Origin of the sequence: Pedobacter sp. MC2016-24 (assembly GCF_015223055.1) — a bacterium.
Lineage (GTDB): Bacteria > Bacteroidota > Bacteroidia > Sphingobacteriales > Sphingobacteriaceae > Pedobacter.
The window spans coordinates 518521-576191 of the sequence record NZ_JADFBX010000001.1 but is presented as its reverse complement, the minus strand read 5'-3'; the positions used below and the strand labels follow the sequence as shown (position 1 = coordinate 576191).

The 57671-nt window shown below is 40.3% G+C and carries 48 protein-coding genes (2 of these 48 only partly in view); 31 read left to right on the top strand and 17 right to left on the bottom strand.

Annotated elements, in window-relative coordinates; all coding sequences use genetic code 11:
- A protein-coding gene (locus IM797_RS02650; RefSeq protein ID WP_194125535.1) for an aldose 1-epimerase family protein crosses the window boundary here: on the bottom strand, positions 1-123 show its 5' end (the start). Its footprint begins 744 nt before the window's first position; the window shows 123 of its 867 coding nt (coding positions 1-123); it begins with the start codon at positions 121-123; its stop codon lies off the left edge, out of view.
- Positions 124-288: 165 nt separating this feature from the next.
- Between IM797_RS02650 and IM797_RS02645 the strand changes: the two genes are divergently transcribed.
- From IM797_RS02645 to IM797_RS02615, 7 genes are all read left to right on the top strand, one after another.
- Positions 289-888: an RNA polymerase sigma factor gene (locus tag IM797_RS02645; protein WP_228098685.1), complete on the top strand. Its 600-nt coding sequence runs from the start codon at positions 289-291 to the stop codon at positions 886-888.
- A gap of 74 nt (positions 889-962) precedes the next feature.
- Entirely contained in the window at positions 963-1952 is a 990-nt protein-coding gene (locus tag IM797_RS02640; protein WP_194125534.1) for a FecR family protein, read from the top strand.
- Between the two features lie 249 nt (positions 1953-2201).
- Positions 2202-5609 carry a SusC/RagA family TonB-linked outer membrane protein gene (locus tag IM797_RS02635; protein WP_194125533.1) on the top strand — a complete coding sequence of 1136 codons (3408 nt, stop codon included), beginning with the start codon at positions 2202-2204 and terminating at the stop codon, positions 5607-5609.
- A gap of 11 nt (positions 5610-5620) precedes the next feature.
- The gene (locus IM797_RS02630) at positions 5621-7117 is read left to right on the top strand and encodes a RagB/SusD family nutrient uptake outer membrane protein (RefSeq protein WP_194125532.1); all 1497 of its coding nucleotides are present in this window, start codon (positions 5621-5623) and stop codon (positions 7115-7117) included.
- Between the two features lie 15 nt (positions 7118-7132).
- Complete coding sequence (locus IM797_RS02625) at positions 7133-7819, top strand: DUF4843 domain-containing protein (protein ID WP_194125531.1); 687 nt, start codon at positions 7133-7135, stop codon at positions 7817-7819.
- A 31-nt stretch (positions 7820-7850) separates the two neighbouring features.
- Positions 7851-9398, top strand: a complete 1548-nt coding sequence (locus tag IM797_RS02620) for a PKD-like family lipoprotein (RefSeq protein ID WP_194125530.1) — start codon at positions 7851-7853, stop codon at positions 9396-9398.
- A 34-nt stretch (positions 9399-9432) separates the two neighbouring features.
- Positions 9433-10560 carry a TlpA disulfide reductase family protein gene (locus IM797_RS02615; protein ID WP_194125529.1) on the top strand — a complete coding sequence of 376 codons (1128 nt, stop codon included), beginning with the start codon at positions 9433-9435 and terminating at the stop codon, positions 10558-10560.
- Between the two features lie 58 nt (positions 10561-10618).
- Here IM797_RS02615 and IM797_RS02610 read toward each other — a convergent pair whose 3' ends face one another.
- The 7 genes from IM797_RS02610 to IM797_RS02580 all read right to left on the bottom strand — a co-directional run bounded on the left by IM797_RS02610 (position 10619) and on the right by IM797_RS02580 (position 20467).
- Positions 10619-12787 carry a S9 family peptidase gene (locus IM797_RS02610; RefSeq protein ID WP_194125528.1) on the bottom strand — a complete coding sequence of 723 codons (2169 nt, stop codon included), beginning with the start codon at positions 12785-12787 and terminating at the stop codon, positions 10619-10621.
- A gap of 3 nt (positions 12788-12790) precedes the next feature.
- Entirely contained in the window at positions 12791-14656 is a 1866-nt protein-coding gene (locus IM797_RS02605) for an LTA synthase family protein (protein ID WP_194125527.1), read from the bottom strand.
- 8 nt (positions 14657-14664) lie between these two features.
- A complete protein-coding gene (locus IM797_RS02600) occupies positions 14665-15342 on the bottom strand; it encodes a DUF4412 domain-containing protein (protein ID WP_194125526.1) in 678 nt (225 codons plus the stop codon).
- Positions 15343-15358: 16 nt separating this feature from the next.
- Positions 15359-16138 (bottom strand): enoyl-CoA hydratase/isomerase family protein, encoded by a 780-nt coding sequence (locus tag IM797_RS02595; protein ID WP_194125525.1) that lies wholly within the window; start codon positions 16136-16138, stop codon positions 15359-15361.
- 9 nt (positions 16139-16147) lie between these two features.
- Positions 16148-17959 (bottom strand): ComEC/Rec2 family competence protein, encoded by a 1812-nt coding sequence (locus IM797_RS02590; RefSeq protein ID WP_194125524.1) that lies wholly within the window; start codon positions 17957-17959, stop codon positions 16148-16150.
- Complete coding sequence (locus tag IM797_RS02585; RefSeq protein ID WP_194125523.1) at positions 17959-19986, bottom strand: helix-hairpin-helix domain-containing protein; 2028 nt, start codon at positions 19984-19986, stop codon at positions 17959-17961. Before IM797_RS02585 ends, IM797_RS02590 begins: the two co-directional genes overlap by 1 nt.
- A gap of 145 nt (positions 19987-20131) precedes the next feature.
- Positions 20132-20467, bottom strand: a complete 336-nt coding sequence (locus tag IM797_RS02580) for a MerR family transcriptional regulator (protein ID WP_194125522.1) — start codon at positions 20465-20467, stop codon at positions 20132-20134.
- Between the two features lie 194 nt (positions 20468-20661).
- On the opposite strand from IM797_RS02580, the gene alaS reads away from it, so the two are divergent.
- A complete protein-coding gene (gene alaS, locus IM797_RS02575; protein WP_194125521.1) occupies positions 20662-23358 on the top strand; it encodes an alanine--tRNA ligase in 2697 nt (898 codons plus the stop codon).
- A gap of 226 nt (positions 23359-23584) precedes the next feature.
- Here the strand turns inward: alaS and IM797_RS02570 are convergent, their stop codons facing one another.
- Genes IM797_RS02570 through IM797_RS02560 form a run of 3 tightly spaced genes read right to left on the bottom strand, consistent with a single transcriptional unit; the run spans position 23585 to position 26287 of the window.
- Complete coding sequence (locus IM797_RS02570; RefSeq protein ID WP_194125520.1) at positions 23585-24409, bottom strand: heme ABC transporter ATP-binding protein; 825 nt, start codon at positions 24407-24409, stop codon at positions 23585-23587.
- 10 nt (positions 24410-24419) lie between these two features.
- On the bottom strand, positions 24420-25466 hold the full coding sequence (locus tag IM797_RS02565) for an iron ABC transporter permease (protein WP_194125519.1): 1047 nt from the start codon (positions 25464-25466) through the stop codon (positions 24420-24422).
- The gene (locus tag IM797_RS02560) at positions 25460-26287 is read right to left on the bottom strand and encodes a hemin ABC transporter substrate-binding protein (RefSeq protein WP_194125518.1); all 828 of its coding nucleotides are present in this window, start codon (positions 26285-26287) and stop codon (positions 25460-25462) included. Before IM797_RS02560 ends, IM797_RS02565 begins: the two co-directional genes overlap by 7 nt.
- A gap of 351 nt (positions 26288-26638) precedes the next feature.
- Between IM797_RS02560 and IM797_RS02555 the strand changes: the two genes are divergently transcribed.
- The 12 genes from IM797_RS02555 (at position 26639) to IM797_RS02500 (ending at position 38511) form a co-directional block, all read left to right on the top strand.
- Positions 26639-28999 (top strand): TonB-dependent receptor, encoded by a 2361-nt coding sequence (locus IM797_RS02555; protein WP_194125517.1) that lies wholly within the window; start codon positions 26639-26641, stop codon positions 28997-28999.
- Positions 29000-29023: 24 nt separating this feature from the next.
- Positions 29024-29686, top strand: a complete 663-nt coding sequence (locus IM797_RS02550; protein ID WP_194125516.1) for an HmuY family protein — start codon at positions 29024-29026, stop codon at positions 29684-29686.
- A 68-nt stretch (positions 29687-29754) separates the two neighbouring features.
- Positions 29755-30459 carry an HmuY family protein gene (locus IM797_RS02545; RefSeq protein WP_194125515.1) on the top strand — a complete coding sequence of 235 codons (705 nt, stop codon included), beginning with the start codon at positions 29755-29757 and terminating at the stop codon, positions 30457-30459.
- A gap of 29 nt (positions 30460-30488) precedes the next feature.
- Entirely contained in the window at positions 30489-31049 is a 561-nt protein-coding gene (locus IM797_RS02540; RefSeq protein WP_194125514.1) for a biliverdin-producing heme oxygenase, read from the top strand.
- Positions 31050-31141: 92 nt separating this feature from the next.
- Entirely contained in the window at positions 31142-32143 is a 1002-nt protein-coding gene (locus IM797_RS02535) for a helix-turn-helix transcriptional regulator (RefSeq protein ID WP_194125513.1), read from the top strand.
- A gap of 166 nt (positions 32144-32309) precedes the next feature.
- A complete protein-coding gene (locus IM797_RS02530) occupies positions 32310-33083 on the top strand; it encodes an HmuY family protein (RefSeq protein WP_194125512.1) in 774 nt (257 codons plus the stop codon).
- Positions 33084-33100: 17 nt separating this feature from the next.
- Positions 33101-34072 (top strand): hypothetical protein, encoded by a 972-nt coding sequence (locus tag IM797_RS02525; RefSeq protein WP_194125511.1) that lies wholly within the window; start codon positions 33101-33103, stop codon positions 34070-34072.
- A gap of 40 nt (positions 34073-34112) precedes the next feature.
- Positions 34113-34754 (top strand): hypothetical protein, encoded by a 642-nt coding sequence (locus IM797_RS02520; protein WP_194125510.1) that lies wholly within the window; start codon positions 34113-34115, stop codon positions 34752-34754.
- 139 nt (positions 34755-34893) lie between these two features.
- Entirely contained in the window at positions 34894-35811 is a 918-nt protein-coding gene (locus IM797_RS02515) for a hypothetical protein (protein WP_194125509.1), read from the top strand.
- A gap of 9 nt (positions 35812-35820) precedes the next feature.
- Positions 35821-37056 carry a S41 family peptidase gene (locus tag IM797_RS02510; protein ID WP_194125508.1) on the top strand — a complete coding sequence of 412 codons (1236 nt, stop codon included), beginning with the start codon at positions 35821-35823 and terminating at the stop codon, positions 37054-37056.
- 21 nt (positions 37057-37077) lie between these two features.
- Positions 37078-37398 carry a DUF6686 family protein gene (locus IM797_RS02505; protein ID WP_228098684.1) on the top strand — a complete coding sequence of 107 codons (321 nt, stop codon included), beginning with the start codon at positions 37078-37080 and terminating at the stop codon, positions 37396-37398.
- A gap of 105 nt (positions 37399-37503) precedes the next feature.
- The gene (locus IM797_RS02500; RefSeq protein WP_194125507.1) at positions 37504-38511 is read left to right on the top strand and encodes an LLM class flavin-dependent oxidoreductase; all 1008 of its coding nucleotides are present in this window, start codon (positions 37504-37506) and stop codon (positions 38509-38511) included.
- A 6-nt stretch (positions 38512-38517) separates the two neighbouring features.
- Here IM797_RS02500 and IM797_RS02495 read toward each other — a convergent pair whose 3' ends face one another.
- Complete coding sequence (locus IM797_RS02495) at positions 38518-39402, bottom strand: LysR family transcriptional regulator (protein WP_194125506.1); 885 nt, start codon at positions 39400-39402, stop codon at positions 38518-38520.
- A gap of 89 nt (positions 39403-39491) precedes the next feature.
- Between IM797_RS02495 and IM797_RS02490 the strand changes: the two genes are divergently transcribed.
- The 4 genes from IM797_RS02490 (at position 39492) to IM797_RS02475 (ending at position 42952) form a co-directional block, all read left to right on the top strand.
- The gene (locus IM797_RS02490; protein WP_194125505.1) at positions 39492-40217 is read left to right on the top strand and encodes a trans-aconitate 2-methyltransferase; all 726 of its coding nucleotides are present in this window, start codon (positions 39492-39494) and stop codon (positions 40215-40217) included.
- Positions 40218-40272: 55 nt separating this feature from the next.
- Positions 40273-41115 (top strand): protease complex subunit PrcB family protein, encoded by an 843-nt coding sequence (locus IM797_RS02485; RefSeq protein ID WP_194125504.1) that lies wholly within the window; start codon positions 40273-40275, stop codon positions 41113-41115.
- A gap of 188 nt (positions 41116-41303) precedes the next feature.
- Entirely contained in the window at positions 41304-42311 is a 1008-nt protein-coding gene (locus tag IM797_RS02480) for a hypothetical protein (protein WP_194125503.1), read from the top strand.
- 20 nt (positions 42312-42331) lie between these two features.
- Positions 42332-42952 (top strand): HAD family hydrolase, encoded by a 621-nt coding sequence (locus IM797_RS02475; RefSeq protein WP_228098683.1) that lies wholly within the window; start codon positions 42332-42334, stop codon positions 42950-42952.
- A 93-nt stretch (positions 42953-43045) separates the two neighbouring features.
- Here IM797_RS02475 and IM797_RS02470 read toward each other — a convergent pair whose 3' ends face one another.
- The 5 genes from IM797_RS02470 to IM797_RS02450 form a co-directional block, all read right to left on the bottom strand.
- Entirely contained in the window at positions 43046-44155 is a 1110-nt protein-coding gene (locus tag IM797_RS02470; RefSeq protein WP_228098682.1) for a C1 family peptidase, read from the bottom strand.
- Positions 44156-44202: 47 nt separating this feature from the next.
- Positions 44203-45021 carry a methionine ABC transporter substrate-binding lipoprotein MetQ gene (metQ, locus tag IM797_RS02465; RefSeq protein WP_194125502.1) on the bottom strand — a complete coding sequence of 273 codons (819 nt, stop codon included), beginning with the start codon at positions 45019-45021 and terminating at the stop codon, positions 44203-44205.
- A gap of 14 nt (positions 45022-45035) precedes the next feature.
- The gene (gene metI, locus IM797_RS02460; protein WP_194125501.1) at positions 45036-45692 is read right to left on the bottom strand and encodes a methionine ABC transporter permease MetI; all 657 of its coding nucleotides are present in this window, start codon (positions 45690-45692) and stop codon (positions 45036-45038) included.
- Positions 45685-46716: a methionine ABC transporter ATP-binding protein MetN gene (gene metN / locus IM797_RS02455; RefSeq protein WP_194125500.1), complete on the bottom strand. Its 1032-nt coding sequence runs from the start codon at positions 46714-46716 to the stop codon at positions 45685-45687. Before metN ends, metI begins: the two co-directional genes overlap by 8 nt.
- 101 nt (positions 46717-46817) lie before the next feature.
- Positions 46818-47960, bottom strand: a complete 1143-nt coding sequence (locus tag IM797_RS02450) for a histidine decarboxylase (protein ID WP_194125499.1) — start codon at positions 47958-47960, stop codon at positions 46818-46820.
- A 418-nt stretch (positions 47961-48378) separates the two neighbouring features.
- On the opposite strand from IM797_RS02450, the gene gatB reads away from it, so the two are divergent.
- The 7 genes from gatB to IM797_RS02415 all read left to right on the top strand — a co-directional run.
- Positions 48379-49842: an Asp-tRNA(Asn)/Glu-tRNA(Gln) amidotransferase subunit GatB gene (gene gatB / locus IM797_RS02445; protein ID WP_194125498.1), complete on the top strand. Its 1464-nt coding sequence runs from the start codon at positions 48379-48381 to the stop codon at positions 49840-49842.
- 5 nt (positions 49843-49847) lie between these two features.
- Positions 49848-50957, top strand: coding sequence for a TlpA disulfide reductase family protein (locus tag IM797_RS02440; RefSeq protein WP_194125497.1), 1110 nt, complete (start codon positions 49848-49850; stop codon positions 50955-50957).
- 105 nt (positions 50958-51062) lie between these two features.
- The gene (locus IM797_RS02435) at positions 51063-51752 is read left to right on the top strand and encodes a response regulator transcription factor (RefSeq protein WP_194125496.1); all 690 of its coding nucleotides are present in this window, start codon (positions 51063-51065) and stop codon (positions 51750-51752) included.
- Between the two features lie 30 nt (positions 51753-51782).
- Positions 51783-52505, top strand: coding sequence for an RluA family pseudouridine synthase (locus IM797_RS02430; protein WP_194125495.1), 723 nt, complete (start codon positions 51783-51785; stop codon positions 52503-52505).
- Positions 52506-52517: 12 nt separating this feature from the next.
- The gene (locus IM797_RS02425) at positions 52518-54302 is read left to right on the top strand and encodes a chloride channel protein (RefSeq protein ID WP_194125494.1); all 1785 of its coding nucleotides are present in this window, start codon (positions 52518-52520) and stop codon (positions 54300-54302) included.
- A 149-nt stretch (positions 54303-54451) separates the two neighbouring features.
- Entirely contained in the window at positions 54452-55534 is a 1083-nt protein-coding gene (locus tag IM797_RS02420) for an efflux RND transporter periplasmic adaptor subunit (RefSeq protein ID WP_194125493.1), read from the top strand.
- 21 nt (positions 55535-55555) lie between these two features.
- Positions 55556-57671: the 5' portion of an efflux RND transporter permease subunit gene (locus IM797_RS02415; RefSeq protein WP_194125492.1), read on the top strand. 1061 nt of this gene lie beyond the right edge of the window; the window shows 2116 of its 3177 coding nt (coding positions 1-2116); its start codon is at positions 55556-55558; the stop codon falls past the right edge of the window.

Genomic DNA, 57671 nt, shown 5'->3' with positions numbered 1-57671 from the left:
CCAGTAATCGGCATCGCCATTCCATAAATAAGAGAGTTGGGTAGTTTTACTTTTTACTTTTTGTATTTCTGCACCCTTTTCAGCGATAGAAACCTCTAAATGTTCGTTTTCAAGAAAAATCATATTGAAGTAAAAGTAGAAAATAAAAATCGATAAGTTTATTGGGTTTTAAAAGTTATCTCTCTTTCAGTTTTATATGTAGTTACTATTTGATATATTGTTCGTTTAACCGTAATTTAGTTTGGGATTACCAATCGATGCCATTTAGTTGCGGTGTTTGTTTTTAAATTGGTAAAGGAAGCTTCCTTTGAGGGTAAACGGATGATAAATGATCGTGATATCAATGACTATGAACTTCTGTCTTTATTTAAGACGGGGAATGACCGCGCTTTTAAACTTATTTACGAACGGTACTGGCAGCTGCTATATGTGGCTGCATGTAAAATTTTGAACGATGAGGAAGAAGCTAAGGATGTTGTTCAGGACGTTTTTATCTCATTCTTTAATAAAGGTCCAAGTTTGGAAATTAATGTCAGCATCTCTGTTTATTTGTATTCAGCAGTGCGGTATAAAGTATTCGATTACATTAGCCGTAAAAAAGTTAGGGATCATTATATGGATTCTGTTGAGCAATTTATATCTGCCGGCAACTACAGCTCTGATACTGCATTGATCGAAAAAGAAATTAATGCGGAAATTGAAAAAGAGATTCAAAATTTACCCCAAAAAATGAAGGAAATATTTGAATTAAGTAGAAGAGATCAACTTTCCCATAAGGAAATAGCAGATTTACTTAATATCTCCGATAAAACCGTTAAAAAGCAGATTAACAATGCTATAAAGCTGATAAAGCCTAAGGTTCTTAACCATCTCAGGCTTCTTTTGTAATTTTTTTTAAAATATCTTCATTTTGTCTACTACCAAAGTTCTTTTGAACCGACATGTATCAAAAGAACTAAATAATGAAGGAAAGTTTTTCTGAGGATTTTTTTGAACGGTATGCTAAAGGCAATTGTACAGAAGAAGAGAAAACAATGTTAGAGAGTTGGTATTTGAATGAATTAAAGATGACAAGTTTTAGACCCTCTGATGATGCTTTGTTCGTTGCAGAGCAAGATATTTGGGGCAAAATCCAAAAAGAAACGCAACGCGTTAAAAAGCGGACCAGAAAGTTATATTTATTGGGCTGGACATCTGCTGCGGCTATGGTCGCCATTTCAATTCTCCTTTTTTATAACATTCAGTTTGATGGAACTACCGCAGAAAAAGAAGACTTATTTCCTGTTGCCCATCATAGTTCGATCACAGTTGTAAAAAATGAAAACAGTTTCAGGAAGCTTGCAGATGGGACTGTAGTTATTCTTAGTCAAGGCAGTACACTAACCATTTCCGATACTTTCGAACATGGGAATTTGAGAGAAGTTAAACTAAGCGGTAAGGCTTTTTTTGATGTCAAACATGATGCTGACCGTCCCTTTATAATCCATTCAGGTGGCGTGACCACTACTGTACTCGGAACCTCCTTTGACGTACTTGCTAACGATAAATCTAATTCTGTGACCATTAATGTAATCAGAGGAAAAGTTCGTGTGGAAAGCAAGCATAGAGCTTTAGCAATACTTACGCCCAATATGCAAATGGTATACGATAAAACTTTGAAAACAGCTGAAGTAAAGTCGATAGATGCCAATAAGGAGTTGGCATGGAACAGACAGGAAGATATGAGTTTTGATGATGTATCCCTGAAAGAGGCTAAAAAACTGCTTGAAGAACGTTTTAAAGTTAAAATCGTGGTTACAGATCAAGAGTTGTTGCATACGAAGTTTAGCACTTCACTGGGAGCTACAGACCACCTTGATCCTTTTCTGAAAAGTTTGTGTCTCTTTATCAATGCTAAATACACTTTTAAAAATAATAAAGAAGTATCAATAGAACCTTTAAACCAAAACTAACATGAAGAAATTTTACCCAATTCAGAGAAATTCAACGTAAAAAGGTAAGGTAACCAGTTCATATTGCGAGTATTAGCTGAATTACCTTACCTACGAGGCCCTCATTAAGAATGACAGGCCTTCTAATGTAATCCCAAGACGAAGTTTAGTAATCACATTAAAGACTAAAGTATGAATTTTTCTGCACAAGCAGCAAGAAACGGGAATTCTATTTTCCGGAAATTACCCACACCCTTTTTAATTTACTGTATGCGAGTAACCTTATTAATCGGTTTAGTTGTCACGATTTCTCTGCAAGTCGTAACGGCTTCTGTAAAAGGACAGGCATTGAGAAATGTTAACATTAGCATTGATCTTGACAATGATGATTTTTTTGCAGCCATCAAAAAGATAGAGCGTAGTACGCAGTTTCGGTTTCTTTACCGGATATCGGATGTTAAAGAAATTAAGGGTTTAACCTTAACGTCACAGTCCATCAGTGTAGAGAATCTGATCGCACAGTTATTGCAACGTTCAAATTTGACATTTAAACAGGTAGATGATCGGATTCTGATCCTCAAAAATGCTGAACAGCAACATCGCGATTTGCCACCCAATTCAAGCCATGAAACCATTGTTGCAGATACTTTGATTAAGGGAACTGTATTTGACGCCAAAACCAAGGACAGGATTCCTGGCGCTACTGTGAGGTTGAAAAATGGTAAAGCCAAAGCACTGACTGATAATAATGGAAATTTCAGGATTAGCGCTGCCATTGGTCATGTGTTGCTAGTTAGTTATATTGGTTATGAGACACAGGAAATTACGATAACCAGGGCTGTGCTGGAAGTTCGGTTGGGAGAATCCCCACAGTCCTTAAAGGGCGTGGTGGTGACTGGTATATTCGCTCAGTCGAAATCAACTTTTACTGGTGCTGCAAAAACTTTTAATGCAGAGGAGCTTTCTAAAGTTTCCAATAACAACGTGTTGTCTGCTTTAAAATCGCTCGACCCTTCTTTTCAAATTCCTGAGAATCTCTCGGCAGGATCTAACCCAAACGTATTGCCGGATGTGGTATTACGCGGAGGTAATACCTTGGTAGATACCAGACAGGTAGGCGGGGCCGATCCTTTTAATTACCAGGCATCACCAAATGCACCGCTATTTATTTTAGACGGATTTGAAACCACTTTGCAGCGCATCAATGATCTGGATATGAACAGAATCGCTAGCGTAACCATTTTGAAAGACGCCGGAGCCACAGCCATTTATGGTTCTAGAGGGGCAAATGGCGTAATTGTCATTGAGCAAGTGAGGCCAGTAGAGGGGAAACTTCGGTTTTCCTATAATGCCAGTACAAGCGTTGAAGCGCCTGATCTGAAGGGGTATGATCTACTAAACTCTAAAGAGAAATTTGAATTGGAAGACAGGTCCGGTTTTTTCAAAAATACTTTTAACACCACTCAAAATAACCTTGATCTGATCCGGGAGAGCCGATTGGCAGCTGTGAGTGCGGGGGTAAATACCGACTGGATCTCAAAGCCATTAAGGACGGGTATAGGGCAAAAGCATAACTTATACATTGAAGGTGGCGCTGAAGCGGTAACTTATGGTTTGAGCCTTACTTATGATCAAAATACAGGTGTCATGAAAGGATCCGACCGAAAAACAACCACAGGTAATTCATTTTTATCCTACAGACTTAAAAATTTTCAATTCAGAAATGACCTGACTCTCACGTTTAACAATGCCAACAATTCTCCATATGGTTCATTTCAGCAATACACCCGTTTAAATCCGTATTGGTCACCATACGATGCTAATGGAGCACTTAAAGTATATCTGGAAGAAGTTATAGATCCGGTAACAGGGTTGAGGATCACGAATGCTGATTATTATGATAATTTAAATGGTTATACAGGCCGGCCGGTAAACCCACTTTACAATGCTTCTTTAAATGTGACCGATAAAACCAATTCCCGTGGACTTACCAATAATTTTGAAACCAGATGGCAAGCCAAAGAATGGCTTCGCGTAACTGGTCGTTTATCCTATACCAAACAGAATGACGAGTCTGACATATTTTTACCTGCTCAACACAGTTCATTTGCCAATGTAACAACCTTCGAAAAAGGATCTTATACTAAGGGTACAGGCGATTTGCAGACTATAGAAGGCTTTTTAACTGGGGAAGCCAATAAGAATTTCGACAAACATTTTGTTTCTGTATCTGCTACGCTCAATGCAAGGGAAGTCGCTTACAATACACAAGCTGTACGTGTAATTGGTTTTCCTAATCCCAATCTGGATCAGTTGATATTGGGTAATCAGTATCCTGCAAATGGAAAGCCCACTGGTAGTGAAAGTTTAAACCGCTCTTTCGGAACATTGGTCCGTGGCGCTTACGCTTACGATAACCGCTATCTGTTTGATGTCACTTACCGTTTGGATGGCTCTTCGCTATTTGGATCGGATAGGCGTTATGCTCCATTCTGGTCTGTTGGAACCGGTTGGAATATCACCAATGAGGAATTTTTAAAAGGAAATTCCATTGTAAATGATGCCAAACTTCGTTACACGATAGGGACTACGGGTTCGCAAAGTTTTGAGAGTTATAAAGGAATCACCACCAGTCAGTATTATACTGATAGAGAATATCGGGGCGTGATTGCTTCTTATTTGCTGGGTTTTGGAAATTCGGCATTGGCCTGGCAAAAGACGCTAAAGCAGAATCTGGGATTGGATATTACTTTATTCAATCGGTTCAACTTGAGTGCCAATTATTTCATCGAACGCACCAAGGGTAGTATTGCCTTTATCTCGAGTGCACCTTCTTCAGGATTTTCTGGTTACTATGACAATATGGGCGATGTGGTTAATAAAGGATATGAGCTTTATGGCCGTTTCAACATCATTGCCAATCCAAGTAACAGAAACAATTGGTCGGTGTTTGTAAACGCTTTTCATGTAAGCAATAAAATTGAGAAAATATCCTCAACCATCAAGGCATTAAACGCCAAAGCTACGAGTACCAATTCCACAGTACCCTTGCCAAGATATGCAGAAGGCCAGTCCGTCAATGTCATCTGGGCAGTACAATCCTTGGGTATTGATCCTGCTTCAGGCGTTGAATTGTTCCGTTCGCGGGATGGAAGTGTGACTAATGTATATAATCCGGCTGACCAGGTGATTGTGGGGGATAAGACCTCAACCATCAAAGGGACAATCGGAACCAATATGGAGATTGCCGGAATAGGCTTAAACTTATACCTCAGATTTGATTTCGGAGGAGATGCATATAATCAAACCCTTGTAGACCGTGTAGAAAATGCAAATGCTGCATTGTACAACGTGGACAGAAGGGTGTATGATTCGAGATGGCAAAAACCAGGAGACATTACTTTTTACCGTGGTATTGTAAACTATACCAACAACATCAACGCGCCAATTACCTACGCCACTTCTAGATTTGTTCAAAAGAACAACTTCATAGCTGGGGAAAGTGCTTCAGTTTATTACCGCTTTAATGATCGGTTTAACAAGAAGTTGGGCTTGCAAAACACCAAAGTCACTTTGTTTGGCAGTGATCTTTTCAGATTAGCCAGCATTAAACGTGAGCGAGGACTAGATTATCCATTTGCACACAGTTTTACGCTACAGTTACAAACTACTTTTTAATTGAGATGAAGATGAAATTAAAAACCACACAACTTAAAAAATCACTTTTCCCGGTTTATTTATTCGGTTTGCTACTGTTGCTGGCCTCCTGTAATAAATGGCTTGATGTTGATCCTAAAACCAAAGTAAAAGAGGGGAAACAATTCAGTTCCAAACAAGGCTATATAGATGCACTGTTTGGCATATATCAACAAGCTGCAGAACTGACCAGCTATGGTGGCCAACTGACATATGGCATGCTGGACATCCTGGCGCAACGCTATGAAAATAAAGCATTGACAACCAATATTATTGGTAAGATGGCCCGATATTCTTATTCTGATTCTGATGTTCAAACTGCCATTAGTGCTGTATTTAACAATCAATACAAAATAATTGCACAGGCTAATTTTGTCCTTAAAAATGTGGATCAGAGTGAGGGCGTGCTTGATGAAACTTCCAAAAATATCATCAAGGGTGAGGCTCTGGCCATGCGTGCTTATGTTCATTTTGACCTGGCGCGTTTATTTTCAGAACGCTATGCTGATGGTGCGAATGCTTCGGCACCGTCTATAGCTTATCTGAAAGATTTTACGGTAACACCGCAGGGGAGAGTAAACTTGGGAACGGTACTTGCGCTTTGTGAGGCCGACCTTAAAGCGGCTGAAAGTTTATTGGCTGTTAACCAGACTATTGATCAGATTGCATTGAACCAGGGTAGCACAAATGCGGATCTTTTCCTGCAATTTAGGCAAAATCACATGAATTACTGGGCTGTAAAAGCATTGCTTGCCAGATTGTATCTGTATAAAGGAGATAAAGTAAACGCTTTAAAATATGCTACGGATGTGATCAATAGCCAGAAATTCAATTTCATCCTCCCTGCAAATATCAATGTTGACGCTACGGTAAATGCTTCTGATCTTACTTTTACGTCGGAGCATGTTTTTTCCATTTATGTTTCCAGTTTGAAAGTACGGGCCGATGATGTATTTAAGAACACGACTACGACAGGTGAGGCAAACGACCTTTGGTCTACCCGTGCGAAACTCGACGCGGCTTTTCAGGCTTCATTGGTAGGGTATGGCACCGACATCCGCCGGCCCGGCGCAACCAAAAGTTTATGGAATGAAATTGCTTCTACCACAGTGTACAGCAAAAAGTACTGGAGTGATGCACCAGCCAACGTCAAACAGCGGTTAATCCCCTTGATCCGTTTATCGGAAATGTATTATATCGCTGCAGAGGCTGCCCCAACCATTGCTGATGGTATCAAGTATTTGAATGTGGTACGTGTGAACAGACTGATTCCTGAAATTGCCCCCCCGGCTACCCAGGCTGAGTTTGATACAGAGCTTCAATTCGAATACCGCAAGGAGTTTTATGCAGAGGGACAATTGTGGTTTTATTACAAACGTAAAAATGTCCTCACCATACCTGATGGGATTGTCAACCCAATGACAACTGCAAAATATGTTTTTCCAATTCCTAATGACGAGTTGGAGTTTGGTTCAGTAGTAGGTAATTAATCTTGAATATAGGATATGGAAAAGATCGTAAAAAAGACTGTGCTGTTGTTCTTGCTGATTTTGGCATTTGCATCCTGCACAAAAAATAAAGAATTGTTATTTGATGAGGCCAATCTGGTTTACGTGGAATATCAGGATAGTACAGATTACACTTTTGCAACAAGACCTGCAGCTGTTGTGATGGATTCTATTGTGGTGAGTTACCGGATTATTGGATCTGTGTCGGCAAAAGACAGGCAAATCAAACTTGTGCCAACTGCTGCAACTACAGCCAAAGCAGGTTACCATTATAAAGTTGGAACTGCAGTTATCAAAGCCAATGAATTTAGCAGCAAAGTGCCGATTTATGTTTATCGCAGGCCTGGATTAAAGGATAGTTCATTGGTTGTTGTACTACAGGTAGCCGAAAATGAAGACTTTAAGCCTGGTTTTCCAAAGCGACTGAATTATAAATTTACACTGACAGATGTACTTAAAAAACCGTCCAACTGGGAAACCACCTGGGTGTCTTACTTTGGCAGTTATTCTGAAGTTAAATTCAAGTTTTTAATTACTGCAACAGGTAAAACAGACTGGAATTCGTCGCCATTACCTCAAGACTCCAGGTACCTTTCGCAAAAAGCCAGAAATGCTTTGCTGGAATACAATCAAACCTATGGCCCGTTGATCGATGAAAATGGACAGCAGGTGTTTTTTCCTTAATTAATTATTTTTTTAGCTAATCATACATCACATGAATTTTAAAAATAACAATTTATCCAGCGTTTTCTTTATGCTGTCTTTATTTTTCTTTGGCAGTTGCTATAAGGATCACAGCAATAAAGACCTTGCGCCAACCAATAAGATTGATATAACGGATGCCAAAGCGGCATCACAATTCGTGGTATTTCAAGGAGATTCCTTGAAATTAAAACCAACGTTATCTCAAAGTTTAAGCAGTAACATCAGCCAATTAGAATTTACCTGGATTGTTTACAATAACAATGGCGCGGTAAGCCTAGCCGCTCCAAGGATCGAGATCTCAAAGGATTATGAACTTAAATATTTGGTAAAAGGAGATCCTTTTATTTTAGGAGAACCTTATATCGTTAGGCTTGGTGTAAAGGATAAAACCACAGGAGTGACTTCCTATTTAAACTACAGTGTGCTCATCGGGAATAAATATGGTACCGGATGGCTAGTGTTGGAAGATAAAGCAGGAAAAGGCGATCTGTCATTTGTGTTTACAGACTTTACTGCTGAGCACGGTATTTATACAGATCGGAATACGGCTGCAATAACGGGTCCACGAAAGCTAGAAATCACACCGTTTCCAGTTACTGACGATATTTCTACTACGGGTAAGCGTCTGTATATTTTAGCTGACAATGGGAGCCAGGAATATAATTATCTAACTATGGTGAAGAAGTTTGATTACGGATTTCTATTTTTTAGCGCGCCTGCCATACAAAACCCTACCGTAATGACCTGGACAAGTCAATATACTTATAGTGGAGTAAGAAGTGCCGCCCTTGGTATTGCCATTAACAATGGCAAGCTCCATTCCAACCTGGTCGGCGGATTTCCAGGAGTTAAAAAATGGGGTGATGTCGCGCTAAACCCACAGGGAAATCAAAATTATTCACTTGCGCCCTATGTTGTAGGTGGAGAAACCTATCCGGCCATAGTTTATGACAATACTTCGAAACGGTTTTATCGGATTCAGGCATACAACCCGACACCTGTAGCAGGAACGCTGGAAGTTTTTCCGTCAGGTAGCACCTCTGGTGTAAGCAGTGTATTTGATATGAATGATGTGGGCATGACCATGCTGTTTCAGGACTCGGCTGATGTCGTTAACGATTATAACGCCATCATGAAAAGCGTAGATAACCAGGCTTATTTGCTCCGGTATAAAACAAAAAACAGTGCTACAGCTCCTACAATAACTTTGGGGAAAACCCTAATGAATGCTCCTGGTATTTTAAATTATAGTGCTGCTGCCGGATCTACTACCACTCCACATATCTATTATGGCAATGCAAATATTCTTTCACGTTATGAAACAAGTTCTAATGCCGTTGTAGAAACTTATTCCTTTCCTATTGGCGAAAACATCACAGCGATTAAGTACACTAAAGGATATTATGATAAAAAAGGACCGAGACTAGCAGTTGCCACCTGGAATGGAAGCGCCGGCAAAGTTTATTATTTCGCCATCAATGCCAATGGAGCAATTGGTTCTTATACCAATGTAGTCTCTGGCTTTAGTAAAATTGTCGATCTCGTTTATAAATATTAATCCATTTCTAATTGTTTACTAATTATTATATCTTATGATTTTAATAAAATTAAAACTACATTTCTGTAAGTCAGCATTGATAGCGCTATTGATCACAGTTTTTTTTGGGACTACGGCATATGCACAAACGAGCGGGACCTATCAGGTTACTGGTAATATTGAAGGGCTGGCTGATCAGAAGGTTTACCTTAGTGCCAAAACTAAAGGTTTAACTATTGCCGACTCCGTCCTGGCCAAAAATGGCCACTTTGAGTTTAAAGGGAAAACTCCGGGAGCCCTGGTTTATTATCTGCGCTTCGGAAAATCAACTTATCTCAGCGTACCCATAGATGTTAACGAACAAGTTGAGATCACAGGGAATTTAGATCATTTAACGGAAGATGATGTTAAAGGCGCGAAAATGCTTCCGGTATGGAAAGAGTGGTTCAAGGGGTGGGAAACGATAAGGAGCCGCGCGAGTGTACTTTATAAAATGCTGGACAGTGTAGGTAAAGCAGGAAAGGATGCCGATCGCAGTTATGTAGACACAGAATTTAAAAGGCTAGACCAGCGCCTGATTGATTCTGTAGAAGTATTGGTAAAGAAATATCCTTCTTCACCCATTACACCATTTATCATCATCGATCGCTTTATCAATTATCCAAATCCCGAAAAAGCCAAAAGCACCTACGCTGCACTAAGTACAGCAGGGAAGAATTCATTGTATGGTCAGGAACTTGGCGAGGCACTGCGTATTGCTTCAAAAACAGGGATTGGTGTAAAGCCAGATTTTACCATGGCCGACAGGAATGGTCAGTCGTTTAAGTTGTCCAGTCTTAAAGGTAAAGTGGTGCTTGTTGATTTCTGGGCAAGCTGGTGCGGGCCGTGTAGAAAAGAAAATCCAAAGCTGGTCAAAGCTTATGCAAAATATCATGGCAAAGGATTTGAAATTGTAGGTGTTTCCCTGGATGACAAAAAAGACAATTGGTTAAAGGCTATTGACGCGGATCAGTTGGGTTGGCTTCATGTATCAGATCTGAAAGGATGGAAAAGCGATTTGGCTGCTGAGTACGGGATCCGTTCTATTCCAACAAGTTTTTTAGTAGATGCAGATGGGAAGATCATTGCAAAAGATCTACGGGGAGATCAATTGGAAAAAAAATTGGCTGACATTTTTAAATAGTTAGGTTATAAAAAAATATCCCTGGATCTGCATAGTCCGGGGATATTTTTGCTTTCTTCTATTTGCCTCCAGGTGGACAGTATTGTTGTAAAAATTTGGTATAAGTCAGCGCCAGATGTTCCGAAGTTCCTTCGCCTTCATTGATGCTGTGCGTCCGGTTTGGGTAAGACATCATTTGAAATACCTTTCTGTTCTTGATCAGCTCGTTGATCAGCATTTCTGCATTTTGGTAATGTACGTTGTCATCACCAGTGCCATGGATATATAATAAATTTCCCTGTAGGTTTTTTGCATAGGTAACCGGCGAGCCTTTGATGTAAGCTTCTTTAGTAACCAATGGGGAGCCCATATAACGCTCCTGATAAATGTTGTCATAGGTTAACTGGTTGCCAACAGCAGCAATGGCAATACCTGTTTTGTAAATCTCCGGATATTGGAACATCAGGTTAAGGGTAGAGGAACCACCGCCACTCCAACCCCAAACGGCAACACGGTCTTTATCTACAAATGACCACTGAAGGATTTTCTTAGCTGCCATTGCCTGGTCTCGGATGTTCAGTATACCAATGCTTTTGTAAATACTTTTACGCCATTCCCTACCTTTAGGAGCAGGAGCACCCCTGTTTTCAACAGATATATAGATATATCCATCTTTAGGCATATTACCCGCATATAGCCAGTTCACACCAGCACCATAGGTATCGGTAACCGTTTGAGAAGCAGGCTCTCCATACACGTAAAATACTACCGGATATTTTTTTGTCTGATCGAAGTTGTCAGGTTTACGCATCCATCCGTCCATTACAACGCCATCTTCCGTAGTTACTTTGAAGAACTCCACCGGGGCCTTACCTGGTCTGATCCTTGCCAGTTGACTGGTGATGCTACCCTCCATTGTAAATGGATTTAAGCTGGTCATTTTCATCCATTCTGTCAATGGCCTAATATTGGAATTGGTATAGGTATGGCGGGCAAACAGACCATTTGGCGAAATCTCGTAACTGTGTGTACCGGGTAATACAGAAGGAGTAACCATTTCTGGTTTTGCACCCCCACTTAATTTGGTTTTGTACAGATATCTTTGCGTCGCATTGTTAGGTGAAGCAATGAAATACAACCAGTTGTTTTTCTCGTCAACCAGTGATTTTTCAATCACATCGTAATCACCTTTAGTGATCAGGGTTTGCTTCTTGCCATCTTTGCTGATGCGGTATTGGTGTCGCCAGCCATCTTTTTCACTGGACCATAAGAATTCTTTTCCTCCGTTAATCCATTCCCATTCTTCACCTGCATCAATCCAGGCTTTATCTGTTTCTGTATAAATGTTGTTTGCCGAAGCTGTTGCTGCGTTCACGACAAATAATTTACTTACATTCTGCTCGCGGTTTAGCTGTTGCAGAATTACCTCATTGCTATTTGGAATCCAGTTCATCCTAGGAATGTAGTTTTGAACCGGACTGCCTGGAATAGCTAGCCATTTGGTTTGCGCAGTAGTAATATTTACAACCCCTACCTTACAGGATGAAGGATCCTGGCCAACTTTAGGATATTCTACAGGAATGGTATAAGCATAAATCGAATCTGTATTGTCTATCATCAGGAAGTTTCTGATTTTAGAAGCATCAATTTGCCAATAGGCGATGGATTTTCCATCGGGGCTCCATCTAAACCCATCTCTGCAGTCAAATTCTTCTTCATAAACCCAATCAAAAGTACCATTGATCATTCTGTCAGTACCGTCAGTGGTCAAAGCTTTAGATGTCATGTTCAGTATGTCATCTACATATAGATTGTGCTTGCTAACATAAGCTACTTGATTACCGTCCGGAGAAAACTTGGCGAACATCAGCGAAGATGCTGGTTTGTCTTTCCCCACTTTAGTCAGGGTATTTGCTTTTAAATCTGCCACATAGTAATCGCCTCGGGTTTCATAACGCCAAACTTTCTTACTATTGGTAAAGATCAGGACTTTACTTTCATCGGCCGATACCTGGAAATCCTTAATGTAATTGATCCCATTACCTCCGGCAAACAATAAGTTTCGGCTTACAATCGTTTTGCGCTCGTTTTGAGGTAGAGAAATACTTACCAGTTCGCCATCGATAACCTGGTAATAGGCATTACCGTCTTTGGTAAACCTGAGCTCTTGTTTTTGTGCATTGGCTGTGCCATAAACAAAAATCAATACAGCGAAGCTGAGTTTAAAAATGATGCGTTTGAAATTCATTTTTTATAGTTCTATAAATTGATGATATACGGTTTGCAGATAGGCTTTAGCCTGGTCTAAGGTTTTTTCTGTCTGCGTCTTATCGGCGTCGTTACTGTTGTACAGGATTTGTTTTCCTACATTGTCAAACGTAACACATTGTTTGTTATCGATAAAGCCCATTCCATTGTCCCAACTAAAAAAAGCAAAAGGTTTGGTGTAAGGATTTAACAGGTTTTTACTCCACATAAATTCTTTAGCAGGGATATTGAGTTGAGTTAATAAGGTTGCAGCAATGTCAGTCTGACTACCAATGTGATCAAACTTACGTCCCTTATATTCGTCCTTAATCACATCTCCATAAAACAGTAAGGGGATATGATAGCGCTGTGGAACCGAAATGTCGTATTTATTTTTAGGTAATAAATGGCCATGATCTGCAACAAAAACAAACAAGGTGTTTTTATACCAGATTTCTTTCTTTGCATTGTTTAAATAAGCATTAATGCAGGAATCGGTATAATAGGCAGTACTTTTGAATTTTGCAATATTGTCGGCTTCGCCAAATTTATGCCTTCCGGGCAAGTCGTAGGGCTCGTGATTGGTCAGGGTAAGTAACGTTGAAAAGAAGGGTTGAGGCTCTTGTTTTAAATCGCTGATTTGCCTTGCAAATACCACTTCATCATATTTACCCCAGCGTGATTTTAAATCATTACCACTAAAGCTGTTTTTGTCTATGAGTTTTTGATAATTGTGGCTGAGGATAAAAGCTTTGTAATTGTCGAATTCTGATTCACCTCCATAAAAAAAAGATGTATGGTAGCCGTTTTTAAAGAAGGATTGTGAAATGGCCGGAATCTTTTGCATTTTTTCGGGCCATTTAACCACGCTGCCCGCAGCAAGGGTAGGAAAGGCTGCTAAACTCGCTACAATGCCCTTATCTGTTCTGCTCCCCGACGAATAGATCTGACTAAATAAAACACCTTTGTTAATCAGGCTGTCAAAATGAGGTGTAATGCTATCCTCATTACCCAGTGTTTTTGTCAGATCAGCTGTAAAACTCTCAATGATGATCAATATCACATTCGGGCGTTTGGTATTTAGAATTTGAACCGTACTATCTTTGGCAGGGGTATATAACTCCTTTATATTTTGGCTGGCCAGTTTTGCATCAAGATATACATAAGGATTTCCTTTTGTGGCCCTCGTGTCAAAGGCACCCGCTAGTAAATTCCATTCGGTATTTACTGCGGCCTGGTTCAAAATCTGTTCCTTTGAAAAATAAGCCATGCTTTGGTTGATCGGCGAGCCTCCAAGTCCACCTCTGATCAGCAGAAAAGTAACGGCACAAAGCAGCAGGCTGGCAATTGATCTGATCCAGATTGGAACCGGGGTAAAGGTAAGTTTTTTGGAAACGATAAAATGTTGCAGGAAAAAGCCAATTACACTGAGCAAGGCAATAAGAGAGACCGAAAGTGCAACAGGTGAAGATGCACTTGATGCCATCGCCTCCTTAGGTGAGGTGATCAGAAAACCGATAGCCTGTGCATTGATTTTGATCCCCCATTCTCTGAAAGTATTGAAATTGATTCCAGAGAAACTGCTGCAAAGTACAACCAGAACCATAATATAATACGGTAGCCATTTGAGCTGTATATTTTTACGGCCGTTTAACAACCAAAAAATGTAGCTTAAAAGCGGAATGACGGTCAGGTAGGCCGTCATCGATAGATCAAGCTTTAAAGCATGATAAAAGGTAGCGCAAATTTCACTAAAGGGAACTCCACTCAGCTTTTGGTTATACAACATCAAAAACAGGATGCGGTCAATGAAAAAGAAAATGAGCCAGAATAAATAGAATCTGACAAAAAATAACAAGCTTTTGATCATACCGAACTTTATTGTCCACCACGCATGGCGCGCAATTCTGCCATTGTTTTCAATTCATAACCTTTAGGTACATCTAAAGAATATGGAGGAATTTTGCTTTCCTTGATATTTTTTAGCGTCAACACGGTTTTAAATCCGTCCTGTACATTGCTAAATTTAACTGGTGTTCCTTGTATAGCTGAAAGACCTGGGGGATGCACGCCCGCTGGAAGCTTGATGTCGTTGGTTACCCATAATTCGTAATTGGCGCCGTTATTGTCCTGGTAGGTATATTTTTCAGCATTATATCCACCAATAGTTTGCTTTTCGCCTGTAGCTTTAAAACCTGTAAAAGTAAAAGAACCACTTTGTTTTTCAATGTCTTCTTTCGTCATTTGCGCTGCATATTGTTTTTGCATCATTGGAATGTCGACCAATACCAGGGCTTTTTTGGCTACACCATCGGTCAATACTTTAAGCATCGCAGCACCCATGTCGATCTGTACTTTCGAAATGTCGCCACTAAATTCCACTTTGCTTTCTGATGGAAGGACAGAAGGGTCTACTTGCTTTTTCTGATCTTCGGTCAGTACATACTCTATTCCGTAGGTAATTGTACCGGAGTTAATGACTTTTTGAGCTTTGGCAATGATTGCAGTGCTAATTAAAATGGCAACAAGAACGGCCGTTTTGATTGATTTAAACATATATTGAATAATTAGTTTACCAGTTAATTTTCTCTTTGCTGATAAAGGCAGCAATACCTTTTTTGAAATCATCGCTCTCCCTTACTTTAGCGTTAATTTTTACCGCTTCAGCCAAACTCCTGTCCAGATCCGGATTGGTGGTCTGTCCAATGAGTTGTTTTGTTACCATTAACGCGTTTGAGGACGCTTCATTGCACAAACTTAACGCAAAATTCCTGACAATAGGATCAATTTCATCTTTGTTTGTTACGTAAGTGATTAGTCCGTAATCTAATGCCTCCTGCGCGGAACACAAGCTACCTGTTAACAAGATCTTTTTAGCAATGGTTTCACTTGTTTTTCGAAGTAGAAAACAGGATACAATGGCGGGTACAAAACCCAATTTAACTTCTGTATAGCCAAAACTGGCTTCAGGAACTGCAAAAGTTATATCACAGACTGTCACCAGTCCGCAACCGCCTGCAATGGCATGCCCTTCAACCTGGGCAATAACTACCTTTGGAAGGTGGTAAATTGTTGTAAACAAATGTCTTAAGTTGTCGGAGTCTGCCAGGTTTTCTTCGTAAGTGTTTTGTTGCAGCTGCTGCAGGTAAGCCAGATCGGCACCTGCACTAAAAATATTACCGATGGCTTTCAATACCACAACTTTAACTTCCGGATCTGACGCTGCCTGGTTGAATGTACTGGTTAACAAGGCTACCAATTCTGGGTTCAATGCATTTCGCTTTTCGGGACGGTTAATGGATATCGTCGCTATGCGATCGGCAACTGAATATAAAACTAAAGGCTCAGTCATATAGAATTTTCAATGAATAGGAATCAAAGATGCTTTAATTTTCTTTAAAATTGAGGGATGGACGCCAGTTTTATTTGCATCCTTAAACTTTATCTCAACGATTTTGTATTGGTCAAGGGCAGGTTTAACATGAATAAGGAAATCCCTTTGTCCGGAATCCAGATCCGTAATCAGTATCGCTTTAGTTCCTGAAATGAGGGCAAGCGCATAATTTTTTGGCAAACCAAAACAGATGATGAGTTTTTGATGTTTGGATTGATATTTCTGATACGACAAGCTGGACTGGAAAATTAAAAAAAGTAACAGTGAGACAAGTAATAATTGCTTAAGCTGGTGCTGTAACGCGTAAATGAGCAGGAACAAAGCGATGCTTAACAAAAAAAACTGGGTAGGGTTGATCCAAATTCCGGTAATGTTGGCAAAGGGTATCTTGGCAATCATACCGAGGCCTGTATTCATGAATTTCACGAGCAATTCAAAGGCCGGAGCTAAGGTTTCAATCCGAAATACCAGCATGAATATACCCAGATACATTAATAAAGCGGAGGGTACGATGATAAAAAGATTGCTTATTAGAAAATAAACCGGAAATTGGTGAAAATAGTAAATGCTCAAGGGGTAGGTAGCTATTTGGGCGGCAGTAGACATAGCTATGGCCGACCAGAGTTTTTCAAGCCATTTGTTTTTAACCTGATAGCTTTGCCTGATAATGGGTTGAAGATAAATTAACCCCAACACGGCTAGAAAGGAAAGCTGGAAACCTGCGTCCCAAATCAAAAAAGGATCATAAACCAATAGACAAAATGCAGCAAAAGATATGATGTTGTAACTGTTGCCGTGCCGGTTTAACAATTTAGTTAGGATGAATGCAGAGAGCATAACCGCAGATCTCAATACAGAAGGAGAGAAGCCGGTCACCAGTGCATAGAACCAAATCAAAGTAATAATGACACTTGCTTTTAATACGCTGAGCCATCGCTTTCCCTTCATGTAAAACATGATCTGGTCTATGATGATGTATATTAGACCGACGTGCATCCCTGAAACTGATAGTACGTGGATAGTGCCTGTTTTTGCGTATACGTCAAAGGTATCCTGTGCAAGTTCAGCGCGGTAGCCCAAAATAAGTGTAGCGGCTATGGAAAAACAATCCTTGTCTTTGATGACCTTTCTATAAAAATCTACCTGTGCCCTTCGGAGTTTAAAGGCATAAGCTTGAATCCTGTTCCCAAGGTTTTTATGTAATTTGATGATTTGTGCTTGCTGAAGAAACGTTTGATGATAAATCTGTTGTCTGGCCAGCCAGGTTTTATAGTCAAATTCAGCAGGATTTAATACTCCAGTTATAACCTTGCTTTGTATGGGGATAACGAGCTGATCTCCATATTCAATTTTCAGGCTGGCTGAATCCTGAACTTTAATGGATACCATCAGTTGGTTTTCAGCTGCCCGGAATCGCCATACTTTTTTTCTGAATATGGGTTCGTCTGTTACTGTTATTTTTATATATTTTTTATACTTATATTTTTGATTATCAATATGAAATCTAAATTTATTTGAATGATAACGTAATGTTCCGATTAAGGCAATGGTCAAACCGATCGCCAATCCAATTGCAGCTTTAAATTTATACGCTTTGATTTTCAAATAAAGGATGTTTACTAGTGTCAATAGCGTTAAAGAAATAATTGTACTGAATAATATCCATGAGGTTAACCTCGAAGTGTTCATTTGTTCGCCAATCAGGATGCCCAGTATAAAAGGAATTAAAATCCTCACAAATGCAATTTCGGCCAGCTGAATGTCTCGTTGAGCCTTCATTAAAACTGGTATCGGATTTGTAATTTGAGCTCTGTTTTTTTGTTGCCTTCAATTTCATCCAAGCCAGATCCGATTTTTTCAGCGTCACTATAAATGAATAGGGCGTATCTTGCCCATATATCCATTTTGCGCATGGCCTTATACCTGATGTTGAGAAAACTACGAATTCCTTTTCCGGAATAATTTCCTGAACCTGCAGCATATAACACATCGTCTTCATAAGCATAAATCCTACTGTTGTATGATGAAGTGTTAAAATAAGCAAGTCGTATGTTTCCAGAAAAAGTGGCCGACATCGGACTGTAACCAAAATCCTGATAAATTAAAAAGCCATACTCGTTGTTTTTTATACCTTTCTGGTATCGAACTATTTCTGTTCTTTGCTGAAAGTTGTACTTTTTGTCTAATCTCCAATTAAACTCCAGCCGATAGTTTTGTTTCAATACGTTTTGTAGTCCTGGCGTTTCGTCGCCGGCTTCCGGATTCTGCTGTTTCAGTTCCCTTTTAAATCTCAGTACGAATTTAAAGATCTTATTGGGCATATAGGTTAACTGACCCAACAAATCATAGCCTTCAGATGCAGAATCGATGCGGTATTTTAGCCAGGGAAAGCGGAAGTAATCAGCATATGTCGAAAAAGTCCAAGCTTTACACGGATTAAAGTTTAGTCCCAGGTAAATGCCGCGCTCATTTGCAGTTTCAGTAGCTTCGCCTACAGCCTTGCTAAAAAAGGAGTGGTAATTACGATCATAATTCCTCGCCAGCAGTACTGCAGCTAATTTTGGTGTTAAATTGGCCATTGCTCCTTGTATCATTGCCCAGCCGCTTTGTATACTACGCGCCACTTCGCCATAGAAATACACGTTTTTATAGGTGTAATTGTAATGAAGGCCCAAATTGTTGAGTGTTTTTCCGGTAAAACTGTATTTGTTGTATAAGGCTGTTCCCGTGATAAATTGATGTTGATATTTGGAGTGGTAAGCTACCAGACCAAAATTAAGGTTATTACTTAGATATTGTAAAATGCTGCCATAAACCATTTGTCCAACGCTGCTCTTATTCTGGAGTTCCGTTTTTGTTCGATGTAAGCCGCTGGTTTGAATGTTGGAGAGTGTATAACTACTGTCTGCCATACGTTTTAGACTTGCATCTATTTTTCTGTAGGAAATGAAGGTGCTCAAATCAAGGTTTTTAGCTATGCTTAATGTGGTAGCTAACCCTCTGAAATAGGAAGACTCATTGGTCGAGGTATAAGGTTTAATCCCTAAATCTTTTGCAGCCACACTAGTTACATCGGCGCCTTTACCAAAACCAAAGCCAGACCATAAACTTAAACCCTGCCCAAACTGCAAACTGTAGTCGCCGAGTACCAATTTTTTTAGGCGTCCGATTTTAAATAAGGCAAGATGGGCAGATAGAAAATCGGCTCCGCTTGTTCCTTTCAACCAATATTCTCCAGCATCTTTTTTTAGTAAAACGGCCGCAGAAACTGCTTCATCCAAAGTGTAACGGTATTTAACCAGGAATTTGTCGGCGGTTCCGAGATATCTACTCCCGGGTAAATCTCTAAAACCCTTTTGTTGCTCAAAGAATCTTGCGTATCTCACTATCAAGTTGTTGTGACCTGCGTTTGTCAGGTTTTTTAAGTGCAATTGGCTTAAAGCGATATGAGCATCATCAACTTTTACAAAAGGTAAGATTCGGTTAACGGTTTCCGCATCAAATCCTGGAATAGCCTGTAATTCCAGCACATCAAGTAACTGGCCGTTGTTTTTTAGGTAGTTTAACAGACTTGATATTTGTAAGGAAGAGAGAAACACCAATACTTTTAGGGTGCTAGCTGTAGCCTTATTTAAATCAATGGGATGTTTTTTGTAATAGGACAGATTTTCGCTAAGTTCAGAGAGGTCTTCTTCTTCTACATTGCGCTCCGCAAGATTTTCTACAATTTCCTTGATTTTTTCTTCTTCCTGTGCCAGGCTGGAGATATTGGTCAATAGGAAGAAAAATACAAATAATACTTTCATAGTGATGGGTCAAATTGGACCAATCACCGGAATATTTATCAGATTAAACAACTTTTGCTGTTTTTTTGAAAAAAAACTTTCACTGCATAAGAGATCGATAATGAAAGATTTTGGTTTAGAAAGCTAGATCATCTGTTTTTTAATGCTAAATCTCTTCGTTAAGTTTTAATAAAAAGTCTTTGAGTTTTTCCAGGGAATCAATAATTTTTTGATTTTCTTTAACCTCGCTGTTGTTGTTTTTTAAATGATCTTTAGCACCTTTCAAGGTAAAACCTTTATCGTCTACCAGATGAAAAATGATCTTTAAATTTTCAATATCTTCAGGAGTAAATAGACGGTTCCCTTTTTTGTTTTTCTTAGGCTGTAAGACATCAAATTCCTTTTCGTAAAAACGGATTTGCGATGCGTTAACACCGAACATTTCCGTCACTTCCCCCATGGTGTAATACATTTTGTTAATTTCCCGTTCTTTATAAGGCATGATTGGTGTTGATTGTTAGTGTTTTATGGCTTTTATTTAAAGTATTCAAACTTAGGTAAAGTTCTGCAAGTATCCATGAAGAGAATGAAAAAAATATTCCTGGTGCGGCCAAATCCAACGTAATTTATGTAAAGCGATCTTATAGAAATAATGGAGGAATATGCTAATTTTGCTCAAAATAAACCAAGAGAAGGATGACAGCTAAGGAAATCAGACAGGCATACTTAAAATTTTTCGAATCGAAACAGCACCATATTGTTCCATCTGCACCTATTGTAGTTAAGAATGATCCGACCCTGATGTTTACCAACGCAGGGATGAACCAATTTAAAGATTTGTTTTTAGGTGAAGCGCCAATCAAATACCCAAGGGTTACGGATACGCAACGTTGCCTGCGCGTATCGGGTAAACACAATGATTTAGAAGAAGTGGGTATTGATACTTATCACCATACCATGTTTGAGATGCTTGGCAACTGGAGTTTCGGCGACTATTTTAAAAAGGAAGCCATTGCCTGGAGCTGGGAATTGCTGACTGAGGTTTATAAAATACCGAAGGACAAACTTTATGTTTCTATTTTTGAAGGTGACGAGAAGGAAGGTTTGCCAAGAGATTCAGAAGCTTACGAACTGTGGAAACAGTATGTTCCTGAAGCACGTATCATATTAGGCAATAAAAAAGATAATTTCTGGGAAATGGGAGATACAGGTCCTTGCGGTCCATGTTCTGAAATCCATGTGGATTGTCGCCCGGACGATGAGCGCGCTGCTGTAGAAGGTAAGACATTGGTTAATGCCGATCATCCCCAGGTGATTGAGATCTGGAACAATGTATTCATGCAGTTTAACCGTTTGAAAGATGGTTCCTTACAGCCCTTACCAGCACAGCATGTAGATACAGGTATGGGTTTTGAACGTTTAGTAAGGGTATTGCAGGAAAAATCTTCTAATTATGATACTGATGTTTTTCAACCTCTGATTCAGTTCATTGCTGCTAAAGCCGGAGTTGAATACGGTGCAGACGAGAAAACGGATATTGCCATGCGGGTAATGGCTGATCATATCCGCGCAATTTCATTCGTAATCGCTGATGGTCAATTGCCATCTAATAATAAAGCAGGTTATGTCATCCGCCGGATTTTACGTCGTGCGGTGCGTTATGCTTATACTTTCCTGAATTTAAAGGATCCATTTCTGAATGAACTGGTTCCGGTATTGGCCGTACAATTTAAAGGAGTATTTGACGAATTGTCTTTGCAACAGGATTTTGTTCAGAAAGTGGTATTGGAGGAGGAAGTTTCTTTCCTGAAAACTTTAGCTACGGGTATCCAACGTTTTGATAATTATACCAAAAAGCAGGCCGATTTCTTAATGTCAGAAAATGCCATAGAGCCAGAAAAATCTTTTGAAGATAACTGGGTTTACAGCATTTTGAAAGACCAGATGGTAATCTCTGGTGATTTCGCTTTTGAACTCCAGGATACCTATGGTTTTCCTATAGATTTAACAGAATTGATGGCCAGAGAGAAGCGTTGGACTGTAGATATGTCCGAGTATGAAAAGGCCTTGCTTAAGCAGAAGGAACGTTCCCGCGCAGCTACAGCTGTTGACACTGGTGATTGGGTAATGGTTAATGCCGATCTGGCCACAGATTTTGTGGGCTACGACGATTATGAAACTGAAACACAAATCATCAAATACCGTAAGGTCAGTGCAAAGGGGAAAGAGCAATACCAAATTGTATTGAGCAAGACTCCTTTTTATGCCGAAAGTGGTGGTCAGGTAGGTGATACTGGTCGTTTGGAAGATCATAGTCGCTTATTTTTTGTAGAGGTGACCGATACGAAGAAAGAAAATGGCGTAATTGTTCATTATACCGATACTTTACCGGAAGATCTTGACGGATTGTTCTGGGCGGTAATAGATGAGAAGAAACGTTTATTGTCACAGGATAACCATACGGCCACACATTTGTTGCATGCCGCACTCAAGAAAGTACTGGGCTCCCACGTAAATCAGAAAGGGTCTCTGGTGAATCCGGATTACCTGCGTTTTGACTTTTCGCATTTTGCAAAGATCAGTGAAGACGATCTGGCCCAGATTGAACACCTGGTGAATCAAAAAATCAGGGAAAATATTCCCCTAAAAGAGCAACGCGATATACCTTACGATCAGGCGATTTCCAGTGGAGTAACCGCTTTATTTGGAGAGAAATATGGTGATTTTGTAAGAGTTATTACTTTTGATGACCATTACTCTAAAGAGCTTTGTGGTGGTACTCACGTGCAGGCTACGGGTCAGATTGGCTATTTTAAAATCATCTCTGAAAGTGCCGTCGCGGCAGGAGTAAGACGTATCGAAGCCATTACTGCCGATAAGGCCGAAGCTTTTGTCTTACAGCAAAACCGGGAATTGAATGAATTGCGCGCCTTATTAAAAGGCAATAAAGATTTGACTGCTGCCGTTTCCGCGTTGGTAGAAGAAAATAATAAGCTTAAGAAAGATGCGGAAAAGGCAGTTGGCGAGCAAGCGGCCAATTTAAAACATGAAATTGTGCATCACCTGAAAATTATTAATGGTGTTAACCTAATTGCAACTCATGTAGATCTTCCAAATGCAGATGCCGTGAAAAATCTGGCTTTTGCTGTGAAAGATCTCGTGGATGATCTTTTCCTTGTATTCACTACATTGATTGACGATAAACCAGGAATCACTGTGATGTTGTCTGAAAACCTGGTTAAGGATAAGGGGTTGAATGCTTCTAACATTGTTCGAGAACTGGCCAAAGAAATTCAAGGTGGCGGCGGTGGGCAGCCATTTTATGCAACTGCTGGTGGCAAGAACAAACAAGGTCTTGAACAGGTATTGACTAAAGCTGAAAGCTTATTATAACAGAAAAATCAGGTTGTATAACAACCTGATTTTTTTATTTTCATGCATGTCCGCACTCTACCACTAAAAACTATAGAAAAAAAACGGATGTTATTTTAGTGCCCAATAACCGATTGCCAACCAAACCAATCCTTTTGCAAGGAAAAATAGAAATCCCCAAACACCGACTCTCTTGAGCCATTTAAGCAATGCTGCTTTTTTTTCGGAGCTTGATTTGCTGGTCATATTACAAAGATATTGGGTTTGCGGCTGATTTTTCAAATTTTATATTTATTGAAACGTTTCTTGGAATAAAAAAGTGTTGCAGTGTATATGGATTGGTGTATACATCTGAATTAATTTCAAAAACTTCATAGATATTTTTAGGTGTTAGTACTTCAGCCGCGGTACCATCATACCATTTTCGGCCATTTTTTAGCATTAAAATTCGATCAGCATATTGAGCGGCCAGATTAATATCGTGTAATACCGTTATAACCATAAAGCCGCGTTTGCTTAGCGTTTTTGCAATGGCCAGAGTTTGTTGCTGATACTGCAAATCCAGACTGGCGACAGGTTCGTCCATGAGCAACAGCGCAGCTGATACGTCCCAGATTTGGGCAAGTACCCTGGCCAGTTGGACTCGTTGTTGTTCACCACCCGACAAAGTCAGGTAGGAGCGTTCTGCAAATGTAGTGATACCAGTTAGTTCCATAACCTGTTTCACAATGTCTGTGTCGTTTTGGCTAGGGTTATTTTTATAATGTGGATACCGTCCCATGGTCACAATTTCTAAAACTGTAAAAGCCATATTGACGACATTCTGCTGGTTGAGTACACCTCGTTTTAAAGCCAGGTCAATCAATGTATAATCTGTAATTTCTCGTCCATGAAGTTTTAAGCTGCCTTTATCGGCTTTTTTCTCGCCGCTTAAAATGCGTAACAGTGTAGATTTACCAGCGCCATTGGATCCTAAAATGGCCACCAATTCTCCAGGGCGGATGCAAAAAGAAATGTCCTTTACCAGGGCTCTTTTGGCAATTTCATAAGTCAGCTTATCAGCAATCAGCATAGTTTATAGGTTATAGTACCAATTTTTTCTTGTCCTTAATTAAGATATAAAGAAACAGCGGGGTACCCAATAAGGCTGTGATCACACCAATGGGCAATTCGATGGGGGCTATGATGGTTCGGCAAATTATGTCAGCCATGGTTAGCATCAATGCGCCGAACAGTGCTGATGCTGGTAATACATGTTTATTGTCTACGCCAATGACCATGCGAATGGTATGCGGAACCAGTAGACCGACGAAGCTAATGATGCCGGAAACAGCCACTGATGTGCCTACAGCCATAGTAGCCAGTATAACCACATTTCTCTTCACTACATTTACTTTTAAACCCAATTGACTTGCCTGAGCCTCTCCAAGAGAGAAGGCATTTAGTGCTTTACCCATTCGGGGTAGAAGTAGCACCGGAATGAGGATGAAAGGCAAGATAGACCATACTGTTTCCCAGGACGCTCCGGCCAGGCTACCGAGCATCCAAAAGGTGATGTTGCGCAACTGCTGATCATCCGCAATGTAAGTGATTAACCCAGTTAAGGCGCCAGCCAGAGCATTGATAGCTATTCCTGCAAGCAACATGGTGGCCACATTGGATTTTCCATCTGTTCTGGAAATCTGATAGACTAACATGGCAGCAATTCCCGCACCGGCAAATGCACCAAAAGCAAGTAGGTAATAGCCAAGGAGATTACTTAACCCGGAGAAAAGCGATACTTCAAGTACAATAATGATCACAGCCATTAAAGAGGCTCCTGCTGAAATTCCAATCAGGCCTGATTCTGCAAGAGGATTTCTGAATATGCCTTGTATAGCAGTTCCGGAGATGCCCAGCGCAGCACCAACAAGTATACCGAGAGCTACCCGGGGTAGGCGTACGATGTTTAATACCCCTTCATATTGAGGGGATACGATTGCATTTTGAAATAAACCTAATTTTTTAGCCATGATCAGTACCACATCTTTCACAGGAATATTTACTGCACCGAGTGCCATAGAGCATGCGGAGACAACACATAAGGAGATGATTAAAATAAAGTACAGCAAGAATCTTTTACTTACCATTTATCATTCAATTGCGTGATTGCCTGGGCCAAACGTGTAGAGAAATTAACCAGCAATTCCCCATCCATTTCCACTATCCTTTTGTTTCTTCCGGCATTGGTCAGTGCTACGCCTGGCATTTTTAAAATACTGCCTGCACCGCCTAAGCTTTTATAGCCAAAATCAAACATCAGGATGATATCTGGATTGGCATTTACCAGGGCTTCTGTAGTGTAAGGCTTGAATTTTGAAAAACCTTGCGCTGCATTCTTGCCGCCTGCAAGTTTAATGATAGCGTCAATATTCGTGTCTTTCCCCGCTACCATCATCACACCGGCTCCCCGGGCATAAATGAAAAGAACCTTCGGTGATTTTGAATTTTGTTTAACCTTATTTAAAGCATGGTTTACAAACACCTCTGTTTGTTTAGCAAGTCCTTCGCCTTTGGCCACGTCGTTCAATGCAGCGGCAATTTGTCTGATGAAAACAACTGCGCCAGCTTTGGAAAATTCTTGTTTGATGACCAATAGTCGGATACCTGCCGACTTTAACTGGGATGCTATCGCTTTAGATATTGAGCCCTCCGGTGCAAGTACTAAATCCGGACTAAAAGAGATGATTCCTTCGGTGGATACGGTACGATTCTGGCTGATCTTTGGCAGATTCGTAATATATGCAGGGTAAGTACTGGTCACGTCGACAGCTACAATTTTGCTGCCATAGCCCAGCGCATCTACAGTTTCAGTAATGGCGCCTCCTAAGGATATTATTCTTTGTTGTGCATGTGTTGAAATGCAGCAAAGAAATATCGCTGCACATAAAATATAACTTAATTTCATCATTTTTTGAAAGGTTTTTTGCATTGTTTCTATTACAAAGGAAGCTTTAATTAAAATCATTCCAAATAATTTATTGAATATTGTCGGTATAGGTATTCTTTGAATTTCATTTATTTTTTCAGGCTGTTTTATTTGTTTTGTTAATGTTATCTAATTGTTTATGAGTTATTTGTTTTGGTTTTTCTTAGGTTTTATACCTTGATCCTATCCCCGTTTTCTATATAAAAATATCCCAATTCCGTTAACATAATCCCGAAATGGTTAAAAATAATCCGTTTCACGTTGCATGATTATTGACAAATGTAAGCATATTTGTAGTCTTATTTAGACTCATTAAAAATAGTTGCTGTATAAATGTATAAACTGATTAGCATTTTAAAATATTGTCTGGTTATGGTATTTGTGCCATTTGCTGCTGCTGTATTTGCAGATGTTCCTAGGGGCATATTAATTGGTACAGTAGTAGATGCAGTGGGGAAACCAGTTTCAGGAATTACAGTCACTTTACAGCCAGATAATAGATGGGCGATCACCGACGCGAAAGGGAGATTTGAAATCGCTGGCTTGTTTCAAGGTACTTATAGCCTGGGTATCAAAGCAATTGGTTTTGATATATATACAACGCAGGTCGAAGTGGAAATGGGTAAAATTAAATCGATTTCCATCCATCTGATTGCTGGTAATGAAGGCTTAAATGAGGTGAATGTGAAAGGTGTTCATGGTAATCCGGATAATTTTATTGATATGACCCGAACGGTGATGCCAAGTAAGGTGATCACGCGGCAGGAAATTGAAATGATGGGGAGCAGGAGGCTGGACGAAGTGTTGAAAGAACAAACCGGATTGGCTATAGTTAATGATATAGGTTCAGGTAGCAGAGCTGTAGGTTTGCAGATGCAGGGTTTTGACAATGGTTATACGATGATTATGGTAGACGGGCAGTCGATGGTTGGACGTAATAATGGCAATTTTGATCTTTCGCGCATTACTGTATCCAACATCGAGCGCATCGAAATCATCAAAGGTGCATCGTCATGCCTTTTTGGTAGCGAGGCCCTTGCGGGGGTCATTAATATCGTGACTCGTAAAAATATCAATCATCCACAAGCGATGGCGGCATTGCGTTATGGCAGTTTCAATATGATTGATGCCACATTAGAAGGGGAAACACCTTTTGCAGGTAAAAATGGTTCTGTTTACCTATCTGGAAATTATTACCGCACAGATGGTTTCAACGCTAATCCGTACTTAAACGAAGGGAAAACTGCGCCGCCATTTAATAGTTTTGCATTTCAGGGAAGGGGCCGGTATTTATTAACTGAAAATAGTACCTTTAATTTTAACGGACGATATGTAACCAGACATTCGGAGAACAACATTTCTTATGGTGTTCAGCCGACAAAGGATGTGCTGGATGAACAGGATTTAAATGTTTCTGTCTCTTTAAATAATCATTTCAATAATGGATTAAAACTGAAAAGTCAATACCACTTGGCCAGGTATAAAACAGCCCATGACATTACTGATCTGAGCAGTGGTGTGCTGATGCCTGGCAATAGCTTTGAGCAATATGTTCATCGTGGCGAATTGCAGGGCCTTAAGCGGCTGTCTGATGCCATCGAGCTCACTGCAGGTGCTGGAGGCGCTTATGAATTGTTGCAAAATACAGCATATCGAGGGTCGAAAAATATGGCCAACTATTTTGTTTATGGCCAGGTGAGCTGGCATCCGTTAGCCGATTTGTTGGTGACAGGGGGAGGTAGGTATGACTACCATGATATGTACGGCGGGAAAATAAATCCAAGTCTGGGTTTACAGTACCAGTTACTGGATAATTTTACGGTTAAAGCTGCTGTAGCAACGGGTTTTAAAACCCCCAATTTCCAACAACTATACCTGGTATTTACAAATCTGCAAACAGGTTATACCGTATTAGGCTCAGAGGAGTTCTGGCGTGAGATTAAGACTTTGCAGGACGCCGGACAAATCATGAGTGTATTTCCCAGCGCTCAAAACATAGGTAAGCTCAGGCCTGAAAGATCAGTGTCCTATAGCGCGGGATTTAATTATAGTCCCATAACAAGGTTAAAGCTGGATGTCAACATCTTTTACAATGAGATGAAGGATTTTATCAATTCGGAACAGGTAGCTGTAAAAACCAATAATCAGCAGGTGTTTTCATATATGAATATTGCCAAGGCTTACACAAGCGGTGCTGAGATTGGCTTGAGCTGGTCGGCAACAAAAGCATTTACTATATCAGCAGGTTATCAGTTACTTTATGCAGTCGATAAGGGAGTGGTGGATTCCATTAAAAACGGAACCGGTTTGTATGGATTTGTTTATGATACAGATATAAATAATATAAGACCATCTACACTTAAAGATTATTTCGGTCTCAATAACCGCTCGCGTCATATGGCTAATGTTAAATTTAGCTATCAACATGAGAAATCGGGACTCACCGGAACTTTCAGGATTAACTATCGTAGTAAATATGGCTTTTCAGAGGACAATAAAGCCAATAAATTTTTAGACCCATATGATACCTATGTCCGCAGTTACTTTCTACTAAACTTGGCTTTACAGAAAACATTTTACAACAAACATTTACAATTTCAGCTAACTGCTGATAACCTGATGAATTACCGGGATCAGTTGATGCCTGCGCAACAGGGCAGGGCGATAATTGCTGGACTAAGCTGGCGATTTTAAAGATTAAGCATTAATAAAAACGATATGAAAAAGAATAAATTAATACATGGAATGTTCATGCTAGCAGTTTTCATCAGCTTTGTTGCCTGTACCAAGGATGAAATCAAGCCCGATCTTGAAGATGGCAAAAGTACCATCGTAAAAGACTTGCCTGGGGATGTTGGAAATACAGTGGGCAGCGCAAAGCCATTTGAGATTTTTTACTTCAGTTTTAATACGAATACTAAGGTTGATAAAAGTAAGCTGCTCAGCTCAGATTGGGATATCGCATTTGCCAAAGAATACAATTCCTATGTATCTGTAAATAACGGCAATAGTGATCAGAGCTACGGCTTTGGCGGCTCAGGAAAAGCTGCGATGGTGGTTGTAAACCAAGCTTATGATGCTATAAAAACAGCGCCTTTAGATGATGAGTTCGTAAAGAATGGGGTAACAGCTGTAGGATGGGATCCTGGAAATGGTGTTGGCTGGTACTTTTACGAACTCAATACCCATATCGCTGTTCCCGTAAAAAACAGAACCTATGTTTTAAGGACAGCCGAGGGTAAATATGCAAAACTACAACTGATCAGCATGTATAAAGGTGCACCTGCTACAGTTACCGATCTGAACTGGCCCACCCCTTATTTAACATTCAGGTATTACGTACAGCAGGATGGCAGCCGGAATTTAAGTACCAAGGATTAAAGATTAAAATAACACAAGTAGAAGAATAGAGTAATTCGATGCATTCAAAATTTAACACAATAAATATCATGAACAATTTAATATCAAAAACATTTAAAATCAGCGGCTTACTGGTACTCACTTTAGGAATGCTCTCTTCTTGTGAAAAAGATAAAGAGAGTGTTGAAGAACCATCAGGTTTTTATTATAAACTGGAACGTGTAGAGAATTTTACATCAGGCGTTGAAAAAGCACCTGCGTTTTACTTTAGTTTTAATACCAAAAAAGAAGTAGCAGCCGCACAAGTAAAAACGACCGACTGGGATATGGCATTTGGCGGAACACTAACCTGTTTCATCAGCGGTAATAATGGGGCCGATGTAGCCAATTACGGCGTAGAAAGTGCCGCTGTAGGTGGCATTGCAATCGTTGAAAAACCTTTTGATCAGGTAATCGATGTACCTGCAGATACGGAGTTTAAAACTGGTAAAAATGTCTTCGGGCTAGATAAAGAAGGCGGACGTGCAACTGATACCGGATGGCTTTTATATGATGAGACGGGACTAATCAAAGGTGATGGCAGCGCGCTCAAAAAACATGTAGCGTACGGCATTCCTGAAAAACGCACATTAGTGATCCGTACCGCAAAAGGTGACTATGCAAAAGTAAAAATGATCAGCCTTTATAAAGATGCATTTACAGCTGATAAAATGTTCTTAAATACACCAATGCCATTTTTTACGTTTGAATACGTAGTAGTGCCTAAAGGAAGTACAAAATTCCAAATAAAATAACTCAATTTGACACCTTAAATTATAAACACATGTTAAGCAACTCAATTAAAGAAGCGACTAGAGAAGCACACTTAAACCTGGAAAAAAAAGTAGTACAAAAAATGAAAGCTATTCGCAGTGATGCGGATTACGCAGATTTCCTAAAGCATTTTTATACTTATTTTAACCAGGTTGAGCAAGCAATCGCTCCATATATCACAGCAGAATTATTACCTGACCATGCAGAACGCCGCAATTCACAGTATCTAAAACAAGATATTCAGGAACTTGGTGGTGACGTAAATGATCTTCCAGCTGCGCAGGCACCTGAAATCAACAATACATTACAGGCACTTGGTGCCTTGTACGTGATGGAAGGCTCAATTATGGGTGGACCAATTATCGTGAAAATGCTGGAAAAGTTTGGAATCACCAAAGGTGTATCCTTCTTTTCAGGATATGGAGAGGCTACTGGCCAAATGTGGGCTAAATTTGTAGCGATATTAAATACTCAGGCTCATAGCCTTGAAGAAGAAGCTCTGGCCATTGAAGCAGCTAATGCTACTTTCTCGAACTTCGGAGAAGTATTTGGCGAAGTTAGTGTTGCTTAAAAAGACCCGGTCACCAAATAAACGCTATCATTTAATCTGTCTTCCCTGAATTTCCATTCAGGGAGATGGATTATCCCTAAAAATATGCTCCAATGAAAATCAAATCCAAAATTGAGGGCTCTGATGAATGGCTGTTCATTGAAGAAATTCCGGAACGCTATTCACCTAATACTCCGCTTTCAGAGAAAAACGTAAACATCAAAAGTTTGTCTGCACAGAAGTTGGTCAATTATCAGCTCAGTGCCGGTGGACTCTTCCTCGTGCATTCCACCATGCAATTCAATACTAACGTGAAAGTTTTGTCTGAAATAGAAGGAGAGACAATCACTTCACAATTCATTTTCTACGGAACCAATTCGAATCCAGAAAAAAAAGATAATAAGCAGACACGTAGAGAGGGCAGCCGTCACAATATCCGTTACATTCCCTCGATCAAGGGAAAGTATCAGATGATACCCGATGTAGAGTATAAGTACTTTCTGCTCGTTTTGTCAAAAGCTTATTATTTTCATTTGATTGATCAGCATTCTTTGCTACATACAGACTTTGTGCGTGAAATTTTAAAAGGAAAGTATACTTCATTTGCTGCAAAAGATCTTTCTGTTACTACAGAAATGAAAAGAGTGATCAATGACATTTGCGAATGTAAACGTACAGGGGAATTGAAGCGTTTACATACGGAATCAAAAATCCTGGAATTGCTGATGCTGCAATTGGAACAAATGCAGTCTGGCATTGAAGTGGATAAATACCTGATTAAACAGGATGACCTTAAAAAAATAGAGCAGGCCAGGGATATTCTGGATGCTGGATATAGTTATCCCCCAACCATAATTGAGTTGGCCAAACAAGTAGCCTTAAATGAATTTAAATTGAAAAAAGGCTTCAAAGAATATTATGGCACCACGATTTACGGATATGTTACCCGTTTAAGAATGGAAGAAGCTAGAAGATTGATTCTCGATGAAAAGAAGAGCATTGGACAGGTGGCTTCAGCTGTGGGTTTTAACCATCAAAGTCATCTTACTGATGCCTTTAAACGCTATTTTGGCATCCTGCCAAGTGAAGTGAAAATAAACGAAGATTCTTTATAGTCAACATAGTTTGCTGAATGACACGGTAAAAACCGGATTATTTTTTATCCCGAAATGGTTAAAGATAATCCGGTTTTCGCTAAGGTATTTCTAAGATTAGTATGTATACTTGTACTGTTATTTAGACTCATTAAAAATAATAGCGCTATATAATAACACTAGACTTATGAATTATCTGTATCTAAAATTAAAACAAGCTTCAAGACTGCTTGCTACGGCGGGGATTACCGCGAGTATGCTACTCGTTTCCTGTTCCAAAGAAAATGAGGTTACTCCTGAACCATCTGGAGAAATTGCGGATGTAACTTTTTATAAGATGTTTAGGGTGGAGAATTATGCTGTAGAAACTGATGATAACAATCCGACTGTACCTAAGACAGCTGTTTACTACAGTCTGGAAGAAGGGAAGGATGTGGCCTTGGTTAATGCTAAAACTACCCGCTGGGATATCGCCTTTAATGGTTTATACAATAGTTTTATTTCTGGAAACAATGGGAAGAATGAAACCAATTCAGGTTTTGGATCTAACGGTATTGGCGGTGTTATAATTGTACAAAAACCATATGACGAAGTGGTAGACATTCCGGCTGATACTGAATTTAAAACCGGTGGGGGTTTAATAGGTACCGATGATGCTGGCTCATTCGGACAGGGGACCGGCTGGTATTTGTACGACTTTGGAGGATCTGTTGTAGCCACCGGAGCGGATAAACAGCATGTAGCCTATGCATTGGGAAATCCTTTAAAACTTTTGAATGGAACCACTTTACCTGCACGGACGATTATTGTACGTACTGCAAAAGGTAATTATGCGAAAATCAAAATGATCAGTTGTTATAAAAATGCCCTTACTCCAGACTTGTGGTTCAAAAATACACCACATATGTATTTTACTTTTGAGTATACTCTTGCTCCTAAAGGCAGTTTAAAATTTAGATAAATCTTTTGAAACCCGATATGAATTTAAAAAGTATACCCTTTTTTACAGGAATGCTATTGCTCGTAGTGTTATTCTCCTGCAAGAAAATAGTGGATCTTCCGGCGCAGCCGAACAATAGGATTATTGAATACAAAGTAACTAACGTACAGGATACTGCTATATATGGTGCGATTGACGAAATAGAAAGAAGCATCACAGTCTATATTCCCTTTTACTATAACCTGGTAGTGATAGATCCCGAGATTAAATTGAGCGCAGGTGCAAAGCTGCAGGAACCGATAGATGCTATTGAAGTGACTCGTACAGATGTGGTTTATAAAGTGAAGGGGGCAGATGGTAATGTTGCCAGTTATAAACTTAAAATAGTAGTACAAAATGCTGGTGACCTTTATGTAAAAGAATTGTCTACTGCAGCAAATATCGCAGTATATTATCCTAATGCACAGTTTGTAGTTTCTGGTAATTTTTTTACTAAAGATCCTACTGTTGTTGACATATCGCTGGTGTCGAAAAATAATGCTAAAGAGTTTCCGATCAAATATGGGATTGCGCATGGCGGATCCAATCTTGATGATAAAGGAATTGTAAGTTATAGTATGAATTATGATAATTTATTACCTACTCTGGATAGCGGTCTCTACGATATTAAGGTTAAAGTGTTCGGTCAAACTGCGCAATCTAAGTTTCCCATCCGGATATCTTATAAACAACCAGATATTGCAATGGTTGGTCGTGATTTAAAACAAGGTGAATCTTTTACTTACAATGTTGTGCCTGGTACGGTACTTACTGGAATTAAAAGCGTTGCAATAGCGGATGAAAGGGGCGTATTCAGAAATCTGATTGTAGGTGAGTATACACGTACCCAATTGCTATTGCAGGTTCCGGGTGATTTCCCAACCGGCGAATATTTACAGTTGCGCATCGAATTCGATAACTGGACCACAGTTATTAAGAACTTTATCATTTTCAAAGTAAACTCAAAATAAGAATCTCAGCCCTTTTGGCCCCTAATTATATCTAAAAAACATGAAACAAACACTATTAAAAACGCTTATAGCTGCAGCTGTTATCACAATTAGCGTATCGTCTTGCAAAAAGGAAACAGGATCGCCGGATTCAGGCTTGTCTTTGAACCATACTACAAAAGCCGTTGTGCCGGGTGTGGTTACCTCAGCTTCATTTACTTCTATATGGGGAAACCCTTACAATGCTGCAAGCTACGGTACACTAAGTTACGATCTGATAGCAAACGTACCGGGTACACCGGGAGAGGCATTGTTTAGCGGACAGGTAAACAATACACTCAGTGCAGGAGTAGGATACACGCTGCATTATATTTACAATCCGGCTTTAACCTTGTCGGCTATTACTTTGAGTGATGTTGCTCCAACTGCAAACAATTATACAACGGTAGCTAGTATTGGAATGAATACCAGCACCGGTTCAGTGCCAAATGGTTGGTTTAATTATGCTTCTCCTTCTCCTGTTCCTGTTTCAGGATTCTTTGCTATTCTTGAAGATGGTACAGACACTTACGTTATCCAGTTAACTGGTTTTCCGAACGCGGCTTCACGAGCGGCTACAACAGATCAAAACGGAGATGGCGTGATAAACGCCAGAGACATCGAAGTAAAAAGCGATGTAAATTTTTCTTACAAATTATTATAATCTGAATTAATTAATCATAATAGCCGAAGGGCCGGGATACGGCAGGCTTTGAAAACAACCGTAGCCCTAATGAGATGAACCCGACCGGCATAAGGAGCAAATATATCCTTTTGCCGGTTTTTAACAAAAAAACATACAAATGAAGAATTTTTATATTTTAATATTGTTATCGCTGCTGCTGTTTTCCTGCAAAAAAGAATATCCGGATTATCCTTATGCAGAATTAAAGCAATTTATCGTCAAAGACGCTAAAGGTGCTGAACTTAAAGCCGTCATTAAAGGTGAGGACATCATGGTTTATTGGCCACCCATGCAAGACGTGCCGGATTCTGTAAGCCCATTGACTACCGTTTCTGAAAGAGCCAGTATTTTCCCCGCTTCTGGAAAAAAGGTCGCATTTAAGGACGGTACCATTTATAACGTTACTGCACAAAATGGTAGCATAAAACAATACAAATTGAAATTGGCACCCAATCAGGTAAAGCCACAGCTTATTGTTGGTGCCAGCGTATCCGTAGGCGCATACTTCACAATTGGTGGTGATTTTTTTATCCCTGACACCGCAAAGACCAAGGTGTTTATTATCGATAGTAAAGGGAGGGATAGGCAACTGACAAACCTGCTTTCTATTAGTCCGATCAGTATTGCATTTTATCTTCCGGAGTTGCAAGAGGACAGTTATAAAGTTAAATTAGTCAGTGGTGTACATACCATCATTGCGAAAGATCCCCTAGCGATCACTTATTCGTCTAGCCCTATTCTTGACAGGATTATTGTAGATTATCCAAGAGCATTAAAAAGAGCGGGCGAATATCAATACCGGTTTACAGGAACACCTGTTTCCAAACTAAATAAATTACGGTTAAGGCTGCTGAGTGACAATAACTTTTATGAGGTGGAGATCAAATCAAGAAACCCAGATAATACGGTCAATATAAAAATACCAGCTACGATGCCACTCGGAACTTACACTGCTTTTGAAATCAGTTCATCTCTACTTTCAACGCCGTTTGTAAGAAACCTGGGTGCTTCTTATCGTATTGTGTTGTCTGAATAGCTGAGCAGAATGAAATATATAATCTGGATTTTGCTGATTGGTTTTAGCCTGGGCTGTAAAAAGGACAAATCCGAAGGTGACGACTTGCCGGTTTCACCTACCACTGGTACGCGGATCGAATTTACCCTGGATTCTATCTATTTATATGCCCGTCAGGTTTATTTATGGAATGATGTGCTTCCAGTTTATAATATTTTTAATCCCCGTAAATATGCCAGCCAGGAACCTGAATTTACTGCATTGAAAAAGGAGCTGTTTGAATTTAGTCAATTCAAAATGAATCCAGCTACAGGGCTGGCCTACGAGTTTCCGGTAAACACAGGATATCCTAAGTATTCTTTCATCGAAAAAATAAGCGTAAGTGCCGGTAAGACTGCGGTTGTTGAAGGAAATATGGAGTCAGGACTTCTTAAAACTGCTTTGATTGACCAGGCTGGTATCAAAGTTGCTTATCTTGCAATGGGTTCTTTTCCAGCATTGAAAGATTGCAAAACAACCCTGGATCAAGTCTTTTCTGACTTTGCTTCTTCGGTTCCAAAATACATCATCATAGATCTTCGCTCAAACGCCGGGGGATATGTCGAAACGGCTGAATATATAGCCAATTTGATTTCACCTTCCAATTTAACAGGTAAAGTCATGTACAGCGAGGAATACAATTCGATGATGCAGGCGGGTAAAGCAAGCATCCTGAAAAATCAGGCTTATCTGGACGCTGCAGGTCAACAGGTCATTTACAAGGGGAAACCTGCAACTATGGCCGATGTAAATTATACCGAATCAGCAAATACTTTTTTATATAATAAAAAAGGGAATTTGGAAAGTGTTACGGATGTTTATTTCATTCTTTCAGGTAAAACGGCTTCCGCCAGTGAGATGCTGGTCAGTATAATGAAGCCTTATTTAAAGGTATATACTCTAGGTGAGAAAAGTTATGGCAAACCAATAGGTTTCTTTGGCATTAAGATCGATATATATAGCCTTTATCTTTCTGGTTTCCTCATTAAGAATGCATTAGGATGGGCAGATTATTTCAATGGAATGAATGTCGACCTCCCTATGGTAACTACTGCTAATCCCATTTGGGGAGATCCAGATGAAAGTTGTTTAAAACTTGCCCTCACACAAATTGCCAAAGGGAGTTCCCGCATTCTGCAAAGCAAGGAACCTGTAAACAAAACCCCGAGATTAATGCTTCCTCAAATTTCAGGCATCTTAGAAAACCGACTCAAACTAAAGCAATAAAAATCACTATAAAATAGAAATATGTGCAATACTGTAATTTTAAGCACCAAAGGAGAAACTACCATCAGAAGCTGCATCAATTGTAAAGTGTTTTATTTGTGGCACAATAACCTGCTGCTCACTTTTACAGATAAGGCTTTTAGCGCATTTTACGATGTTGTAGAAGCTTTGTCGTTTCATAAAAATTGCCTGCCTTTTCCAGATGATGAAGACCGCGTCATCTTACACACACCAAATGACGACATCTGCTTCGCCTTTAAGGTAGAAGAATTTGAACTTTTTAAAGAGGCGATGACCGAAGCGTTATACATGAACAGTGTTTACATTTTAATGCGAGTATAAAACCGACTTGTAGGTTTAAAGTCATATCCTTTAGCGGAGCCGGACATTCAGCCAAAACTGCCGTAATTTTGTATTTCTGTTAAGCAACATTGAATGTTAAGCCATATGAAGAAACTACTTAATCATACGCCGTTTTCTGTATTAGACCTTGCAACTGTTATTGAAGGTAAAACTCCGGCAGATACTTTTAAAACCAGTTTAGATCTGGCTCAGCATGTAGAAGGCTGGGGATATAACCGTTATTGGCTGGCCGAGCACCACAACATGATCAGTGTAGCCAGTTCTGCTACTTCTGTGGTGATTGGGCATATAGCCGGAGGAACAAAAACCATACGTGTGGGGTCCGGTGGCATCATGCTGCCCAATCATTCGCCGCTGGTTATCGCCGAACAATTTGGCACACTGGAATCCCTGTATCCCGGCAGGATTGACCTGGGGCTTGGGCGTGCGCCGGGAACGGATCAATTGACAGCCATGGCTATTCGTGGAGAACGCTTTAATGCGCAGAATAGCTTTCCGCAAGATGTATTGAAACTGCAAGCCTATTTCTCTTCGGAAAATATTAAAAGCAGTGTACGCGCCATACCTGGCGAGGGACTGGACATTCCCATCTGGATTTTAGGGTCAAGTACAGACAGTGCGCGTTTGGCTGCAGCACTTGGATTGCCTTATGCATTTGCCAGCCATTTTGCACCAGCACAATTTTTAACAGCCATAAATATTTATCGTCAGAATTTTAAACCTTCTGAATATTTGAAGGAGCCTTATGTGTTGGCTTGTGTAAATGTGGTTGCTGCAGATACCGATGCAGAAGCAGAACGTTTGGTTACTTCACTGTATCAGTTATTCATGGGCATAGTAACAGGTAAAAGAAGGTTGTTGCAGCCTCCGGTTGACAATATGGATGAGGTTTGGGATGTTTATGAAGAAGAGCAGGCGAAACAAATGCTGGCCTGTACTTTTACCGGAAGCAAAGAAACTCTGCGCAATGACCTGCAATCCTTTTTAGACCAGACCGGTGTGGATGAAATTATGGCTACATCCCATATCTTCGACCATCAGGCCAGGTTACATTCTTACCATTTACTTTCCAAGGTCTTTAAAGGAGAATAAGCGGCGCTAAGCTTTAAAATACGCTGAAAATCTTGAACTGAACCAGGTGATCGCTTCATTTTGATGAGGCTTATGTGCGAGTACAACTTCTGTAGTCTCAGATAAACCTGGAAGTTCAAGATATTTTAAACTGAGGTTGGGAAAGTGGTCCCTGACTGTTCTTGGTAGAATCGATACACCAGCGCCGTGCGCCACCAGTCTTAATATGGAATGTACATTGTTGGCTTCATGGGTAATTTCAGGTATAAATCCCAGTCGCTGACACACCTCAATTAATTTTTCATAATAAACAGGTGCATAATCGCGGTTGAAAAAGATGAAAGGTTGACTGCTCAGGTACTTCCCCAGGTTACTTTGATATTTAACTGCCGGGGTGTTTTCAGGAAACACTACAATAAAAGGATCATGGAAAAGTGTCAATACTTCCAGTTTTTCCGAGTGCACGGGTGCCCGCATGATTCCGATGTCCAGTTTGCCATCTTCCAGGGCCTTGACCTGTTTAATGGTCGGAATCTCAAATAATTTAACGGTTAGAAAAGGAAATACGTTGCGCATTTCCTGAAGGGTATCCATGAGATGTGGATGGTAGGTAGAACTGATATATCCAATTCTTAGTTCGCCACTTAAGTTGTCATGGAGTTCTTTTACCATCTGTTTACTCTCTGTCAATATTGAAAATATAGCATCTACTCGCTTTTTGAAATAGTGTCCTGCAGGCGTCATGGAAACCTGTTTGTTGTTGCGTTCAAATAATCGCGCACCCAATTCTTCTTCCAATTCACGGATTTGCCTGCTTAGCGGAGGCTGTGAAATGAATAATTTTAAAGCTGCTTTTCTAAAATGCAGTTCCTCAGCTACGGTCTTGAAATACAACAAATGTCTAAGTTCCATGATACTTATTGGATATCAATAATTGATTAAATTGATATTTTTCAAATATCACAATTATCTCTAGGTTTGAAATAACAAAAATATTTTTTATGGAAAAGAGTAATAAACAGCAAAAATCAAGTATCGAGGAAATCAGGGATCGTTTTGACCAGGATGTAGAGCGTTTTTCCAACCTGGATACCGGACAGCAAACGATTATTGATGCACCTTTGAGTCTGGAACTCTGTACCAGCGCAGCCTTTTATGTGAACAAAGATGCCGGCGCCATGCTGGATATAGGCTGTGGTGCCGGTAATTATACTTTGAAAATGCTGGAGAAAATTCCGGATTTAGATTGTACATTGATCGACCTGAGTATGTCAATGTTAACCCGTGCGCAGGAAAGGGTTTCGGCAGTAACAAAGGGACAGGTGAAAATCTTGCAGACTGATATCTTACAAACCGAATTGCCCAATAGTGAATATGACATTGTACTTGCCGCTGCGGTATTGCACCATTTGCGAACAGATACCGATTGGGAGCAGGTGTTTAGAAATATATACCAGTCCTTAAAACCCGGTGGCAGTTTTTGGATTTCTGATCTGATTGAGCATGAACCCGCCGCGATTAACCAGTTGTTCGAAGAAAGATATGCCCGGCACCTCGATGATCTTGGCGGCCCGGAATATCGTCAGCACGTATTGGATTATATTGCCAAAGAGGATACGCCGCGCTCAGTTTCTTTCCAACTTAGGCTTTTAACAAAAGTGGGGTTTAGCTACACCGAGGTATTGCATAAAAATGCTTGTTTTGCTGCATTTGGTGCTGTGAAGTAAAATGTAGTTAAACAGAAAAGGCAATTTGTTATCTTCGTTAATAAAATACATTCCTATGAAATTATTAACGGCATTGATCATTCCGACTTTATTATTGGCTACAGCAAATGAGCCCTTAATAACAATTAAAAACAATCCGGTTAAAATTGAGATCCAAAAACCGATAAGTAAGGTTAGTTTTGGAAAGGGGATAGATTTAATTGTTAAGGCCCTTGGCCTGAATATTGATAATATCCGCTTTATCAAAGCGCCGAAGGCTACAGATTATGTCGTGAAAGCAGACAATAAGGCTTATTATGCTCAGTCTATCATTATTGCAGCCTGTAATGGAATCAAACTCAACCGTTCGATGAACCCTGCTGCTTCAATGACAAGAGAACAATTTGCGATCGGTTTAAACGAAGGCATTCAAGGCACCGGCAATTATCCGGTAAATATGATGTGGCTGCAAGTCAATGATGAAAAAAAATTCGGTCAGGGCGGACTTGCGTCGGTACAAAATCTGGTTAAGTTCAATGTGGTTAAGCTTGAAAATGGTAATTTTCGTCCCAAAGCTTTAATTACTGCTACTGAGGCTGCAAAAATGCTGAATCTTGCTGCAGCTTTTGTGAAGGCACATCGAGAGGCCAATGTTGAAGGTCGCACTTATGAAGAGGTTACCTTAACGAGTTCGGCTGTAAATTCCGAAGTCAATAAAATTGTGCTGTCACGTGGAGAAAAGCCAAATTCAGGCTATCAGATTATAATCAACCGCATTGTATTCACAGCTTCCGAGGCAACAGTTCATTACCAGTTGAGCGATCCTAAGTCTGGAAATTCTTATTTACAGGTGATTACAAATCCTAAGGCCGAAACATTTATAGGATCGATGTACAAAATAAAGCTCCAAAAGGACTAAAAAGAGCATGAACATATTGTGGAAGATATATCCTGAACAAGTTCCCGGAAATTGTGGTTAACAGTTGAATAATTAAAGTTTATTGAATAGCTTCGCCATTCTAATTCAAACAGCTGAAATTTTGTAACAAGCTATCAGATCCATAATCTAAATGCTTGTTATTTATTAAAATATCTTGATTATACTTTATGCGCAACAAAATTCTACTTGTCTCTGTATTTTTGCTTTTTCTAGCTGGTAAAATTAAGGCGCAGCAAATTGAAGGCAAAATAAGCCTGCATACTTTTGCCGACAATAGGGAATATGCCAGATCGGGAAGGTTTTCTCAAACCATATTTGGCATGCGGATTTCCCCGGAGCTGGGTTTGTCCTTAGATAGCGTACATCGCCTAAGGGTTGGGTTTAATGCTCTACATGAGTTTGGCTCTCCGAAATTCACCAATAAGATAGACATTGTTGCTTATTATGAGTACAGGAAGCAGGACTGGAATTTCTTTATGGGAGCTTTTCCAAGGTACAATCTCCTGTCAGATTATCCACGTGCTGTACTTACAGATACCTTTAATTACTATCGTCCAAATGTAGAGGGTATGTTGTTGAAATATGAAAATGAAAACTGGAAGCAGATATTTTTTATAGACTGGACCAGCAGGCAGACTGCTACCGACCGTGAGAATTTTATTTTCGGATTATCTGGCGGATTTAAAAAGAACCTGTTCTTTGCTTCTTACCATGGAATGATGCTCCATAATGCGGGACCAGCAGTCGAGATTCCGGGAGATCATGTGGAAGACAATGGTGCGCTTTCTGTTAAAGCGGGATTGGATCTTTCAAAAAAAACTTTTCTTGATTCTTTAACATTTAACGTCGGAGGTTTGATGTCTTTCGAACGTGTACGTTCCGTAGGAGGATGGCAGACGCCGAAAGGAGTGTTGCTGGAGATGTCAATGGAATACCATAGATTCGGTATCACCAATTCGTTTTATACCGGCGAGCGGCATAACATCAAATATGGCGATCAGTTTTATACAGCCAAAACCTATAACAGAACAGACTTGAGCTGGAGGCCAAAAATTTACGGCGGAATAGAAGGACAATTTACATTGTCGTTCCATTTTCTTGAAGGTGTGATTGATAGTCAGCAGGCATTTGGTTTGAGGTATAACATTTCCGGAGCCCGGAATCTTAAAAAATAAAGTTTAGACATAATCAGCATATGATCAGTACAAGTCCGATAAAGGTAGTTTTTTTTGATGTGGGTGGCGTGTTGTTAAACAATGGCTGGGGACATCAATCGCGCCAGGAAGCTGCGCGTGTGTTTGGTATCGACTATTCGGAAATGGAGGTCCTGCATAGTTTTATCTTTAATATTTATGAGATTGGTAAAATTACGCTGGACGATTATCTCGATACCGTAGTTTTTAACCACCCCAGAAGTTTTACAAAAGAAGATTTTAAGACATTCATGTTTGCGCAGTCGGAAGAGTTACCAGGCTTATTACAATGGCTTAAAGACTGGAAGCGAAGCTGTGGTTTTCGGATCATTTCAGTAAACAATGAAGGCCGGGAGCTGAATGAATACCGTATTAAAAAGTTTGGTCTACACGATTGTTTTGATGCTTTCATTTCTTCATGCGAAGTAGGGATGAGGAAGCCTGATCCTGGCATTTTTAGACTGGCCATGGGGATCGCCCAGGTGAGTCCTGATGAATGTATCTATTTTGATGATCGAATTATGTTGGCTCAGGCTGCACAAAAATTGGGTATCAGAGCCATTCACCACCAGGATTTTTTAAGTACCCGGCAGATATTGGAAGCTGTGAAAGCCGCCCATTAAGACCAACCTAAAATAAACCCGTTATAAAGATTTAAACCTAAAAAAGCCTGATCACATCAATGATCAGGCTTTTTTACTACATAAAGTAGAGGCTTACAACAGGTTCAGCTTCTTTTTAAGTTCTTTGGAAAGAGCCGCTTTTGGTAAGACTAAACTTACAGTGTTGATGGCGAAATAAGGTTCAGAAACTTCCAGATAACCATTGAAAGGACCAACTGCTCCCCATGAGTTTTTAACTTTAAAAAATAGTTTTCCAGCATCGCTCTGATCTAAACCTACCAGGTGCATCAAGTGATCGTCTTCGGTCGTTATGTTTTCATACAGCTGCTGACGCAATTCCGGACTGTATGCTGCTTCTTTTGCATCTGGATTCAATTGATCCTTTTTAGCATCTGATTCATCTGCAAATAACATGGCATATCCCTTTCGCTGCTGAAAGCCGATATTGCTCACATCGGCATCCCACATTACCGTATATCCATTTTTTAAAGCGGTTTTTGTCAAAGCCAGCATTTCATCAAGCGGAATATTGTAAAAAGAACCATTCGCGAAATTATCCGGGGCCTCCAGTACAAATTGCTTGTAATATGGGTGGTGTGTGAAGGAGCTGATGCTTACAAAGTCTTCAGCATTGAATTTGAGTACTTCCTTGGCAAAGGTTTTAGGAGTATAGTTTTTTCCCTTATAATCAAAACTTGCAGGCGGTGTTCCCATTTTTTGGTCCAACAGCTGCATATAGCCCTGTAACCAATTGTTGGCAATCGGGCGTTTTTTCAGCGTGCTGTCTAAATAGGATTTTAAGGCTTCGGCCAATCCAGTATGGTTTGGTATTTCGCCACTTGCACCTTGAAAAGCCTCCTGTGGCATTGCACCATATTTTTCTGTAGCCTGGATCAGGTCGTGACCTAAGCCTCCTTCACCAAATTGAGCTTTGCCCTGGCGCAAAATGTAATTGATGGCTTTCTCTATATAAACATTACGGGCGGCAAACATTTCCGACAGATTCAGTTCCCCCAATCCTTTACGGATTTCTTCTGATTCAATTAGGGAGGTGGTGGAATAGTTCCAGCAAGTGCCCGATTGGCCTTGGTTTTTAACAGTGGTAGTTGCGTTGTTTTTTATTGGCTTTAAAGTGGTTTCCTGAGCTTGAACGGCAAGTGTCAGGCCAAGCGCACAGGCAACCATTGTAAGTCTTTTCATCATGATGTTTTAAGTTAGTACGCTAAAAATAAGAAATTATAGCATAATTGCTACCAGCCTTTTACTGCACTTCCTTTAAATTCTTTCTGAGCCGCTTGATTGACTTCTTCAGATTGGTAAGCTTTCACAAAGTTTTTTACTTTTTCAGCATCTTTATTGTCCTCACGGCTCACAATGATGTTAACATATGGTGATTCTTTTTCCTCAACAAATAAACCATCTCTGGCTGCGATTAAACCAATTGGCGTAGCGAAAGTGTTGTTAATGATGGCGATGGTTACGTTTTGATCATCAAGTGCTCTTGGTAATTGTGGTGCCTCAAGTTCCAGGATTTTTAGGTTCTTAGGGTTTTCAGCAATGTCAGTTACTTTAGGTACCAACCCAACATTGGCTTTTAATTTTAACAACCCCGCTTTTTGTAACAGCAACAGTGCGCGGCCACCATTGGTCGCATCATTCGGGATGATGACCGTACCGCCATCTTTCAATTCTCCTATGGTCTTTATTTTTTTAGAATAGCCCGCAAGCGGATAAACAAATGTATTGCCAACCACCGCGAATTTATAACCACGTTGTTTAGATTGTACGTCAAGAAAGGGCCTGGTCTGAAAAGCGTTTACATCAATATCTCCTTGTAAAAGTGCTTCGTTGGGCATCACATAGTCGTTAAACTGCACCAGTTCTACATCTAAGCCATATTTCTCTTTGGCAACTTTTTGTGCCGTCTGGGCCACAACATATTCCGGTCCGGATTCTACACCCACCTTAATATGGTTTGGAAGGTCTTTTTTAGCGTTGCCGCCGCAACTCAATAGGGCAGTGGTTGCCAGTACAAGACTTAAAAGTTGAATTTTGATAGTTAATTTCATAAGCTAATGTAATTTTATTTTCTGTGATCTGCACGTTTAGATAAATAGTCTCCGCCAAATTGAATGATGAAAACCAGGGCGACAAGAGACAGCAATACTGTATTCATAACCACCACATCATAACCTACGTAACCATACTGATAACCGATTTGGCCGAGGCCACCTGCACCAACAGCCCCACCCATAGCAGAATAACCCACCAGTGTAATCAGGGTAATGGAGGCGGTATTGATCAGCGATGGTAAGGCCTCAGGAATCAGTACTTTGATGATGATCTGGAAGGGAGTGGCACCCATCGCCCTTGCTGCTTCAATGAGCCCGTTTGGTACTTCAATCAGGCTGTTCTCTACCATCCTGGCAATAAAGGGTGCTGCGCCAATACTCAGAGGAACCAATGCGGCCTGAACACCAATGGACGTACCAACCAGTGCCCTGGTGAAGGGGATCATCCAGACAATTAAAATAATAAAAGGTATAGACCTGAATACGTTGACAAAAATGGCAAGGATGGTATTGATGGTTTTATGTTCCAAAACCTGGCCCTTACGGGTCATGAATAGCATAATTCCTGCAGGTAAGCCAATTACAAAACCAAAAAAGCCAGATACAAAGGTCATGAAAATAGTTTCCCAGGCGCCTTTTAGTAACAATAAAATCATAGCATCAGACATATCCAAGCACCTCCACGGCTACATTTTTACTTTCATAATAATCAATGGCCAATTGGTTGTTTTCGGCGGTAGCCGATACCTCTATCAGCATTGATCCAAATTTTACTTCACCAGCATACCCGATTTGTGCAAACAGGATATTGTTATTTACGTTAAACAGTCGACTGGCTTCTGAAATTACGGCCTCTTCTGAAGATTGTCCGGTAAACTGAAGCTTAAGTAAAGGCTTGCTACCCGCATCAGCAACAGGCTTTAATTTGTCAAGATAATGTTGGGGAATATTGACTTTAAGTGAAGAGGCTATAAATGCCCGCGTAATCTCTGTTTTTGGGTGTGCAAATATTTCGCTTACAGTACCTTGTTCAATCAGCCTGCCTTCGCTGATTACAGCTACCTCGTCACAAATGTTTTTGATGACTTCCATTTCATGGGTAATCAGTAAAATGGTGATTTTTAAGCGCTTGTTGATATCTTTCAGTAAGTCAAGTATAGAGGCTGTGGTCGCTGGATCGAGTGCACTTGTGGCCTCATCCGAAAGCAATACTTTTGGATTACTAGCCAGTGTTCTTGCAATTGCAACACGTTGTTTTTGTCCGCCAGACAAGTTTGAGGGATAATCATTTGCCTTTTCCTCCAGGCCAACCAAGGCCAGTAATTCCTGAACACGCTTCCTGATCTGATCTTTCGGCATACGGTCTAACTCCAGCGGAAAGGCAATGTTCTGAAAAACGGTTTTCGAAGAAAGCAGATTGAAATGCTGAAAGATCATTCCAATCTGCCTTCTTTCTTTAGCAAGCTGTGCAGGAGATAGGCTTAACAGCTCAACCCCATCAACGCTTATTGTTCCGGAACTGGGTTTTTCTAAAAGGTTCACAATACGTATCAATGTACTTTTGCCAGCACCCGAAGAACCGATTACCCCAAATATCTTTCCTTTCGGAACATGAAGTGTAACTTCAGATAAAGCAGTAATGATCCTGTTTTTCTGATGAAATTCCTTCGTTATGTTTTTTAGTTCAATCATTAAGCAGCCTTTACAAAACGATCATAATTCAAATTATGACAGACGATGAATAATAAGGCTGCAAAGATAGTATTTATTCTACTCGTTTGGTAGTCTTTTGTTTAAACATCTGATAGGTCTGCCAAAAGTTCATCAATCTGCGATTGCGTCACATTGGGCATACAGATGATGTGTGACCAGCCTCCTTCGGCAGCCAGCTGCCATTTCTGACGGATCCTCAATTCAGGCTCAGGAAAGTTAACCGTAATTGCATTGTTGTTTCTCCAGGCCTCAATACCCATCTCATTGAGTTTCAATTCGGCATAAGCAGCGGTTTCCAGGCAGTGTTGTGCCCTGGCTTTCAATCCCTCAATTCCCAGTTTTTTAATGGTGTACCATAAAAACAAGGGACTATGCCCATTTCTTGATCCGGAAATTGTAGTGTCCATACTCCCTATATAAGCTACAGATCGTGCGATGCGGTCGCGGTTCGATTTTTTAGCAATGACCACACCACAAGGCATTGGTGATCCAATAAATTTATGTCCGCTAATCGCTATACTGTCTGCTCCATCAGCAAAGTCAAATGCTGGCCTCGGTTCAATTAAGGCACTATAGCTACCCGACAAGGCCCCATCTGCATGAATGTAATAATGTTTAATGGCCAATTTCTTTAAAATAAGCTTGATTTTTCCGATGTCATCCCGTGCCTCTGTCATGGTGGTGCCAATGTTTGCCATGATGATCACAGGCATGTGTCGATTCATGCGAATTGTATTTTCCAGATCTTCATAGTCGATTTCGCCATTGGCTTGCGTGCTGATCACGATATTTGGCATATTTAGTAAATGAAGGTTCTTCTGTACGCTATAATGTGTTGCTTCAGAATAATAAACCATGCCTTTTGGATGTAGCTCGCGTGCAAGGTATAGGCCATATAAGTTACCTTCAGATCCACCATTGGTAACGTAACCCCACCAGTCATCTGCAGGAGCCCTGAACAATTCTGCAAAAAACTGAACCACCTCTTTCTCCATTTCACGCGAACCTACGGCATAAGTAGAAGGCACAAAAGGATCTCCCAAATTATTCATGGGGTATTGCAAAAAAGGCATTAACGCTTCATAGTTAAAGTCTTTTGATACAGGATATCCCATAAAATATGCCGTGTTCACTTTTACTGTTTCCAGTAGTTCAACAAGCATTTGGTTTTCTGTCGGAGATAAAATGGCGTTTTCGCTTGATGATAAAAGTGTGGTGTTCATTTGAGTTATGTTTGTTCACAAAGCTATGTCAACTGTAATAATATTTGTATTTAATATTTTAAATAAGAATATTATATTTTTTATTTGGATATAGAAAAATTATATGTTGTTTTTATTGTGTGCTGAACTTTAAGTTGAAAGAAAATTTGCTTCGAGATTCACTAACCCTGCTTATTTCGGAAAAATAGTTTGTGTTGAACGGGGTCTTTCAGGCAGATTCCCGATTTTTTTAAAAAGAGACATTCCTGTACAGCGGATACATTTCCAAATCTGTTCATTCTTCTTGATCAATCCGCTTAAACTCAAATTAAATGCATTACTATGAGTATAATTCTAGCTACAAAATCTATTTGTACCGCATAAATGGTTATGTTTGTATATTAAAACATCATTTAACAAAGATAATTATTGCCTATAAATGAGTACGAAAACTGCAGTTTCTCCATCAGAATTCGAATTGGTATCTGGCCTGGAAATCCACGTACAACTAAATACAAAATCTAAAATATTTTCTTCCGATAGTGCTTCTTTTGGTGCAAAACCGAATGCACACATTTCCCCGGTTTCTTTAGCGTTGCCAGGCGCACTTCCTAAATTAAATAAGGAGGTTGTTGCCAAAGCCGTTAGAATGGGATTGGCCTTGAATTGCAGCATCAATCAAATCAATTACTTCGACCGTAAAAATTACTTTTATGCGGATTTACCTAAAGGATATCAGATTACCCAAGATAATAAGCCGATCTGTCAAAATGGTTTCATCAATGTGACTTTAAGTACCGGTGAAGAAAAGCGGATTGGGATCAATAGAATTCACCTGGAAGAAGATGCCGGGAAGAGTTTACACGATCAGCACGAGCGTTATTCCTTTGTAGATTTAAACAGGGCAGGCGTTCCATTGATTGAAATTGTAACCGAACCAGACATCAGGAGTGCTGAAGAAGCTTCCCTTTTGCTTACCGAAATCCGTAAATTGGTAAGACATCTGGATGTAAGCGATGGCAATATGGAAGAGGGCAGTTTGCGTTGCGATGCCAACATTTCCATCCGGGAATTTGGTGTGCAGTTGTTCGGTACGCGTTGTGAGGTTAAAAACCTGAATTCGATACGGAATGTACGTCGGGCCATCGATTTTGAATTTGGCAGACAACGAGAGGTGATTCTTTCAGGCGGCCAGATCATCCAGAGTACGCTCAATTTTGACGCAGAACGGGGAACTACCTCACCGATGCGAACTAAAGAAGAAGCCAATGATTACCGCTACTTCCCAGATCCAGATCTGGCCCCGGTTCATATTTCAGATGAATGGCTGGCCCAACTTAAGTTTGATATGCCCGCATTACCACAGGAAATTACCAGGAAACTGGTGTTGGAATGTGGGGTTAGTGTTTCCGAAGCCGCAATTCTGGCTGAGGATCATGATCTGCTTAAGTATTTCAATAACGCTCTGCCACATGTCAACAACAAACGAAATCTGGTGAACTGGCTTACAGGTGCAATTCGAGCAGTATTGACTGATCTCGATCTTGGCATTGCAGACTTTATGGTCAGTCCCGAGCAATTGGCCGATGTAATCAACCTGGTAGATGATAAAAAAATCAGTCAGCAAAATGCCTTACAGCAATTGTTGCCTGCATTATACCAATCTGCCGGTCAGGACGTTCTGTTGGTAGCCACAAACCTGAATTTGTTAATTGAAGAGAATACAGATGAACTGGAAGCTTTTGTAGCCAGTGTGCTGTCTAAATATCAACCCCAGGTTGAATCGTATAAAAAAGGGAAAAAAGGAGTATTGGGCTTATTTGTTGGCGAAGTTATGAAAATGGCCAAAGGAAAAGCAGATGCTCAGAAAATAAATCAATTGGTACAAGATAAGTTAAAATAAAAATTATGATGAAGCGCGTTGGATATTTGCTATTGCTTTGTATTGCTTTTGCAGCATGTAAGGACAAAGATAAATTTGTAATAGAAGGGCAATTTAAAAATGCCACCCCTGGTAGTAAAGTGTATTTATTTGGTTTGCAGAAAGACCAGGCCAAACCTCTCGATTCGACTGTATTCTCTGAAAAAGGCGACTTTAAATTCACACACAGCACACCGGCAGTAGACTTTTTTAGAATCTCCTCTGGGCACAATGAATATATGGTGATTGCTAAAAATGGCGATCAGATTAAGATCAACGCTGATTTAGCCGATAAAACCCTTGCCTATAGCATTTCAGGTGCAATGGAAGCCGATAAGCTGGAAGAATTAAATAAAACCAAAAACCAGTTTATGGTAAAGATTGCAGAAATCCAGAAGCAATTCGAAGCCGCTGTAGCAGCCCAGCCTGATAAAAGGGATATGGTGATGGAACAAATGCGTCCTGCTTATACACATGAAATTGACGAACTGAACAAAGCGGTACTGAAATTTGCGCAGACCAACAGCACTTCATTGGCTGGCTTTTATGCGATCAACCTGTTGAGTCCGACTGAATACGAAAAAGAACTGGTTGACTATTCCAATAGCATCAAAGACCAATTTAAGGACAATGCAGCTGTACAGGAATTTTTGAATAAAACGGCAAAATTGAGATCTGTACAGGTTGGACAACCGGCACCACAGTTCACTATAAAAGGGGTAGACGGCAATCCGATCAAATTGGCTGATTTTAAAGGCAAATATGTGATGCTTGATTTTTGGGCTTCATGGTGTCAGCCGTGCAGACAAGAGAATCCAAATGTTGTTAAGGCTTACCAGGCTTTTAAAGATAAGAATTTCACCATTCTGGGAATTTCTTTAGATAAAGATGCGGCTGCCTGGAAGGTTGCAATTGCTGCAGATCATTTGACCTGGTCACATGCCAGCGACCTGAATGATTTTGAAAGTCCGACTGCAATGCTTTATGCAATAGATGCCATTCCGAGTTCGTATATTATTGATCCCCAAGGTAAAATTGTAGCTAAAAACCTTCGTGGAGCAGAATTGGATGCCTTTTTAAATAAGACTTTACGCTAACCCTAAATTCATGTTAATATAATCAGGTCTGTTAACAATTTGTTAACCTGAGTTTAACGGTTTATTATAATTGATTACCTAATTTCGTAACAAATAATTAAAGCTATGAGCACTGTAAAACAGAAGATACTGATTGTGGACGACGAACCGGATATTTTAGAGTTAATCGAATATAACCTTAAAAAAGAGGGGTATCAGGTTTTCCTGGCTAGTAACGGACAGGAAGGCATTACTGTGGCAAAGAAAGTACATCCAGACTTAATTATTCTGGACATCATGATGCCTAAGATGGATGGAATTGAGGCTTGCAGGCTGATGCGTGCCATTCCTGAGTTTAAAAATACATTTATGGTCTTTTTAACAGCAAGGAGCGAAGAGTATTCAGAGATCGCCGGGTTTAATGTTGGTGCAGACGATTATATTGCCAAGCCAATTAAACCGAGAGCTTTGGTAAGCAGGATCAATGCCATTTTGAGAAGAAACTCCAGTGCAGATGAAGTATCTGAAAATAAAGTAGAGATCGGAGATCTGGTTATTGACCGCGAAGCCTACCTGGTTTATCAAAACGGAGAGAAAGTTGTTTTAGCTAAAAAAGAGTTCGAATTGCTGTACTTATTAGCCTCTAAACCAGGTAAAGTATATACCCGTGAATCCATACTTAAAAATATTTGGGAAGACTCTGTTGTAGTGACCAACCGTACCATAGATGTACATATCCGCAAACTTCGCGAGAAGCTGGGTGAAACTTATGTGGCTACTGTAAAAGGAGTGGGGTATAAATTCGAACTTTCTTAGTACTTTTGTAGCTAAGAAATTCTAATTATATTGAAATATCCTTCTTTTAAAGACCTGATACTATTTGAAAACGACGATTATATCGTAGTGAATAAACCACCATTTGTAGCCTCACTGGATGAGCGCGGTGGTTCTGGTGAAGTGAATATCCTTCGCCTGGCTAAACAATATTCAGACGATGCGCAAGTTTGCCATCGATTAGATAAAGAGACCTCCGGAGCCATTATCATCGCAAAGACTCCGGAGGCTTATCGTTCTGTAGCCATGCAGTTTGAAAAACGCAAGGTGAACAAAACCTACCACGCCGTAGTAGACGGGCAATTTACTTTCAAAGAGCTGTTTATCGATTTGCCCATTTTAAATGATGGGAATAAAAGCGTAACAATTGACCGTAAGGAAGGTAAGCGTGCAGAAACGATATTCAATACACTCAAAAATTACAGACATTACACCCTGGTTGAATGTAAGCCCATTACAGGCCGAATGCACCAGATCCGTATTCACCTGGCTACCCAACGTGCAGCGATTGCCGGGGATGATATGTACCGCGGTAAGCCAGTCTATCTTTCAACCATGAAAAAAGGTTATCGCATCGCCAAAGATGATGAAGAACAACCCATCATGAAACGCTTTGCCTTACACGCCCGTCATCTCGTTTTTAAAGGATTAGATGGACAGGACATCGTCATTGAAGCACCATACCCTAAAGATTTTGCAACACTGATCAAGCTACTCGATAAGTTTGACGCCTAAATAAATGGAAACATGTACGTTAAGTTGGTAAACTATGTAGACGCAATTAATCAGTACAGGAGAACAAAGATTTCAAACCGCAATTTCCTGGTGATTGCTGCATTAATTGTAGGTATACTTGCTGGATTGGCCGCGTCTTTACTCAAGGCCATTACGCATCATATTGAAGAATTTCTGCAGACAGGCTTTCATTGGCAGTACAAGTATTACCTCTATTTCTTTTTCCCTTTTATCGGCATTTTACTATCGGTTACGTACGTCCGGCGGTTTATCCGGAAGGGAAGATTTGAAACCGGTTTAACGCCTTTGATTTATACCATTTCCAGAAAATCAAGTAAAGTAGAACCTCATAACATCTATTCGCAGATCATTACAGCTGCATTAACGGTTGGCTTTGGTGGGTCGACAGGACTCGAAGCACCCATCGTGACCAGTGGTGGTGGAATTGGTTCTGTAGTTGGTCGTTTCCTGGGCTTATCTTACCGCGAAACCACCATGTTATTGGCTTGTGGTGCTGCGGCAGGTATTGCAGGTGCGTTCAATAGTCCGATTGCGGGTATTGTGTTTGCCATAGAAATTTTATTGCCTGAATTTACCATACCTGCGTTTATTCCTTTATTGTTGGCTTCTGCTACTGCGGCGGTGGTCGCCCGGTTGTTTTACAATGAGCAGTTATTTTTTATTGCTACTGAAGGCTGGAGGATAGATGCGCTGTTTTATTATGTGATTTTGGCCGCCTTAATCGGCCTGTTCTCCATTTATTTCGTCAAGATCAATTACTTCATTAAATCATCTTTCTACAAGATCAAGAACCCATATAAAAAAGTAGTGTTAGGTGGTCTCATGCTGGGTGTCCTAGTTTTTTTATTCCCGACATTATACGGAGAGGGGTATGTAACCATTAAAAATCTGATTGGAGGAAACTATACCAGTATGATCACCAACAGCATTTTCTCTGATTACAGCAGTGTGCCCTGGGTGATTGTGGTATTCACTATAGTCACCTTATTCGCCAAATCGGCAGCCACGCTCATTACGCTTGGTGCCGGTGGTAATGGCGGTATCTTTGCGCCCAGCTTAATTATGGGCGGTTTGATGGGCTTTGTAGTAGCTTTTACAGCAAACAGCTTGGGTATTGCACACCTTAATGTCGCCAACTTTATCGTGGCCGGTATGGCTGCCTCATTAAGTGCCATTATGCACGCTCCCCTGACCGGCATCTTTCTAATTGCAGAAATCACCGGGGGCTATATTTTAATGGTCCCATTGATGATCACATCTGCCATTTCCTATTTGATTAGCCGAAGTTCCAGTCAGTACTCCATCTACACCAAACCTTTGGCAGACAGGGGCGAGCTTTCTTCTTTGGAAGACAAGGATACGACAGTTTTGAATATGATGAAACTGCGCTATCTTGTAGAGCGTGATTACCTGGTTTTAAAAGATGATGATCTGATTTCGAATAGGTTAAATGATATTTTGCAATCTAAAAGGAACCTGTTTCCTGTAATTGCTGAGGACAGGAGCTTTAAAGGTTTAATGTATGTCGAAGACATCCTGAAAAAAGGTATTGGCAATACTGATGAATTGCACGTCAATGACCTGATGCAGGCTGCACCTGCAGTGGTGATGATCAACGATTCGCTTAAACAGGTTTTGGAGACGATGGAACAAGAAAATGTGTGGATTTTACCTGTCCTTGACGAAAGAAATGAATATTTGGGCTTTGTATCAAAAACAGCTATATTTAATAAATATCGGGCCTTTTTAAGTCGTCAGGCTGACTATATGGAGTAAAATCTAAATCATGTTACTGTTAATTTAGGGTTAAAGTAAACCTTCTTCATCATAACTTCATAATTCTCTTCTTATTTCGCGTGAAAATTGAATTGTCGGGCCATAAAAAGCCCAATTAAAGGGAAGAGATCAGTTAAATACATCGAAGAATGAACAGAAATGTTGTTTGCTTGTGCTGCTGCGTTTTATTTTACGCCACAGCTTGTACACAAAAGAAAGAAGAGAAAAAAGAAGAAGTCATTTACGCCGTAACCTGTCCAATCCAAATGGATACCTCGGTAACTAAAGCTTATGTTTCACAAATCAAATCGGTCCGAAACATCGAACTCAGGGCTCAGGAAAAAGGCTACTTGCAGAATATTTATGTAGATGAAGGCCAGCATGTTCAGGCTAGTCAGCTTTTATTCCGGATTATGCCAAAAATGTTTGAAGCAGAATTGCAAAAAGCTCAGGCAGAAACGAAGGCTGCAGAAATCGAATTTCAGAACACAAAATTACTCACAGACAAAAATGTAGTGTCTAAAAATGAACTCGCAATGGCTAAGGCCAAATTGCAGCAAGCCAATGCAGAAACTGCCTTAGCCAAACTACACCTTTCGCTTACTGAAATCAGGGCACCCTTTGCTGGCGTAATCGACCGCATCCCTTTAAAAATCGGAAGCCTTGTGGATGAAGGTGCATTGCTCAGCAGCTTGTCTGATAATTCACAGGTTTTTGCTTACTTCAACGTTTCTGAACCCGAGTATCTGGATTATCAGGCTTCCACTAAAGCAAGACAACAACAAGAAGCTGGTTTGCTGCTGGCTAACAATCAATTGCTTAAATCCAAAGGTAAGGTTGAAGTAATTGAAAGCGAATTCAATAATGAAACGGGAAACATCGCATTCCGTGCGCGTTTTGACAATTCAGATAACTTGCTTAGAAATGGACAAACTGGAAAAATCCAAATGGTGGTGCCCTTGAAAAATGCATTGATAGTTCCACAGAAAGCAACCTATGACATTCAGGATAAAACCTATGTCTTCGTAGTTGATAAAAATAATGTGGTTCATGCACGTCCGGTGAGCATTGCTGCAGAGCTTCCAGATTTATACGTATTGGCTGATGGAATCAGTACCAGTGACAAAATATTACTGGAAGGTGTGCAGAAAGTTAAAGACGATGACAAGATTGCTTACAAATTCCAGGCGCCAAAGGATGTCATCCACCAATTGAGATTGAAAACAGAATAATCCAACTCCTATATATTTTTTATGTTTAGCAAGTTTATACAAAGGCCGGTCCTTTCTATAGTGATATCGCTTATCATTTTATTTCTGGGAGGTTTGGCGATCAATTACCTTCCGGTAACACAGTTCCCTTCCATATCCCCACCCAAAGTCAACATTACTGCCGAATATCCCGGAGCAAATAACGAATTGCTGATCAAGTCGGTCGTGATTCCACTTGAGCGTGCACTAAACGGCGTGCCGGGGATGAAATACATTGCCTCAGACGCGGGTAATGATGGTGAGGCCTCTATACAGGTGGTGTTCAATCTAGGAACAGATCCCAATCAGGCTTCACTCAACGTGCAAAACCGAGTTGCCGCAGTAACCAATAAGCTGCCACCTCTCGTGGTTAGGGAAGGCGTTAAAATCAGTCGCGAGGAATCCAATATGCTCATGTACATCAACCTGTACAGCAAGGATCCTAAAATGAATGAAAATTTCCTGTACAACTTTGCCGATATCAATTTGCTCTCCGAGCTCAAAAGGGTAGACGGAGTTGGTTTTGCGGATATCCTGGGTAACCGGGAATACGCGATGCGCATTTGGTTAAAGCCCGATCGCATGCAGGCCTACAACATTTCTGCTGATGAAGTGATGAAATCACTGGATGAGCAAAGTCTGGAAGCATCACCCGGGAAAACCGGCGAAAGCTCTGGAAAACGTTCCCAATCTTTTGAATATGTATTGAAATATCCCGGTAGGTTTAGCACCAAAGAAGGCTATGAAAATATTGTAGTTCGTGCGAATCCAAACGGGGAATTGTTGCGACTGAAAGACGTGGCAGACATTGAGTTTGGAAGTTCCATGTACGACCTCTATTCTAACTTGAACGGGAAATCATCTGCCGCGATCGTACTGAAACAATCCTACGGTAGTAATGCAAGCCAAGTGATTAAAGATGTTAAAGCCAAAATGGCCGAGATCAAAGAGAGCTCCTTTCCGAAAGGAATGGATTATGAAATCAGTTATGATGTATCTAAATTTTTGGATGCTTCTATTGAAAAAGTAATCCACACGCTTGTAGAAGCCTTTATCCTGGTTGGATTGGTGGTATTCCTATTTTTGGGAGACTGGCGCTCAACCCTCATTCCAGCGATTGCCGTGCCGGTGTCATTAATCGGAACATTTGTATTCATGCAGTTTTTTGGCATTACGCTCAACCTGATTACCTTGTTTGCCTTGGTTCTGGCCATAGGAGTTGTCGTAGATGATGCCATTGTTGTGATAGAAGCGGTACATGCTAAAATGGCTGCTAAACCGAAGTTATCAGCCTTAAAGGCTACGCAACAAGCAATGAAAGAAATCAGCGGGGCAATTGTGGCCATCACCTTTTTAATGGCTTCTGTTTTTATCCCGGTTACTTTCATGTCTGGTCCTGTAGGTATTTTCTACAGACAGTTCTCCATCACCATGGCTACTGCAATTATCCTGTCAGGTGTGGTCGCACTGACCTTAACACCGGCATTGTGTGCCATTATGCTGAAAAACACCCATGGCAGCAAGAAAAAAGCAAGTGTTGTGGATCGCTTTCTGGATGGTTTCAATGCTTGGTTTGGAAAGCTGTCCGGCAGATATGATCGCTTACTGACCAAGGTTGTTGGTCGTCGGATTTTTACCTTTGGTACCCTGCTCGTATTTTGTCTGGGTATCTGGTTTTTAAGTGGCAGCGTGCCTTCAGGGTTCATTCCAAATGAAGACCAGGGTATGGTATACGCCATCATTCAAACGCCCCCAGGTTCTACGCTGGAACGCACCAATGAGATTGCAGAAAAGCTGCAAAAAGTGTCTGAACATATTGAAGGCGTAAAATCTGTCTCCTCCCTGGCCGGATACGAAATTTTGACCGAAGGTACCGGAGCAAACTCGGGAACCTGCCTGATCAACCTGAAAGAATGGAGCGAGCGTAAAAACTCCGCGCAGGATGTGATTGAGGAATTGGAAGAAAAAGCCAAAACCATTCCCGGTGCTTCGATCGAGTTCTTTCAACCTCCGGCGGTACCAGGATACGGTGCGGCAGGTGGTTTTGAACTGCGTCTATTGGATAAAGCAGGTAGCGGTGACTATAAAAAAATGGAAACTGTAAGCCGTGATTTCGTGC

Bases quoted from the DNA above. Each gene is read 5' to 3' on its own strand.
- IM797_RS02495 (WP_194125506.1), bottom strand. From the start codon at position 39,402: ATGGAACTTAGACATTTGTTGTATTTCAAGACCGTAGCTGAGGAACTG.
- IM797_RS02565 (WP_194125519.1), bottom strand. From the start codon at position 25,466: ATGGTAAGTAAAAGATTCTTGCTGTACTTTATTTTAATCATCTCCTTA.
- IM797_RS02515 (WP_194125509.1), top strand. From the start codon at position 34,894: ATGAAGAATTTTTATATTTTAATATTGTTATCGCTGCTGCTGTTTTCC.
- IM797_RS02590 (WP_194125524.1), bottom strand. From the start codon at position 17,959: ATGAAGGCTCAACGAGACATTCAGCTGGCCGAAATTGCATTTGTGAGG.
- alaS (WP_194125521.1), top strand. From the start codon at position 20,662: ATGACAGCTAAGGAAATCAGACAGGCATACTTAAAATTTTTCGAATCG.
- metN (WP_194125500.1), bottom strand. From the start codon at position 46,716: ATGATTGAACTAAAAAACATAACGAAGGAATTTCATCAGAAAAACAGG.
- IM797_RS02520 (WP_194125510.1), top strand. From the start codon at position 34,113: ATGAAACAAACACTATTAAAAACGCTTATAGCTGCAGCTGTTATCACA.
- IM797_RS02595 (WP_194125525.1), bottom strand. From the start codon at position 16,138: ATGACTGAGCCTTTAGTTTTATATTCAGTTGCCGATCGCATAGCGACG.
- IM797_RS02550 (WP_194125516.1), top strand. From the start codon at position 29,024: ATGAAAAAGAATAAATTAATACATGGAATGTTCATGCTAGCAGTTTTC.
- IM797_RS02620 (WP_194125530.1), top strand. From the start codon at position 7,851: ATGAATTTTAAAAATAACAATTTATCCAGCGTTTTCTTTATGCTGTCT.
- IM797_RS02585 (WP_194125523.1), bottom strand. From the start codon at position 19,986: ATGAAAGTATTATTTGTATTTTTCTTCCTATTGACCAATATCTCCAGC.
- IM797_RS02610 (WP_194125528.1), bottom strand. From the start codon at position 12,787: ATGAATTTCAAACGCATCATTTTTAAACTCAGCTTCGCTGTATTGATT.
- IM797_RS02505 (WP_228098684.1), top strand. From the start codon at position 37,078: ATGTGCAATACTGTAATTTTAAGCACCAAAGGAGAAACTACCATCAGA.
- IM797_RS02615 (WP_194125529.1), top strand. From the start codon at position 9,433: ATGATTTTAATAAAATTAAAACTACATTTCTGTAAGTCAGCATTGATA.
- IM797_RS02530 (WP_194125512.1), top strand. From the start codon at position 32,310: ATGAATTATCTGTATCTAAAATTAAAACAAGCTTCAAGACTGCTTGCT.
- IM797_RS02435 (WP_194125496.1), top strand. From the start codon at position 51,063: ATGAGCACTGTAAAACAGAAGATACTGATTGTGGACGACGAACCGGAT.
- IM797_RS02600 (WP_194125526.1), bottom strand. From the start codon at position 15,342: ATGTTTAAATCAATCAAAACGGCCGTTCTTGTTGCCATTTTAATTAGC.
- IM797_RS02490 (WP_194125505.1), top strand. From the start codon at position 39,492: ATGGAAAAGAGTAATAAACAGCAAAAATCAAGTATCGAGGAAATCAGG.
- IM797_RS02525 (WP_194125511.1), top strand. From the start codon at position 33,101: ATGAATTTAAAAAGTATACCCTTTTTTACAGGAATGCTATTGCTCGTA.
- IM797_RS02440 (WP_194125497.1), top strand. From the start codon at position 49,848: ATGATGAAGCGCGTTGGATATTTGCTATTGCTTTGTATTGCTTTTGCA.
- IM797_RS02580 (WP_194125522.1), bottom strand. From the start codon at position 20,467: ATGCCTTATAAAGAACGGGAAATTAACAAAATGTATTACACCATGGGG.
- metQ (WP_194125502.1), bottom strand. From the start codon at position 45,021: ATGAAATTAACTATCAAAATTCAACTTTTAAGTCTTGTACTGGCAACC.
- IM797_RS02605 (WP_194125527.1), bottom strand. From the start codon at position 14,656: ATGATCAAAAGCTTGTTATTTTTTGTCAGATTCTATTTATTCTGGCTC.
- IM797_RS02420 (WP_194125493.1), top strand. From the start codon at position 54,452: ATGAACAGAAATGTTGTTTGCTTGTGCTGCTGCGTTTTATTTTACGCC.
- IM797_RS02510 (WP_194125508.1), top strand. From the start codon at position 35,821: ATGAAATATATAATCTGGATTTTGCTGATTGGTTTTAGCCTGGGCTGT.
- IM797_RS02480 (WP_194125503.1), top strand. From the start codon at position 41,304: ATGCGCAACAAAATTCTACTTGTCTCTGTATTTTTGCTTTTTCTAGCT.
- IM797_RS02540 (WP_194125514.1), top strand. From the start codon at position 30,489: ATGTTAAGCAACTCAATTAAAGAAGCGACTAGAGAAGCACACTTAAAC.
- IM797_RS02425 (WP_194125494.1), top strand. From the start codon at position 52,518: ATGTACGTTAAGTTGGTAAACTATGTAGACGCAATTAATCAGTACAGG.
- IM797_RS02500 (WP_194125507.1), top strand. From the start codon at position 37,504: ATGAAGAAACTACTTAATCATACGCCGTTTTCTGTATTAGACCTTGCA.
- IM797_RS02570 (WP_194125520.1), bottom strand. From the start codon at position 24,409: ATGCTGATTGCTGATAAGCTGACTTATGAAATTGCCAAAAGAGCCCTG.
- IM797_RS02545 (WP_194125515.1), top strand. From the start codon at position 29,755: ATGAACAATTTAATATCAAAAACATTTAAAATCAGCGGCTTACTGGTA.
- gatB (WP_194125498.1), top strand. From the start codon at position 48,379: ATGAGTACGAAAACTGCAGTTTCTCCATCAGAATTCGAATTGGTATCT.
- IM797_RS02555 (WP_194125517.1), top strand. From the start codon at position 26,639: ATGTATAAACTGATTAGCATTTTAAAATATTGTCTGGTTATGGTATTT.
- IM797_RS02535 (WP_194125513.1), top strand. From the start codon at position 31,142: ATGAAAATCAAATCCAAAATTGAGGGCTCTGATGAATGGCTGTTCATT.
- IM797_RS02450 (WP_194125499.1), bottom strand. From the start codon at position 47,960: ATGAACACCACACTTTTATCATCAAGCGAAAACGCCATTTTATCTCCG.
- metI (WP_194125501.1), bottom strand. From the start codon at position 45,692: ATGTCTGATGCTATGATTTTATTGTTACTAAAAGGCGCCTGGGAAACT.
- IM797_RS02485 (WP_194125504.1), top strand. From the start codon at position 40,273: ATGAAATTATTAACGGCATTGATCATTCCGACTTTATTATTGGCTACA.
- IM797_RS02640 (WP_194125534.1), top strand. From the start codon at position 963: ATGAAGGAAAGTTTTTCTGAGGATTTTTTTGAACGGTATGCTAAAGGC.
- IM797_RS02475 (WP_228098683.1), top strand. From the start codon at position 42,332: ATGATCAGTACAAGTCCGATAAAGGTAGTTTTTTTTGATGTGGGTGGC.
- IM797_RS02625 (WP_194125531.1), top strand. From the start codon at position 7,133: ATGGAAAAGATCGTAAAAAAGACTGTGCTGTTGTTCTTGCTGATTTTG.
- IM797_RS02630 (WP_194125532.1), top strand. From the start codon at position 5,621: ATGAAATTAAAAACCACACAACTTAAAAAATCACTTTTCCCGGTTTAT.
- IM797_RS02560 (WP_194125518.1), bottom strand. From the start codon at position 26,287: ATGATGAAATTAAGTTATATTTTATGTGCAGCGATATTTCTTTGCTGC.
- IM797_RS02635 (WP_194125533.1), top strand. From the start codon at position 2,202: ATGCGAGTAACCTTATTAATCGGTTTAGTTGTCACGATTTCTCTGCAA.
- IM797_RS02470 (WP_228098682.1), bottom strand. From the start codon at position 44,155: ATGATGAAAAGACTTACAATGGTTGCCTGTGCGCTTGGCCTGACACTT.